Source organism: Trinickia dabaoshanensis, from assembly GCF_002879885.1.
GTDB classification, from domain to species: domain Bacteria; phylum Pseudomonadota; class Gammaproteobacteria; order Burkholderiales; family Burkholderiaceae; genus Trinickia; species Trinickia dabaoshanensis.
Genome location: NZ_PNYA01000042.1, coordinates 1 through 56,980, shown reverse-complemented (window position 1 = coordinate 56,980; position 56,980 = coordinate 1). Strand labels below are relative to the sequence as shown.

Annotated in this window: 54 protein-coding genes and 1 pseudogene (1 of these 55 cut by a window edge); 22 read left to right on the top strand and 33 right to left on the bottom strand. The window is 62.6% G+C overall.

Going from position 1 to position 56,980, the window contains the following annotated elements; genetic code table 11:
- From C0Z18_RS30875 to icmT, 8 genes are all read left to right on the top strand, one after another.
- Nucleotides 1-83 carry the end of a type II secretion system F family protein gene (locus C0Z18_RS30875; protein ID WP_102649255.1) on the top strand. 982 nt of this gene lie to the left of the window's left edge, so only the last 83 of its 1,065 coding nucleotides appear in the window; the start codon falls outside the window, past its left edge; the stop codon is at nt 81-83.
- A 16-nt stretch (nt 84-99) separates the two neighbouring features.
- Nucleotides 100-714, top strand: a complete 615-nt coding sequence (locus C0Z18_RS30870) for a type 4 pilus major pilin (protein WP_158244337.1) — start codon at nt 100-102, stop codon at nt 712-714.
- Between the two features lie 6 nt (nt 715-720).
- Nucleotides 721-1,608, top strand: a complete 888-nt coding sequence (locus C0Z18_RS30865; protein ID WP_102649253.1) for an ATPase, T2SS/T4P/T4SS family — start codon at nt 721-723, stop codon at nt 1,606-1,608.
- 46 nt (nt 1,609-1,654) lie between these two features.
- The gene (locus C0Z18_RS30860) at nt 1,655-3,361 is read left to right on the top strand and encodes a hypothetical protein (protein ID WP_146014139.1); all 1,707 of its coding nucleotides are present in this window, start codon (nt 1,655-1,657) and stop codon (nt 3,359-3,361) included.
- A 9-nt stretch (nt 3,362-3,370) separates the two neighbouring features.
- Nucleotides 3,371-5,074, top strand: coding sequence for a putative bifunctional diguanylate cyclase/phosphodiesterase (locus C0Z18_RS30855; RefSeq protein WP_102649251.1), 1,704 nt, complete (start codon nt 3,371-3,373; stop codon nt 5,072-5,074).
- The gene (locus tag C0Z18_RS30850; RefSeq protein ID WP_158244336.1) at nt 5,074-5,529 is read left to right on the top strand and encodes a lytic transglycosylase domain-containing protein; all 456 of its coding nucleotides are present in this window, start codon (nt 5,074-5,076) and stop codon (nt 5,527-5,529) included. Before C0Z18_RS30855 ends, C0Z18_RS30850 begins: the two co-directional genes overlap by 1 nt.
- 69 nt (nt 5,530-5,598) lie before the next feature.
- The gene (locus tag C0Z18_RS30845) at nt 5,599-6,714 is read left to right on the top strand and encodes a type IV pilus twitching motility protein PilT (protein WP_102649249.1); all 1,116 of its coding nucleotides are present in this window, start codon (nt 5,599-5,601) and stop codon (nt 6,712-6,714) included.
- Entirely contained in the window at nt 6,711-6,980 is a 270-nt protein-coding gene (icmT, locus tag C0Z18_RS30840; RefSeq protein ID WP_102649248.1) for an IcmT/TraK family protein, read from the top strand. Before C0Z18_RS30845 ends, icmT begins: the two co-directional genes overlap by 4 nt.
- Before the next feature lie 64 nt (nt 6,981-7,044).
- Here the strand turns inward: icmT and C0Z18_RS30835 are convergent, their stop codons facing one another.
- From C0Z18_RS30835 to C0Z18_RS30745, 19 genes are all read right to left on the bottom strand, one after another.
- Nucleotides 7,045-8,301, bottom strand: coding sequence for a LysM peptidoglycan-binding domain-containing protein (locus tag C0Z18_RS30835; protein WP_102649247.1), 1,257 nt, complete (start codon nt 8,299-8,301; stop codon nt 7,045-7,047).
- Nucleotide 8,302: 1 nt separating this feature from the next.
- A complete protein-coding gene (locus C0Z18_RS30830; RefSeq protein ID WP_102649246.1) occupies nt 8,303-8,842 on the bottom strand; it encodes a hypothetical protein in 540 nt (179 codons plus the stop codon).
- Between the two features lie 25 nt (nt 8,843-8,867).
- Nucleotides 8,868-9,959: an alpha/beta hydrolase family protein gene (locus C0Z18_RS30825; RefSeq protein WP_102649245.1), complete on the bottom strand. Its 1,092-nt coding sequence runs from the start codon at nt 9,957-9,959 to the stop codon at nt 8,868-8,870.
- A 38-nt stretch (nt 9,960-9,997) separates the two neighbouring features.
- On the bottom strand, nt 9,998-11,068 hold the full coding sequence (locus C0Z18_RS30820; RefSeq protein WP_102649244.1) for a WD40 repeat domain-containing protein: 1,071 nt from the start codon (nt 11,066-11,068) through the stop codon (nt 9,998-10,000).
- Between the two features lie 196 nt (nt 11,069-11,264).
- Nucleotides 11,265-12,479 carry a conjugal transfer protein TraW gene (gene traW / locus C0Z18_RS30815; protein WP_146014138.1) on the bottom strand — a complete coding sequence of 405 codons (1,215 nt, stop codon included), beginning with the start codon at nt 12,477-12,479 and terminating at the stop codon, nt 11,265-11,267.
- Complete coding sequence (locus C0Z18_RS30810; RefSeq protein ID WP_146014137.1) at nt 12,476-12,970, bottom strand: hypothetical protein; 495 nt, start codon at nt 12,968-12,970, stop codon at nt 12,476-12,478. Before C0Z18_RS30810 ends, traW begins: the two co-directional genes overlap by 4 nt.
- Nucleotides 12,971-13,011: 41 nt before the next feature.
- Complete coding sequence (locus C0Z18_RS30805; protein WP_102649241.1) at nt 13,012-13,236, bottom strand: hypothetical protein; 225 nt, start codon at nt 13,234-13,236, stop codon at nt 13,012-13,014.
- Nucleotides 13,237-13,246: 10 nt separating this feature from the next.
- Complete coding sequence (locus C0Z18_RS30800) at nt 13,247-13,573, bottom strand: hypothetical protein (RefSeq protein WP_102649240.1); 327 nt, start codon at nt 13,571-13,573, stop codon at nt 13,247-13,249.
- Nucleotides 13,570-13,836: a hypothetical protein gene (locus C0Z18_RS30795; RefSeq protein ID WP_102649239.1), complete on the bottom strand. Its 267-nt coding sequence runs from the start codon at nt 13,834-13,836 to the stop codon at nt 13,570-13,572. The genes C0Z18_RS30800 and C0Z18_RS30795 overlap by 4 nt, the downstream gene beginning before the upstream one ends.
- Nucleotides 13,833-14,585, bottom strand: a complete 753-nt coding sequence (locus C0Z18_RS30790) for a bactofilin family protein (RefSeq protein WP_158244335.1) — start codon at nt 14,583-14,585, stop codon at nt 13,833-13,835. Before C0Z18_RS30790 ends, C0Z18_RS30795 begins: the two co-directional genes overlap by 4 nt.
- Before the next feature lie 7 nt (nt 14,586-14,592).
- Entirely contained in the window at nt 14,593-15,312 is a 720-nt protein-coding gene (locus C0Z18_RS30785) for a hypothetical protein (RefSeq protein WP_102649237.1), read from the bottom strand.
- Nucleotides 15,313-15,519: 207 nt separating this feature from the next.
- Nucleotides 15,520-16,128, bottom strand: a complete 609-nt coding sequence (locus C0Z18_RS30780) for a hypothetical protein (RefSeq protein ID WP_146014136.1) — start codon at nt 16,126-16,128, stop codon at nt 15,520-15,522.
- Between the two features lie 12 nt (nt 16,129-16,140).
- The gene (locus C0Z18_RS30775) at nt 16,141-16,659 is read right to left on the bottom strand and encodes a hypothetical protein (RefSeq protein WP_102649235.1); all 519 of its coding nucleotides are present in this window, start codon (nt 16,657-16,659) and stop codon (nt 16,141-16,143) included.
- A 265-nt stretch (nt 16,660-16,924) separates the two neighbouring features.
- Complete coding sequence (locus tag C0Z18_RS30770) at nt 16,925-17,467, bottom strand: D-Ala-D-Ala carboxypeptidase family metallohydrolase (RefSeq protein ID WP_102649234.1); 543 nt, start codon at nt 17,465-17,467, stop codon at nt 16,925-16,927.
- Nucleotides 17,464-19,938 carry a type IV secretory system conjugative DNA transfer family protein gene (locus C0Z18_RS30765; RefSeq protein WP_102649233.1) on the bottom strand — a complete coding sequence of 825 codons (2,475 nt, stop codon included), beginning with the start codon at nt 19,936-19,938 and terminating at the stop codon, nt 17,464-17,466. Before C0Z18_RS30765 ends, C0Z18_RS30770 begins: the two co-directional genes overlap by 4 nt.
- 9 nt (nt 19,939-19,947) lie before the next feature.
- Nucleotides 19,948-21,075, bottom strand: coding sequence for a thioredoxin fold domain-containing protein (locus C0Z18_RS30760; protein WP_102649232.1), 1,128 nt, complete (start codon nt 21,073-21,075; stop codon nt 19,948-19,950).
- 9 nt (nt 21,076-21,084) lie between these two features.
- Nucleotides 21,085-22,170 carry a secretion/conjugation apparatus DotM-related subunit gene (locus C0Z18_RS30755; RefSeq protein ID WP_102649231.1) on the bottom strand — a complete coding sequence of 362 codons (1,086 nt, stop codon included), beginning with the start codon at nt 22,168-22,170 and terminating at the stop codon, nt 21,085-21,087.
- Complete coding sequence (locus C0Z18_RS30750) at nt 22,155-22,583, bottom strand: lytic transglycosylase domain-containing protein (protein ID WP_199189592.1); 429 nt, start codon at nt 22,581-22,583, stop codon at nt 22,155-22,157. Before C0Z18_RS30750 ends, C0Z18_RS30755 begins: the two co-directional genes overlap by 16 nt.
- A gap of 1 nt (nt 22,584) precedes the next feature.
- Nucleotides 22,585-23,007, bottom strand: a complete 423-nt coding sequence (locus C0Z18_RS30745) for a hypothetical protein (protein ID WP_146014135.1) — start codon at nt 23,005-23,007, stop codon at nt 22,585-22,587.
- A 111-nt stretch (nt 23,008-23,118) separates the two neighbouring features.
- Between C0Z18_RS30745 and C0Z18_RS30740 the strand changes: the two genes are divergently transcribed.
- The 3 genes and pseudogenes from C0Z18_RS30740 (at nt 23,119) to pqqA (ending at nt 25,981) form a co-directional block, all read left to right on the top strand.
- Nucleotides 23,119-23,406, top strand: coding sequence for a hypothetical protein (locus C0Z18_RS30740; RefSeq protein WP_102649229.1), 288 nt, complete (start codon nt 23,119-23,121; stop codon nt 23,404-23,406).
- Nucleotides 23,407-23,653: 247 nt separating this feature from the next.
- Nucleotides 23,654-25,735 (top strand): D-(-)-3-hydroxybutyrate oligomer hydrolase, encoded by a 2,082-nt coding sequence (locus C0Z18_RS30735; protein ID WP_456300770.1) that lies wholly within the window; start codon nt 23,654-23,656, stop codon nt 25,733-25,735.
- Between the two features lie 171 nt (nt 25,736-25,906).
- Nucleotides 25,907-25,981 (top strand): annotated as a pseudogene (gene pqqA, locus C0Z18_RS33725) (pyrroloquinoline quinone precursor peptide PqqA).
- Nucleotides 25,982-26,023: 42 nt separating this feature from the next.
- Here pqqA and C0Z18_RS30725 read toward each other — a convergent pair.
- Nucleotides 26,024-26,830, bottom strand: coding sequence for a YkgJ family cysteine cluster protein (locus C0Z18_RS30725; RefSeq protein WP_233217561.1), 807 nt, complete (start codon nt 26,828-26,830; stop codon nt 26,024-26,026).
- Nucleotides 26,831-27,032: 202 nt separating this feature from the next.
- Here C0Z18_RS30725 and C0Z18_RS30720 point away from each other — a divergent pair, with 202 nt between their 5' ends.
- Nucleotides 27,033-27,623 carry a BPSL1445 family SYLF domain-containing lipoprotein gene (locus C0Z18_RS30720; RefSeq protein WP_102649227.1) on the top strand — a complete coding sequence of 197 codons (591 nt, stop codon included), beginning with the start codon at nt 27,033-27,035 and terminating at the stop codon, nt 27,621-27,623.
- Here the strand turns inward: C0Z18_RS30720 and C0Z18_RS30715 are convergent.
- The 6 genes from C0Z18_RS30715 to C0Z18_RS33995 all read right to left on the bottom strand — a co-directional run bounded on the left by C0Z18_RS30715 (nt 27,616) and on the right by C0Z18_RS33995 (nt 34,950).
- Complete coding sequence (locus C0Z18_RS30715) at nt 27,616-28,746, bottom strand: 3-deoxy-7-phosphoheptulonate synthase (protein ID WP_102649226.1); 1,131 nt, start codon at nt 28,744-28,746, stop codon at nt 27,616-27,618. The genes C0Z18_RS30720 and C0Z18_RS30715 overlap by 8 nt on opposite strands.
- 146 nt (nt 28,747-28,892) lie before the next feature.
- Nucleotides 28,893-30,227: an argininosuccinate synthase gene (gene argG / locus C0Z18_RS30710; RefSeq protein ID WP_102649225.1), complete on the bottom strand. Its 1,335-nt coding sequence runs from the start codon at nt 30,225-30,227 to the stop codon at nt 28,893-28,895.
- 197 nt (nt 30,228-30,424) lie between these two features.
- Nucleotides 30,425-32,128: an FAD-dependent oxidoreductase gene (locus C0Z18_RS30700; protein WP_102649223.1), complete on the bottom strand. Its 1,704-nt coding sequence runs from the start codon at nt 32,126-32,128 to the stop codon at nt 30,425-30,427.
- A 41-nt stretch (nt 32,129-32,169) separates the two neighbouring features.
- Nucleotides 32,170-33,138, bottom strand: a complete 969-nt coding sequence (locus tag C0Z18_RS30695) for a threo-3-hydroxy-L-aspartate ammonia-lyase (protein WP_102649222.1) — start codon at nt 33,136-33,138, stop codon at nt 32,170-32,172.
- Between the two features lie 147 nt (nt 33,139-33,285).
- Entirely contained in the window at nt 33,286-34,314 is a 1,029-nt protein-coding gene (locus tag C0Z18_RS30690) for a MerR family transcriptional regulator (protein WP_102649221.1), read from the bottom strand.
- Nucleotides 34,315-34,464: 150 nt separating this feature from the next.
- The gene (locus C0Z18_RS33995) at nt 34,465-34,950 is read right to left on the bottom strand and encodes a hypothetical protein (RefSeq protein WP_233217560.1); all 486 of its coding nucleotides are present in this window, start codon (nt 34,948-34,950) and stop codon (nt 34,465-34,467) included.
- Nucleotides 34,951-35,247: 297 nt separating this feature from the next.
- Here C0Z18_RS33995 and C0Z18_RS30680 point away from each other — a divergent pair, with 297 nt between their 5' ends.
- The 5 genes from C0Z18_RS30680 to C0Z18_RS30660 all read left to right on the top strand — a co-directional run bounded on the left by C0Z18_RS30680 (nt 35,248) and on the right by C0Z18_RS30660 (nt 42,191).
- Nucleotides 35,248-36,009: a DUF3348 domain-containing protein gene (locus C0Z18_RS30680; protein ID WP_102649219.1), complete on the top strand. Its 762-nt coding sequence runs from the start codon at nt 35,248-35,250 to the stop codon at nt 36,007-36,009.
- 10 nt (nt 36,010-36,019) lie between these two features.
- Entirely contained in the window at nt 36,020-38,116 is a 2,097-nt protein-coding gene (locus tag C0Z18_RS30675; RefSeq protein ID WP_102649218.1) for a DUF802 domain-containing protein, read from the top strand.
- Nucleotides 38,113-38,760 (top strand): OmpA family protein, encoded by a 648-nt coding sequence (locus C0Z18_RS30670; RefSeq protein WP_102649217.1) that lies wholly within the window; start codon nt 38,113-38,115, stop codon nt 38,758-38,760. Before C0Z18_RS30675 ends, C0Z18_RS30670 begins: the two co-directional genes overlap by 4 nt.
- Nucleotides 38,753-39,454 (top strand): DUF2894 domain-containing protein, encoded by a 702-nt coding sequence (locus C0Z18_RS30665; RefSeq protein ID WP_233217559.1) that lies wholly within the window; start codon nt 38,753-38,755, stop codon nt 39,452-39,454. Before C0Z18_RS30670 ends, C0Z18_RS30665 begins: the two co-directional genes overlap by 8 nt.
- A 97-nt stretch (nt 39,455-39,551) precedes the next feature.
- Nucleotides 39,552-42,191, top strand: a complete 2,640-nt coding sequence (locus C0Z18_RS30660; protein WP_102649215.1) for a penicillin-binding protein 1A — start codon at nt 39,552-39,554, stop codon at nt 42,189-42,191.
- Here the strand turns inward: C0Z18_RS30660 and C0Z18_RS30655 are convergent.
- Nucleotides 42,188-43,207: a substrate-binding domain-containing protein gene (locus C0Z18_RS30655; RefSeq protein WP_102649214.1), complete on the bottom strand. Its 1,020-nt coding sequence runs from the start codon at nt 43,205-43,207 to the stop codon at nt 42,188-42,190. The two genes, C0Z18_RS30660 and C0Z18_RS30655, sit on opposite strands and share 4 nt — an antisense overlap.
- Nucleotides 43,208-43,388: 181 nt before the next feature.
- On the opposite strand from C0Z18_RS30655, the gene C0Z18_RS30650 reads away from it, so the two are divergent.
- The 4 genes from C0Z18_RS30650 to C0Z18_RS30635 all read left to right on the top strand — a co-directional run bounded on the left by C0Z18_RS30650 (nt 43,389) and on the right by C0Z18_RS30635 (nt 49,269).
- Nucleotides 43,389-44,939, top strand: coding sequence for a glycoside hydrolase family 68 protein (locus C0Z18_RS30650; protein ID WP_102649213.1), 1,551 nt, complete (start codon nt 43,389-43,391; stop codon nt 44,937-44,939).
- Between the two features lie 172 nt (nt 44,940-45,111).
- The gene (locus tag C0Z18_RS30645) at nt 45,112-46,809 is read left to right on the top strand and encodes a glycoside hydrolase family 32 protein (RefSeq protein ID WP_102649212.1); all 1,698 of its coding nucleotides are present in this window, start codon (nt 45,112-45,114) and stop codon (nt 46,807-46,809) included.
- 74 nt (nt 46,810-46,883) lie between these two features.
- A complete protein-coding gene (locus C0Z18_RS30640; protein WP_102649211.1) occupies nt 46,884-47,465 on the top strand; it encodes a nucleotidyltransferase domain-containing protein in 582 nt (193 codons plus the stop codon).
- Between the two features lie 577 nt (nt 47,466-48,042).
- Nucleotides 48,043-49,269, top strand: coding sequence for an MFS transporter (locus tag C0Z18_RS30635; RefSeq protein ID WP_102649210.1), 1,227 nt, complete (start codon nt 48,043-48,045; stop codon nt 49,267-49,269).
- On the opposite strand, the gene C0Z18_RS30630 is transcribed toward C0Z18_RS30635, so the two are convergent.
- Nucleotides 49,266-50,207 carry a LysR family transcriptional regulator gene (locus C0Z18_RS30630; RefSeq protein WP_102649209.1) on the bottom strand — a complete coding sequence of 314 codons (942 nt, stop codon included), beginning with the start codon at nt 50,205-50,207 and terminating at the stop codon, nt 49,266-49,268. The two genes, C0Z18_RS30635 and C0Z18_RS30630, sit on opposite strands and share 4 nt — an antisense overlap.
- Before the next feature lie 169 nt (nt 50,208-50,376).
- On the opposite strand from C0Z18_RS30630, the gene C0Z18_RS30625 reads away from it, so the two are divergent.
- Nucleotides 50,377-51,888, top strand: a complete 1,512-nt coding sequence (locus tag C0Z18_RS30625; RefSeq protein WP_102649208.1) for a CoA-acylating methylmalonate-semialdehyde dehydrogenase — start codon at nt 50,377-50,379, stop codon at nt 51,886-51,888.
- A 95-nt stretch (nt 51,889-51,983) separates the two neighbouring features.
- On the opposite strand, the gene C0Z18_RS30620 is transcribed toward C0Z18_RS30625, so the two are convergent.
- From C0Z18_RS30620 to C0Z18_RS30600, 5 genes are all read right to left on the bottom strand, one after another.
- Nucleotides 51,984-52,823, bottom strand: a complete 840-nt coding sequence (locus C0Z18_RS30620) for a VOC family protein (RefSeq protein ID WP_102649207.1) — start codon at nt 52,821-52,823, stop codon at nt 51,984-51,986.
- 12 nt (nt 52,824-52,835) lie between these two features.
- The gene (locus C0Z18_RS30615) at nt 52,836-55,211 is read right to left on the bottom strand and encodes a DNA polymerase II (RefSeq protein WP_102649206.1); all 2,376 of its coding nucleotides are present in this window, start codon (nt 55,209-55,211) and stop codon (nt 52,836-52,838) included.
- A 328-nt stretch (nt 55,212-55,539) separates the two neighbouring features.
- On the bottom strand, nt 55,540-55,830 hold the full coding sequence (locus tag C0Z18_RS30610; RefSeq protein WP_233217558.1) for a helix-turn-helix domain-containing protein: 291 nt from the start codon (nt 55,828-55,830) through the stop codon (nt 55,540-55,542).
- 7 nt (nt 55,831-55,837) lie between these two features.
- Nucleotides 55,838-56,212 (bottom strand): type II toxin-antitoxin system RelE/ParE family toxin, encoded by a 375-nt coding sequence (locus C0Z18_RS30605; protein WP_102649204.1) that lies wholly within the window; start codon nt 56,210-56,212, stop codon nt 55,838-55,840.
- 401 nt (nt 56,213-56,613) lie between these two features.
- A partial coding sequence (locus C0Z18_RS30600; protein ID WP_158244334.1) for an AAA family ATPase occupies nt 56,614-56,980 on the bottom strand: 367 nt, incomplete at its 5' end.

Sequence of the window (56,980 nt, the reverse complement as noted above, 5' to 3'; positions counted from 1 at the left end):
TTGCCATGGTGCTCGGCGTGATCGTGCTAGGAAGCTTTGAATTCAACGATGCGATGGAAACCTATGTCCAGTCCATCCGCTAACTCAGGAGAACGATCGATGACAACTCAGTTTGAACCGGTACCCCCGAAGGGCGCCAAACCTCACGCCCCTCTCGGAACCGGCGGCACAAAGCACCGGACGATCGGGCGACAAAAAGGCTTTTCGCTGACCGAGCTCGCGATCGTCTTGGGCATCATCGCGCTGATTGCCGCCGCGGCCATGGTCGTGGTGCCACGCGTGCTCGCCAGCATTCGAGCGGGCAAGATCATCGACGCATTCAACGAAGCGATTCCCTCGATTCAGACGGCCTATCAGAACCAAACCTCGTTTGCCAATCTTGCCACGGCCCAGGTCGCACAAAACGGCTGGCTCAACGACAGCTTCGTGGAGATGGCCGGGGGGGTGCCCGACGGCAACCTGGTGACGCAGTGGGGAACGATCGTATTCGCTCCCACGGCGGGTAACACCCAGGGCCAAGTGACGATGAACGACATTCCGACGAAGGAGTGTGTGAAGATCGGGAACAACTTCATGAACGACATGTACCTGACCGCAACAATCAACGGCGCCGCCGTCAAAGCGGGGCCTAATAACGTCGATCTGACAGCCGTGGGTACGCAATGCAGCTCAACGACGACCAATACGATCGTATTCACTTTCGGACGAGCGTGATCACCGATGACTATGCCGCTCATTACCGACGTCCATCTTTCGATCGACGGACACGGCAGGCCGATCGTATTTCCCGGTCAACGGCCGGCCGGTCCGGAGCATCAACCGCTGATGGAGCAGCTCACCGCCGCGATCACCGCGAATCCCGATCGAAAGAAGGTGAAGTTGAACGACGCAAGCCGTTGGCGCATTCAACGCATGCGAGAAGGACGCTACGCCCTTCGGCGCATGCGCGATGCTTGCCCCGACATCGACGCGTTGGGGCTGCCTCAGTGGATCAAGGCATTGCTGCTCGGCTCGAAGATGCGCGAAGCGGGCGGATTGGTCGTCATCTGCGGGCTCACCGGCGCGGGGAAAACGACGACTTTTTCGGCCACGATCGCCGCCCGGCTTCGCCTGCACGGCGGCTACTGCTTGACCATCGAAGATCCCCCGGAAGACTTACTCGAGGGCGAGCATGGTCTGGGCTACTGCGAGCAGATCGACGCGGATGAAGTCGGCGGCTATGAGAATGCGATTCACGCGGCCCTGCGGTGCTTTCCCGCGAAAGATTCATCGATGCTGGGATACGGGGAAGTGCGCGATAGCGCCACCGCCGCACAGTTGCTGCGCGTCGCGGTGGACGGGCATCTGGTGCTCGTGACGATGCACTCCAAGACGATCCCGGCCGGTCTGCAACGGCTGTCCGCCTTGGCGCGAGCCGCGGGCGAGGAAAACGCCAACGATCTGATCGCCACGAGCTTGCAACTCGCTGTGCACCAGCGTTTCGATCTCGAAGGCCGGCTGGTTGCATCGGCGTTGGCGCGAGAGAACAAGGTGATCGCGCACATCAAGCAGGGGGAATTTTCCGCACTGACGCAGGAAGTCGAAACCATGCAATTGAAGAACCTGTAGAGAATCCGACGGGACCATGAAACTAAAAAAACGAGCCGTGCAACCATTGAACAAGCGAAGCCAAGGCGGGTTCTTGCTTTGGCAAATGGCCATCTTCGTGACGCTGCTGACCGCCGTGATGGCCTATGCTGGGCAGCATTATTGGCGCACGACGATGAATCAAAACCGCGACGATCGGGCACGGCTCGTCGGGACCACGCTCGGGGCGATCAACGACGCGACGAAGACGTACACGACGACCTTCTTCTCCGAAATTCAGCAAGGTCAGAGCGTCACGCGCAACGGCTACACGCTGCCCGCGGCGCGCCTGTTGACGCCGACGACCGCCGACTTGAACGGCCTTGGCTTTCTATCATCGAAGGCGGTGAACCCGATCGTCTACAACGGACAGGCAATCGGCTTCGCGATTCAAATCACGGTCGATACGTCGAGCGGTTGTACGGTGCCCACGTGTAACCTTCCGTTTCAAGTCACTGCCACGAGCCCGCTGATCGATCCCGGTACGAACCAAGTAGATGTTCGTCGCGCAACGATTGCAGCGAATACGGCGAGCCCCGGCAATGCGGGCGTATCGATGCCGGCCTCTTTGGGCGGCAACCCCAGCGTTTTCGTCACGCAAAACGGCACGCAAATCGGAACGAACCCGGGCGGCGTGGCTGGCCTCATCTCGATCCGCAACGGCTACGATGCCTCGGGGTTTTTCGTGTTCGATCGCCGCGACGGTAGCCTGCCGAGAACGGGCGATATCAACATGCAGGACACGGCCGGTGTAAAGCACAACATCAACAATGCCGGCACACTCAATGCCGACAATACGGTCACGGGCACGCTTGACGTAACAGGACTTGCGGTCGAGGGATCACCCTGCTCGCACCTTGGGTTGATTGCAGCAAACGTTGACGGGAAGCTGCTTTCTTGTAACGGCACGGTCTGGGGAAAAGCGACGGACATGCCGAGCGCGCACCGGGAGGTCTTTACGTCGGCACGTTGCCCGTCGCCTTGCCAATGGACCGTTCCGAATGGCGTGAAGAGCGCGTTGGTCACAATGGCTGGGGGCGGAGGATCAGGCCTCGGCTGGCGCTTCGCCAACCAGTACGGGACGGGAAGCAGCGGCGGATTCGTATTTTCCGCGCCGGTCAATCTAGTCGCCGGCGAGACCCTAACCATTGTGGTCGGAAAAGGCGGGACCGCATATCAACCACGGGTAACGGCAACACCCGTACCCAATACGCCGTACTTTGTCTATGAGGCACCTCTCGGCGATGACGGACTAAGCGGCTATCCGGGCAGTCCGAGTCAGCTAATTTCGTCCAATTCACAAGAGGGCACCAATGGCGTTTTGCTTGAGTGCGACGGCGGAAGCGGCGCGACCGCCGGCGGATTCGACGATCCCTCGGGGGGCGGGGGTGTACCGGTCCCCGGCCCACAATCGAGCGTATGGGAGTTTTCCGGCTATCCCACTCACCCCACCCCCGATCGAATGGCAGCGGGCCCCTATGCGCGCAGCAATGGCCCCGGCGCTTGCGGATACAGCGACTACGGACTAGGCAACTTCGGCAACAGAGCGTACGCCCCAAACCCCGGCACCCCCCTTGCGAGCGGCGCGTATCAAGGCGCGCTGACCCCATTCGGGTATGGTTCGGGAGGCTCGGTCAGCATCTTCGGTTGCTATGTTTCGACTACTCAAATGGGAACCTGCGTATTCCCCGATTACGGCAGGGACGGCGTCGTCATGATCGACGTACTGTATTAGGAGCAGAGCATGTACCGCGAAATTCTTTCGAAACTGCCTTCGCCCGTGTTGTTCGTCCGATCGGGCCAACCGGCGATCACTTACGCAAACGATGCTGCGGCGCGACTCTTTTCGCATGTTCATCTTGCCGAGTACAGCATGCACGACCTGCTATCGACGGATGGCGAGCGCCAAAAATTCGATTCGTTCCTCGCAGCCGGCGACGAGGCTGCCGAATTCTCGTTCGGAAATGCATCCCCCTTCGAAGATGCGCAAAGCGGGCAATCGCAAGACTCGGAACGCGCCGACGCGAATATGAAGGCCGTCGTAGTCCGCTCGCCGGTTTCCGAGGGCATCGCCTATTTAATTCGGCCGCTTGACGATGAAGCAAACGGCCTCGGCCGATTCTGGCAGGCAGTCCAATTCGATCCCTTGACCGGTTTGCCGAACCGCGAATTGCTGCGCGATCGCATGGACCAGGCCATCCGTCTGGCGAGCCGACTGGACGAGGCATTTCTCGGCGTTCTTTTCGTCGACCTCGATCGATTCAAGAAGATCAACGATACCTACGGCCACGCAGCTGGAGATGCGGTTCTCGTCGAAGCCGCGAAGCGTTTGCGCGGGTGCCTGCGAGACAGCGATACGGTGGCAAGGCTCGGAGGCGACGAATTCGTCGTGCTGCTGCCCAATCTGCGCAGCACCGAAGACACCTCGATCGTCGCCGAGCGCATTCTCGACGCCTGCGCGAAGCCGATCGAAGTCGGAGAGAATGTGTTTCAGATCAGCGCGAGCGTCGGCGTAGCGGTTTGGCCGAACGACGGGCGAAATGTCGACGAGTTGTTGCATAACGCCGATATGGCGATGTACACGGGAAAAGGAGAAGGCCGCAATACGTTGCGCTTTTACGATGCCAAGATGAACGAGAAAGCGAGGGCGCGCGCAACAGTCGAAGCGGAACTGCGAGACGCCCTACGCGACGGGCATTTCGTTCTGCACTATCAGCCGCAATTTTGCGCTCGCTCGGGCCGCATCGTCGGGGCCGAGGCGCTCATTCGATGGTTTCATCCCACACGCGGAATCATTCCGCCATCCTCCTTCATTCGCGTTGCGGAGGAAACGAACCTCATCGCGCCCATCGGCGATTGGGTCCTATGCGAAGCGGTACGCCAGGGCCGTCGATGGAAGGACATGGGCCTCGATCTTCGTATCGCGGTGAACTTATCCGGCCGGCAATTCGGCGACTCCTTGGCCGATCGCGTGAAGGAAGTTTTGAATGAAAGCAGCTTTCCGCCAGAGCTGCTCGAACTCGAGCTGACCGAGAGCTTTCTCGTGACGGACACGGAGAAAGCGGTGCGAATCTTGTCTTCGCTGCGTGAAATCGGCGTGCGCGTTGCGCTCGACGATTTCGGCACGGGCTGGTCGTCGTTGAATTACCTGAAGAACTTCCCGGTGGACACGCTCAAAATCGACCGCTCGTTCATCGGGTCGACGGCGAGCGAGTTCGACGGGCGCATCGTCCGCGCGATCATCGCGATTGCGCGCGAATTCAACTTGACCACGCTGGCGGAAGGCGTCGAAACCGAAGAACAACTCGCGAAGCTCCATGAGTTGGGATGCGACTCTTGGCAAGGCTACTTACTTTCCGGGGCGATTCCCGCGCAGGAGCTAACGGAGTTTTGCCAACTCACGGAGATGGCCGAAAATCGCTTTTCGGTGCAGCAACGGAGCACCTGATGGATTTGATCACGCTGGTCATGGCCTGCGCTCCGTTCGTTTCGGCAAACACGATGCTGGCGGTCATCCACCAGGAGTCGCAGGGCAATCCGTGGGCGATCAACGTGAACGGCAGCCAGCGTTATCGGAAAGCCAACTCGTATGAGGAGGCCGTCGTCGAGTCCAAGCGATTGATCGCGAGCGGCGCGAACATCGACATGGGCCTGATGCAGATCAATTCAAAGACGATGTCGAGCTTGGGCCTGACGGTCGAACGCGTTTTCGATCCTTGTACGAACGTCTATGCGGGCGGCACCGTGTTGACGCGCAATTATGTGCAAGCGGCCAGGACCCAGCCCAGCGTTCAAGCCGCTTTGCTAGCGGCGCTATCCGCCTATAACACCGGCAGTTTCAGTCGAGGCTTCAAGAACGGTTACGTCAGCGGCGTCGTGAAAGCCGCGGCAACCCGTTACTAAAACGCAGAATCATGATTCGTTTGCGCCATTCGTCAATTCACGCATTTTCAACCTACAGGACGCCTGCCGATGATGAGCACGCCGGAACCGTTCAAGCTTGAGGCCAACTTCGGCGTTAGCGATTTACAAGCATTTCTTGCCTATTGCGGCGAGATCGGCTCGTCGGACATCGTGTTCCAGACCGGCGATGTCGTATGGGGAGAAATCAAGGGCCGGCAAGTCGCCCTCACCGAGCGAACCATCAAGGATGGCGAAATCAAGACGCTGCTCGCCGTCTCATTCGGCAGCGAACTGATCGGGGTCATTAAAGGCGGAAGCGATGCGGACCGCCCGTACCGGTTCGTCATCGAGCGCGATACGAGCCGCTACCGGGTCAACATCGCGGGCGCTCAGATCGGCGACGCCGAGGATGGGCTTTCGATTACGATGCGCACGATTCCCGAGACGCCGCCAACGCTCGACGCGCTCAACCTGCCCTCCGGGATCCGGGAGAATCTGTTTCAGCCGCGCGGACTCGTGCTCATTTGCGGGCCGACCGGTTCGGGCAAGACCACGTTGATGTCGTCCTTCTACGCGGACGTGTCGGAAACGAACGGCGACGTGAAGATCCTACTCTACGAAGACCCGATCGAATTCTTGTTCACCAAGGTAAAGAACAAAGGCCCGAAGATCCGCCAGATGCAAATCGGCCGCCACATCCCGAACTTCGCGCGTGGCCTGCGCAATGCGATGCGATGCAAGCCGACGCTGATCGGCATCGGCGAGGCGCGCGATGCCGAAACGATCGGTGCCATGGTCGAAGCGGCCTTGACGGGCCACGGCGCCTACGGAACCATGCATACGGAGAGCGTTCCGGAGACGATCAGCCGCGCGATCCAGGTGTTCCCTGGCGACCAGCATTCGGCGATTGCGTCGAAAATCCTCGGCTCTTTGCGGTTGATCGTCGTGCAGATTCTCGTGCCGACGCTTGACGGCAATCGCGTGGCCGTACGCGAGTATCTCTACTTCGACAGCGGCATCAAGCACGAAATGAGCGAGATGCCCTACACGCAATGGGGTGCCTTTTTGCGTAAAATCGTCGCCGATAAAAAGCAAGACATGAATACAGGTCTGCGCGATCTGCTGGATCGAAAGCTGATCGACGAAAAGGCGTACCGCCGCTATGCCGGGGAGTCCAACGCATGAACGTGCGCCGCTCGATTTGGCGCGACGCGTCCCTGACGCCGCGCATCATGGGCATCGACGCCCGCGGTTACTTTCCGATCTTGATCGCCTTGTACTATCCGCGCGTCTGGACCTTCGGTACCGCGTTACTCGCGATCGCCGGCTTCTTTTTCATGGAGAAAAAGGGCTACACGCTTCCTGTGCTGCTTCGCGCGATTCGCCATAGGCTGCGTGGTACGGTGGTTCACGCACGTGCTTGGTGGCACCACCGGAGGTTTCACGATTGACGAGCAAGGGGCGAGCGCCACAGTGAAACTCGCCGCGCTCGTCCCTCTTTTGATCCGTTCCGAGTCAAGGAGCCGCTTTTAGGCGAACCGGAACGTCTTGTCGAGATCCATGCTTTTCTAGCCATTGCTCGGCATGTGCTTTGCCGGCTTGCAAATCGCCTGATACTAGGGATCGCGCGATGTTGCCTTGACCATCCAACCCATAAATGTTGGGTTCGGCCGCCTTCGGATCGCGGGAACGCGCGCCGGCCTCCATTGCATCGGCCGTCTCCGCCGAGCGCCCTGCTAGTGCCGAATGAGTAGTTTGGGTCACGTAACCCTTCGCGACAGCTTCAGTGTAGATATCGCCCAGTCTCCGGTCATAGGCCGATAGGGCCTGCGACGTGGCCGCTCCGTCGTTCGCGATCATGATTGCCTTGCCGGAGCTCGGCGAAAGCACCGCGATTTGACCTGAGTTCTCGGCGACGACGGAAACCGTTGTCCCCGCCGATTGTCGCAGCGCATGCGTCAATGTCGTCGTCTGTCTCGAATCGTCGGGGATGGGACACCCGGCGGATACTACGTCGTTGCCTGCAACGTAATCTTTGGCCGTAGCCGGCAGGCGAATGATTTGCCCCACGCGGACCGCGGCAGGGTCGATGATTTGCGGATTCGTCGCCTCTAGGAGTAGGACCGATACGCCGTTGTGCCGCGCGATGCTGCTGAGCGACTGCCCGTGCTGAATCGTGTAGGCGCCGTCGCTTCCACTGTAATCCGGAGACGGCCGGCACTTGACTATCGCGGCGGCCATCGTGGCGGCATCGCCGGTCAATGGGAGATGAGCGAATTGAGGCGGTAGCTTCGGCTCGCCCGAGACGCTCGGAGGGGCAAAGGTTACCGGCTTCGCGTGCGCAGGCGGGGGGTGCTTCGGTGCGTGGCCATCCACATCGCCTTCGAGGGTTTCGCACAGTGCCGTAACAGCCTTCTGTGTTGCCCAGGAAGCGAGCGTTCCAGCTACGTACTGCCCTAACGGGCCACCAGGAAGAGCCGCTGCGCCGGCCAAAATTCCCGCTCCCGTCCCCGCAAATGTGCCGATGACGTTGCAAGTCGAGCCCGACGTGGCGACGCCGATAGTCAGTGTAACGGCATTGCCCACCCACCCTATCGGTCCCGGAAGAGCGCCTTCTTCACGCGCAGCAACGGCAAGCGCGGTATAACCAGACGAAATGCCGGCACTTACCCCATCGGACACGGCGTTCGCGACGCCGTCTTTTCCACCGTAAAAAAGCGAGTCAAGATTTCCACGAAATCGTCCGCCTTTCGCATTCTCTTTGGTAGCCATTCTATCCCCGTCGAGCCGTATATTTAGTCACCACCTTTACCCACAGTACACGCGACAATTGACCCTGATAGTACATAGACAGTGCCACCAGCCACCACGTTACACACAAGATCAAAAATGAGCTGCTCGTCTGACTGTAGATTCCCATTGCATCCAACATTGGAATCTCATACAGCATGATCGACATCGATGAAAATATCGCGAACATCAAAACCAATCTTTTCATCGAGATATTGTCGACCAGAGCCGTGCGGCGCTTAGCATCCAGAAAAGGTACCCCCAATACGCCAAACAGCCAGTGTATTGGCGACATCATCCAAAACCCGGTATAGAACGCACCCCAGTAATTCGTGTAAATAGCGATCGCATGATCATGCAGTCGCCTGAGTGCAGGTATGGCATGCTGACCAGCATTGATGATTTGCAACCACCGACTCGAGTCAGCCCACGCCACATTGAAAACATAGTGCATGAAGAACACATAGATGCCGGTCATGGCCGTCACGGTCGCCAAATAATGCGATTCCTTTTTATAGAGCATACCCAATTCTCGATCCAGTAATTTCCTAGTTGATTTTGTATTGCATCCGCGGCTTGGGCTGATATCCGTTCGCATCTAGCCACCGTTCGGCATACGCCTGGGCGTTAATGCCTTTCAAGACGGCCGGATCGATATTGCCCTTCGTGTCGAGCCCCCAGATATCATGGTGCTCGTCATTGGCGGACGCCGCATGTGCTTCGTTGGCGACGCGGGTATCCGGTTGCACTTGTGCATTGGTGCGCTGCGCATCCGTGGCCCCGGTTCTAAACGCGGCCAAAATGTCGCTGGCCGACGCCCCGAGTTCAGTGACCTTCATGTCTCCCAGTGCAGTGCCAATCACGTGGTCCAAGATCAACGTGCTCTTATGCGCCTCCAATGCTTGTTGCGCCCCGGCGGCGAGCATCGGCAGACCAACAAACGGCAGCTCCACCGAGAGCGCTGCACCCGCGATCATCATGCCTTCGGTCTGCATAATACGAGGACCGATCGGCAGCGAGATCTCGAGCGTACCGTCCAACTGATCTCCGCCCGCCTTATGCACGACATCGCCTTGCGAGGAGACGTTATAGCTCGTATATCGGCTTTGATCGCCTTGGTGCGCGCGCTCGCCGACGCCTGGGGCATCGATGGAAAAGTTAGTGATATGTACGTCAGGAGGAACGAGAGCATCGGGACCTTTCTCTAAGCTGAGCATCTGCGCCTGGCCCTCCGCCTCAGCGCCGCCGAGAGAATGTCCGGTGGTATATACCGCGCTCATTTTGACGCCATCGCCGGCCAAGAGGGCCCGCGCAGCGCGCAGCGCTCGCTTTGCAAATTCGTCGGCCGTAGGCTGCGCATTCGCTACCATGCCCAGCGCAACGCCCGCATCCGTTTCGAAGTTTGCTAGCGTTTGCGTGCCGCGATTGGCGATGATGACTTCGCCTGTTTTTTCATTAACATAGACCTGTCCGGAGTACCCGAAGTGGCTCATTCGTTCCCGGAGCTGTTCGTCCGTAAAGCGCTCAAGCGGTATCTTCGTCCACTGCTCACCGAGTTGAGGGGCACCTGGATCCCCGTACGCCGCAACGTCGGCGGTAAGTACGTCGTTGACCGTCACCGAAAGATTCGACTGACTCATACGTGCCGTTCCCCGTACACATGAATAATTATTGATCGTTATCTAAGACGATATAAATACACGGTGCTCTCATCGCCGATCGCCAGCCACTCGCCATCCCGACTCGCAGCGATACCCCCCAGATCCTCCATGCCCCCGGTGAATCTCGATACCGCTTGGCCCGTTGCAGTGTCCACGACCGTGTTTGGAACAGGTTTGCGCGCCGGGTCGACAAACGTCATCCCCTTCGCAAACAACCATCTCCCGTCCGAACTAACGGCAAATCCCCCGCTAATCTCCGTCCAAAACGGCCGCATCACGAGTGTCGAGCTGTCGATCACGGCACCAGAGTCCAGGAAAACCTGGTTCTTCGCGAAGCTCGGCTCCATGTCGGAATCCACCGAGAAAGCATTTTTGAACGGCAGTTTCGGATCGCCCGTCGCTTCTTCGTCAAACCAAACGTCACGCGTCGGGGTCTTCCCCGCCGGATCAATGAGTCGAATCGCGGTGTCATATGGCTTGACGTAATGTCCGTTCACCACCGTTCGAATAGAATCGGCTGTGCCGCTAACCAGTGCCAAGATCTTGTCATCGGCCGTCCATACCGCCGTGCCGGCCTGCAAGCCTTCGAGGTCAATTTTGTGCTCGGCCCACTCTGCCGTATCGTAAACGTGGATAGTAGAGGGGTCGCCGATTGCCCCAGATATCGTCAGCATCTTCGTGCCGTCATGGTTGAGACGCGCCTCCCGACCCATCGCCGGATTGTCAGGCAGCGCTTTCCCCGACATGGCGTCCCACTGCCACCGCGCACCGAATGTCACGACCTTACCGCCTTGCAGCCATAGCAACTTTTCCCACGGCATATCGGCGTAAACAGAGTTGCAGTGAATCCGCGCTTGTTCTTTATTGGCTTCGAGGTCCCAAATGACGATATCGGTCGGGCTATCGCTTGTGGTCACGACAAGCCCTAGGTAGCGTCCATCGGGGCTGAACGTCATCTTTTTGACGATAGGAGCAAACTTTCCAGCGAGAACCCCCAACCCCAGCAACGGCGCGTGCCCCAGCGAGATAGTCCGCTCGAGCTTCGGCGTGGGTGGATTGACCGCGTTGGCCGCTGTAGCATCCGTCATGCACAATACTCCTGTCATCGCGAGTAAGACTCCAATTCGACGCAATTTCACATGCCCCCCGGCGATCTTATTTAAAATGGTTTAGGTCGCCCGAGTCTATCGCATTAGACCAGCGCGCGAAATATATTCGCCGCTCGACCTATCGGCATCGCCTAGAATCAGGGTCGTTTTCGTTTCAGTCTTGCGCTCAGCGTCTTCACCGTGCATTCGTCGCATGGACGCGCTGAAGCTGCGCGTCCAGCAGCGGCCGTTCTCCGGTGCGCTCCATGACGGCTAGAATCTGCGCCAAGAGCACCTCGATATGCTGCGATCGCTGATAATTCTGATAAGACAAGTCGGCCATAAAAGCGGTCGTGTAGAGCTGCTCGCGTGCGAGCTTGGTCGGGTCCGCTACGGCCCCCATCTCGATCTGCCAGTACGGATTGCGCCAGCGGCGCCCAGCCTCGAATTCCTCCAGTTCGGCAAGGCTCATCGAACCCAATTTTTTGGCGCCCGGCGACGCGTTCGCATTGAAATATCGCTGTGCCGAATCCGACGAGGCATTGATTTCGCTAATCAGCTTTGCACCATCGGCAAACGGTGCGCGCGACGCAATTACACTGTTCAGGGTATTCGCGGCCGACGTCATGTTCGCCATATAGGCTTTCTGCATCGCGATATAGAGCTTACCGACCTCGGTTCCTTCTTCGGCGCGCGTGATGTACTGCGGCGGCTCGGGGTCGATCGACATTCGCTCGTATGCGCGTGCCGCCTCGAGCTGTTGCGGGTTGTACGTCAAGTCAGCGTCCTTGCCCGGCATCCCGGCGCCGCTGTATAGCGAATCCGCGCTGGCATCGCCGTCGGGCATCGAAGAGGCAGTCTTGCATTCCGGATACCCCAACACGGCCTCGTTCGCGTCGCAGTACAACAGCTCGTGAATAGAAGTCGATGCGCGGCGAGACGCTTCGACGGAAGGCGTCGGCCCATTCAGCGCCTTTCGCAACGTATCGTTCTGGACGGATGCGCCCCCTCCCGGCCGGTAGCTCGACGCGGTCGTATTGACGCTATGCATCGCCTGCATCGCATAGATGCTGCTCGATGTGGCGCATGGATCGAGCGGCAATTCCGTTTCTTTAAGCGTCGAATCGATTTCGCCTTGTTGCTGCGCTTGCGCGGTCATCTCTCGCTCGGTATTGGACGCCGTCGTACTGGTAGCCGACACTTTCCCGCCGATCGCCTCGATATCGCTATCGATAGAGTTCAGTTCGTACTCCAACGCCGACCCGAGCGATCCGATGGCACCGGTGATCGCAACGTTCGCCGCCGTCACTGCCGCAACGACACACCCATCGCATACCGCATACGCGTTCGCACTAGCGGACAGCCCAAGTGCAAGGCAGAGCCCAGCGGGCAACGCGACTTTCATTCTCATTTGAAGATCCTCGACATCGCGTTCGTCACCACGGAGCCCCAGCTACTATTGCTCGACGCCGCCGGCGCCTGCTGTGCGAGCATGCCGCTGCCGCCGGTCGCTTTACCGACGCTTGCCGTAATGTCGTCGATCTGCTGCTGCACCCGCGCCTGCGCCGCGGCCAAGCCCGACTGAGCGGTGTTCCGCACTTGATCGACGAGCCCTTGGCACGCCTTCTGTTCGATACTGCTGAGCACGCCCAAAACGATTTGCCCGTCAGGGAGATGCTCCGTCGGAATCATCTGGAATCCCTGCATGCAGGCGGTTTCGAGCTTATTGAGCAACGCCAGCGTCTGCGCATTAGCGTTGATGGCCGCCAGGCGTCTAGCCTGTTCCGCCTGTTGCGCGGCCTGCATCTGGCCTTCCATCGCACATTGAGCCATGGCCGGTTCCCCGGCTGTCGCGACAACCGCCGCCAGCGACAAAAGGCTCACGATCTTGCGAATGCCCATGAAGCAACCCTCCATAAATTGAGTTTCGCGCGAACGAAGCACTAGCCCTTGGGTCTAGGTTCGAAGCGTTGCGATGCGCGATCGGCCTCCGCCTCGTTCAACACGGGCGCCAATTTGTCCGTGGCGGAAACAAGCCACTGCTTCGCCTGCGCAATGTTTTCGCGGCTCGGCAGCACCCCGATGCTCAAGTAGCCCAACAAGCGAGCCGCGTGCTCGCCGGAATCGTGAAGATTCCGAACCGCGTCGATGTTGTCGTCCAATGCCATGTTTAAGCCTCTATCTATGTTCCGTGCCGATTTGCGCTTCTTGCGCCGAGCCCTGCACCGTCTGCCCCGATGCGTTCCGTCCCGCTCGCGTTGCCGCGTCCTCGATCGCAACGACTCGGCCCCGCCACCGTCTGACCTGTTTTCTACTGGGGCTACCTTGCGCCGACAGACTCGCCGCCACGAACGATCGCGCCGCACCGTTCGACGCGGCCAGCGCGCTCAATGCCTCGATCTCGTGTGAGGAGGCGGGCCATGCATCGACTACGCGCGCGGCGACAGTCAGCGCAATTAGCGCTATGAAAAACAGCTCGAGGCATCCGAGGCGCAAACGTTTCATTTGTTGGAGGCTCGACCTGTCAATCCGATTACCCGCCAACACGCCGTGAACACCGCCATACCCACCACCCAGACGACCGCCAAGAGCGCGCGCATGGCGCGTACGACCGTCTCGTCGTTAGCCATGCCGTTATAAAACGCCTCGACGTGCTCGCATATGAAGAGCACGTGCTGAAAGTGCCATTGCGATATGACCGCGCACAGCACGCTCCAAAACGCGAGCGCGCGCCAATAGCCGGGCCTAGAGCGGAAACGTATCTTCAAGCTGCGCGCTCGCCTCGGTCGGGGGCCGATGCCACGGCGCGCAGCCCCGGCATCTCAGGGCGCGCCGGCTCTCCATACGGGTCGTTATCGCCGCCGATGACGTTCGGTACGATTCGCGTCAACAGACCGTTGACTGTCGCGCCTTCTTTGATCGCTATCGTCGAATATTCGATGTTGCCGTGTACGACGCCTGTGTCGAGCAATACGACACGATCGGCGTAGACGTCGCCTTCGACTGTTCCGCCGATCACCGCGGTATGGGCCCTCAACATGCCGTGTATGCCGCCGGTCGCCGTGAGTACCACCTGGTGATCGCCCGTTTGTGTGACGTTGCCTCGTACGACGCATTGCAAGACGATGCTTTCCTCGATCTCGAGGTCGCCGGTCAACTGGGCCGCGGCGGGCATGACGGTGCCGATATCGGTGGCCCGCCCGCGCGCCGGAAGCCCATCGGATAACGCATCTTGAGGCTTCGCTGCCCCGTTGGCTGTCGTTTGCGCCGGCCTTGCCGCGGCACGGTGCTCCGTTCGAGGCGCCGTCCCCGCTGATTGAGCACGTTGCGCCGATTGAACGGGATACGACGCGTGCGGCGCCGCGGACGCGGAGACCGGTCGCGCGCGATTTCCTGTAGACGGCGCGGCCGCATCCGCCGGTGCGGCGTTGACGGACTGCAACCGCGCAGCGGGGACCGTACGCTTCGCCAAACCGATACCGAGCGCGATGCGCACGAGAAAGCCGGGTTCGTTCATCGGGACCTCAGTTCGTGACATTGAGTATGCGTCGATCGGTGACGATCGAGCGGCTGACCGGATCGACGGCGACGATCGTCTCGCCCGGCGTCAGCGCCTGACCCACCGCGAGCTTGCGCGTGCCGATCTGGATGACGCCGTTGCCGAGCCCCGTCACGTTCAACGACTGCGCCGATATGTTTTCGACCGGCAACGACGCAACATCGACCTGCGCGGTGCTTTTCGCCGCATCGAGCGCGGAATGGACGGCGCGGGCGCTCGCCGCAACGTCGGATACGGCCTCATGCGGCACTCGCGCGACCGCGGCAGCTTTTTCCAACGTCGCGATCTTCGACTCGACGGCCTGCAACTGAGACGTAAGGGCTGCGATTTGCTGGCGGCTCGTATCGGCAATCGATCGCCAAGCCCCCGCGCGTACGCCGTAAAGCGAGCGCTCTTGTTGTAGCGCCTCGGTTAACTGCGCCACCTTCGACGCCGTCGATTCATTCGTGCCGCTCGTGGCGCTCGAGTTGGGGGCGACCGGCGTCGCGTGCGCGGCGCTTGCCCGCGTGGCGGGTGCGACGGATGCCTTCGCGGCGTCGTAGCGCTGGTACGCAAGCCAACCGCAGAACGCCGCAGCGGCAATCGCCGCCACGACGAGCAACCGCCCCGCGGCGGTCAATTCGACCCCGCTCGTACCGCTCGGTCCGCCATCTACCGCTCCCGCGGATTGCAGTGTGTTTTCCATACGTGCCTCGACCTGTCTTGTAGCGACGGGAATGTGCCTAGCATGTGACGCATTTATTACGTATCGCGCACATCATACGCAATCAAGAAAACGAAAACAAGTAGATGTTTGGATCGCAACGCCGAGCGCTGGATAAACGGCCGCAAATGCGCGAACAGCCCCGTGCATCGTTGCGATGCCGGGGCGTCTGTTTGACGGGCGAAGCCGCTAGACGACGATTTCGATGTCGGGATGAAAACGCGCGGTAGCGCGTTCGATGAGCGGATATCCGACGCGAAACGATGTCGCCGTCAATGGCTTATCGTGATATCCGGTGATGACAGGATGCGTGACGAGGTGGATATGCTGGAACGGTTCGAGTTCGAGCAAGCGCGGCAGGAGATCGGGCCTGCGTGCCACGAAATCGGCCGGACGCGTCCATTCATAGCGCGTCTTGGCCCGCTGCCCTTCGTCCTCGAGAACCCATTGCTGCCAATACTCGGCAATCCATGCGATGAGTTCCTTGGAGGCCCGAAACAGGTTGAGCACGTCGTGATCCTTGACGAGTTCGGGCGGCAGCACCTTCGGATAAAGCGGCAGCTCGAAACCGACGAGAAGATCCACGACGATCATCTCCAGCCGTTTCGCATCGGCGTATTGCCGCGCGTACATCATGCTTTCCATCCGTTGATGCCCGGAAAGCCCTGTGATGAAGCCCGGTATGCGACGAGCGAGCGGGACGGTGATCTCGGAGACGTTTAGCACCGCCGGCAGATTTCCCGGCTTATGGAATACCACTACGCTAACGTCGATGCCTGGACGCTTAGCCTTTATCATGCGCTCCCCGCCCTAGTCGTTCTTGCGCCACGACCCCCGCGCAAGCGGGTCACGTATGCCTTGTCTCGCTGCCACCTCGCGTGCGATGGTTTCGAGAACCTGGCGCTTCTTTCTGCCCGATTCCGTCGGCAATCGGTCGGTCGCCTCGATCAGTCGCTCGACCGGCTTGCTGATCCCGCCTTGTCCGCCATCCCATCGATACGACGCGGCCTTTTCCCGGCCGTGCGTGGTCGCGAACAACGCCTTGTCCGTCGGATTGTCCGGGTCGTAACCGAGATCGATCATGTGCTGACGGATGTTGATGACGCGCCGGATCGGTATGGTCGAGGGGTTCTGCTCGTAAAAGTCGAGCAGAATGCAAACGGTATTGTCGGCCAGCACGGCCGATGGATTTTTTTGGAGCGCCGTCCATTTGGCCCGCTGCAGACCGAAAATCTCGCACGCGGAGCTAATCGAGAGGCCGTACTTGACCCGGAACTTTTCCAGATCGAGAGCCAAAATCGGCGTCTTCGGACTATTTTTTTGCGTCATCGTGCAGACACCGTCAGCGCCGTCGCTTCGCTGTTACCGGCCGTTCGCATTGCCGCGGTCCCTCGCGGGACGCGCACCACGCTCGCCGAGGTTGCAATGACGCACTCGAACCCTGATCCAGCACTACTACAAATCATGCGGCGCTCCCTGCTCGATTATGTATCCGCCACATTATACGCATCCGAGCCGACGAGTTGAACAAGGATGGCGTTACGCAATCTAACGCAATCCTATGAACAAAGCGGCGACCCCGCGTCCATGCGCTTCAACGCGACCTCCAGGCCAGCGCATGGCCCCGCACGTCGGTGTGGATGAACTCGCGCGCATAGAAGCCTACCCCGCCTTGCTGCGATAAATACGCCAAACGACCCATGTACTCGCTCGGGATGGAGGGCGTGCTGAAGTCGCCGGCCCGGAAGACCCACCGCGAGTCCGGTAAATGATAAGAATTCAAAACGCCCTCGGAGTAGGCGTTCGTCTCTTTCGTGCGCAAGCCCGAATGGATATCGAATCTCACGTGCCGCCCGTAGGCGGCGAGCCACGCCTGCATCCAAGACCATTGCTGCAACAAGCGCCAATCCGGTACGCCCACGATGCCCGCGCGCACATCGCGCAACATCCAAGCGATCGCATTGAATCCCTCGTCGGTCGAATAGTCGATCAATGCTTCATCCGTTCCCCGGCGCACCCCCAATAGCGTGGGCGGAGCACCGTTCGCCGCCCCGAGCGCGCGGGCCGGCGCCATCAGCGGCGCCAGTGCGGCGGCAGCCGCAAACGATTTACAGAACGCGCGTCGCCCGAGCGTCATCGCTGCCGTCCCGTTCCCGCGCCCGCCACTGCCTCGATGCGCGCGAGCAACTCCGCCAATTCCCGCTCCGCCAACGCAAGCGGCCGCTTGGTCCAACTGAGCTGGGCGGACACCTGCGCTTCGATCGTCCGCGCGGACTCGCCCGGGTCGAGCCGCCCAAGTGCCGCCTCTACGTGCGTGAGCCGATCGAGCGTCTCGTCCGTGAAGCCGATCGCCGGGCCCGCCGAGCCGGTCGCCGCCTTCTCGCACAGCGGTGGAGCCTGGTAAAGCGCGTTGCGCGGCGGCATGGGCTCGGCATCGCCGGCCGCGGCCGGCGCAGGTGCGCGCGCGGCTGGCTCCGACACCGGCTCGTCCGCCACCCGGTCGAGACTTCGCCAGTAGCGCCCCCGTTCGTCGGCATCGTTCGAGTTCATCGCCCGCACGGCCGCGACGTAGTAGGCGATGCCGCGCTCGACCGGCGATACCTCGGCCGCCTCGGACGCGATGGCGCGGTAGACGTCCGTGATGGCGGAAAGAACCGGATCGGCCGTTCTTCGGTAGGCGGGCACTCGCCCCGACAGCAGCGTCCGAGCGATGCGGGAGGCCCCGCTCGCATTGCGCGCCGCCGATCGTTCCGTCGTCCGCTTGCGCACCGGCAGGTCCGCGAGCCGCGCGCGATCGACTTGTAGGAATCGGTTGAGGCGAAACGGCAGCGTCGTCTTCTCCATCGAATGAAACCACGTAAAGCTACGCGCCCGCGTGACTTGGTCTTTGAAGATGAGCACGCCCTCCATCTCCTTCAACGCCTTCAGCTCCTGCAAGTCGATGCGGTCGCGTCGTTGAATCGACCCGGTCAGATTGCGACGGTAGTGCGCCGACGTGAAGTGACTCGTCGCGCCCTCGAAGGAGCCGACCTCCACGGAGATCGACTCGCCCGCAACCTTCTTGAATACGTCGAGCGTCTTGTCCGGGTCTTCGAGCGCCAGCGAGTACTTGATCTTCGTGTTGGCGATCATCGAATCGACTTCGTCTTTGTTATCTCCTTTCGCCATTGCGGCAATGTCCTGCCCCGCCGCGATCATCATGAAGCCGAGGCTGCGCGCTTGGGCGAACATCAACGCGATGCCTTCCGCGAAGTAGTAGCCGAGCTCGTCCATCGTGATGATGTAAGGCGCCGGAGAGCGGGTGGCTTTCGTATCGATCACGTCGGCGTACGTGCCTTCGAGCTTGTGTCCAAGGTTCATCGCCATCATGAGCCGGATGCTGGACACGATGAGCTTGCCGAGATTCGCCGCTTCCTGTGCCGATTTTTCCAACGTCGGAATCATCACGACGAGGACGCGGCGATTGAGCAACACGTCCATCATGTCCACTTCGGAGTACTTATCTTTGAAGATGGCGCCGTACGTATCCATCAACATCGACAGCGTGCGCGCGTATTGGCCCGTCAGATAGCCATGCTGGTCCCAGACCGTCTGGTCCCATCTGTCCGGCTTCTCGGCATATTCCGGTCGAAAACCGGGTAAGCCCGTCTCCAGGTAAGCCTTGATCGGCAAGAATGCGAATTCGGGAATCTCGCCCCGCTTGCCTTTCAGGTACAACTTCACGAGGTTCGGCAACGCGAGATACTCGCGGATGACGCCGATCGACAACGTCAAATTTCCCACGGCGCGCTCGTAGCAAAGCGTACGAATGAGCGCATCCATCATATTGACGGCCTTTTGCTGCCATTGCGCGCCGTCTCCCGTTGCCTTCGGCAACAGCGACGACGACAGTTGCGATAGGAAGTCGGGACTTCCTTCGTACCAGGGATTCGTGCCGTTCGACGTCTTTTCCGTCGAACGCCGCTTACCGTACGGGTCCGCGCCACCTGTCATGAAATTGAGAACGAGGTAATCGTCCTCCCGCCCCACGCGCCGGCACAGCCCCCATACCGATGCGTGCAGACTCGAGTCCGCTTTGCCGTCGGAGTAGAAAAATCCCGAACCCCACGCAAGCGCGTTGAAGCACAGCGACAGCAACGTCACTGTCTTACCCGAGCCCGTGGTGCCCATCAGGAGCATATGGGTGCGCGCATCGTCGTTGGTCGCCCACAGCTCCTTCAAGTGCTCGTCGCGATCGCTCGAGCGTTGGTTGCCGAGATACAAAATACCGTCGGCGGGACGACGTTCGATCAGCTCACCTTTGCCGTTGGGATTCGGTTTCTCGACGTCCAGTGTCGGGTCGATACCGCCGAGGTCCTTCGGGTAGCGCATCGGCAATGTCTGCCGCTGCAGAGCGAACCAAACGTGAGTCGACAACATGGCAATCGCCACCGGAAGCCATGCGACGGCGAACACGCATGCGCTCGCCGCCAACCCAAGCTGGAACTTTGCATAGTTGCGCGGTTCGAGCAACCATCCGGCAAAGCGTTCGGACAGCGTGCGCGGATCGAGCGTGATCCGCTGCTGATCGATTTCCTGCCACCGCGACGGGCCGTATCGCTGCGCCATGAACGTAGCCTACCGTGCGGCCGCTCGAATGCGGATCGCGCTGGCCGTCGCGCCGGCCGGGAACACCGTGCCGTCGCCGCCGACGACACGCGGAGTCGAATCGAACCCTAGCGAATTGAACATCGCCATGTTCGCTTTCAGACCGGCGTACCCGCGCTCGCAGTCCTCGCCCGATACCGGATCGGCCGTGCTCGCGCGGTTCATCGTCTCGATCCATTTTTGTTTGTCGTCGGCCGCGCACAGCACCTGCGAGGCGATCGTCGCCGAACCGTGCTGGTACGCGACCGGTATCACGTAGATCGAGAAATCGCGAGACAGGTCGTTGATGTGGGCCTCGAATCGCCGGCACGCCGGGCAGTTCGGATCCGAATAGACGTACAGCGTTTTGTTCCCGGGCTGACGATCGAGCCCGAAGTGGATCTGCGCCATGCCTGACGTGCCCGCCGCTATCGCCGAGGGCACCGACGACGCCGGCACATCGGCGGCCGCCGCCGCACTGGCCCCGCCGAGCAAGAGCGCGGGCGACGTCTGTGCGGCCGACGCCGGCGCGGCGCCGCTTTGCCCCGGGCGACTCGCCGTCCCCGCGGCGCCGGCTACCGAGGGCAGAGAAACGGCGGGAAGGCCGAACGCGCTCGGATCTTGCTGCGCCAAATGCGCGAGCTTATTCAAGTCATCGAGTGCCGCGTTATGTGAATTGAGGAATTGCACGCCCGACATGGAGACGAGGAAAAGCAGGAACGGCGCACCTACCCAGCACAGCAACGTTCTCCAAAGCTGCAATCCGCGTTGCCCGAGCGCCGCGCGCCGCAGCGCCGTTTCGATCGTCCCGAGGGCGCGTTGCGCATCGGCCTCGCTCGCGAACCGTTCGATTAGCGCGATCTTCTCTTCGCCGTCGACCTCGCTGATGAAAACCAATCCGTGATTCGCCTGACCTTGGGCGCCGGCTTCAAGCGCCTGCGTTTGGCCGCGAGAGATCGAGAATGCCCCGGTTGCCGCCGTCGTGCCGCGGGCGAAGCGCGTACGCGTCGCAGCGCGCAGATAGCCGCTCTTGGCAAAGGACGTGTACACCGTCCCGTCCGCCTCGATCAGCACGGTGTCGCGCGTGCGGTTCTCGCTGCGCTCGAATTTCAATCGCATATGTTTTCCTTATTGTCGTTCCGATTCCGGAGTTGCCAGCAACCCGGTGTCCTCGAGATACCGGCGCAGGCCGATCAGCGCCTCTTCGACATGAGGGCCGCTCAGCACACAGCCGTTCTCCCATGCGACCTGCTCGGCCTGCCACTGGTTGAATACGCCCGCCGATTCCATGAACGGCACCTTCCGGCCCGCCGTGTTCAACGGATACCAGAGCGCGCGATCGAGCGGTTTGAGCCAAATGAACATGGACGACGGCAACACCCCGAGTTGCCTTGCCTCCATCAACAACGCCATCAACAGCGTGCGCGGATATCGATGCTTATCCAGCCAGCGTTTCGCCTGATCGGCCCGCGCGCAGCGCTGAAACGCCTCGTCGGCGAGCGCCAGGTTCGGTTTCGATTGCGGATTGTCTGCGCTGTAGTTCAAGGCATCGACGAGTGACTTCGAGGCCTCGACGTCTTTGAAAAACACTCGCAAACCGAAGACGGCGAAAAGCGCGCGCTCAGCGCTGCTCAAGGCGTCGAACGAAGCGATCGGCGTTCCGAGTTGCGCCACGAGCAATACCCGGGCGCGTTCTGTGTCGAGCCTGCCGTCGACGAGAAGGCCATGCCGGGCCACCCACTCTTCCGGATGAACCGACGATGCCCACTCGCTCGAGCGATCGTTCGACAAGTCTCGCCGCAAAACGGGCGCCACCGCGGAGAAGCTTTTGCTTTGCGCCTCGAGCAGTGTTTGGACACTATGCACGCGCCGGGCGCGCACGATCGGATGGCGCATCGCCCGCCAGGCGGTCCAGCCGGCGAACGCAATCGGAAGGACGAGATACAGCGCTCCGAGCTGCCAACCGAGCGCGAACGCTTCACGAAACGAAACGACGTTCGCATAACGGAAATAAACGGCGACTCGCTCGCGAAGCGTGCTTGCGACGGGCAACCACCCCGCGAAAGGACGCGCCTCGTAATCGCAAAAAATCATCAGCGCACGAACGATTGCAGCGTGCTTCAAATACCAAAACGCGAACAGCACGCATCCGAATCCGGCTGCGGCAATCAAGACGACGGGCGCCGAGCTTCGCTGGCTTACCTGATCCGGCATCCGAACTCCTCGGCGGTTCTTGCGACGCGCGCCACGTACCGGTCGTGCTCTCCGGGCGTGCGGCTATGGTAGTTGCCCACCCCAGCCCAAAAATTGCCGGTCGCGTTGATCTCGTAGCGGATGATGTAAGCGGAACCGTTCACCGCCAGACACGCATCGGCGGTCAGCTGCAGGGGCGTGATGCCGAACTTACGCTGGAAGTAGTCGGCCCAGACGGTGTTGATCTGCGTAACACCGTAATCATTCGTGCCGTTGCGGTTTCCCCGCACGAGTCCAGGCCGCAACTCACCGCCGGATTCCACCTGGTGCACCGCTTGAAGGATGCAGGAGGGGACCTGATACTTGCGCTCGGCCTGTGCGACGCAATAATCGAACGTTTGGTGGGAGATGGGCGGAAACGGCAAGTACGGCACATTACCCCCTTGCTTCGCGTTGATTCACGGCGTGCAAAACGTCGGCAATCCGCTCCGCGCTAAAAAGCACGGCATATTGACTCGCCTTGCGCACGAGATCCAAGCGCTGTCTCGCTTCAGGCAGCGTGTCCACGTGGTGAGGCCATTTCATTTCGACAGCGACGACGACAGGAATCGCAGCGCTAAACGGCACCGCGCCGAAGAAGACGTTCAGGTCCGCGTCGCAGCTTTCGAGTTGATCCCGATTCATCGTTTGCACGAGCGCCGCCAGGCGCATGGCGGCTTGCTCGAGATCGGGCTGCGCCCATCCCGCCACAGGGGCAGCGGCATGCGCTTCATCGATTCGCCGCGCGACGATGCGACCCAACGGCGACGTCAGCAAATCGATCAAATCAGTCCTCGGCGTACCAAGTCCACGGGCCATTCGTGTTACGATCCGTTATTCGTTATTACGTATGCTACATCTTATACGGAATTTTTGTCAAACCTCGAGTTGGGCGTGAGCACCGCCTGTTCGTTTAGGAGATCACCAGACATGGCCAGCAACGGAGACGGGAAATCCAACAAGCGTTCGAATCGTTCGGGCAACCCGGCGAGAGCGGACGCGCTGCAGACAACGGCCGAACTCGTGAGCCACGGGGTCGAATTGGCCTCCGAGCCATCGCACGCGGCGTCGATGAGCGGCATCGAACTGCTCGTCGAGATTGCGAAGCTGGCCGACCAAGTCCTGGCTGCGAGCGCGCCACGGCCGCAGCACCATTGCGCCGAGCCGGTCGATCCGCGGCGGTGCGTCGACCCGCGCAAACGAATCTTGCCGCGCTAGCCGCGCCCAATCCGCGTGCGGTAGCCAATAAAACCCGAGATACGCCGCTTGCTGGCGGCTAGAAGTTTCCGCACAATGCTTGGTCGACCGGGAGCGCATACAAGAAAGAACGAAGCGCGCCCCTTACACCGGTCGATGTCATGGCAGTGTCACGCAGGGTCTTCCCATCGAAACGGCGCAACGCGCCAACCCAAGCAAGGAGACGCGGATGAAAGCCATTGGTCTCGCAGCTCGAAGTGCAACCTTCATGACGGGCGCCGCTATCGCGGGCGCCTTTCTCCTTTCCACCGCCCACGCAGCAGATAGCCGCGCCGCACCGCCGGGACTGAACCATCTGCCCTGGTTCATCGTTCCGGGTAGTCTGCGCACCACGACCTACGACGGCGTCAGCGACGATCTGCTCACGGCAGGCCTCGGTAAAACCGGCCTGCAGGGCGCGGCACCGGCCATCGCGAATCCAGCGAGCCCGACCGCGGCCGAGTTGCGCCGTCTCGCGATTTGGTCGAATTACCGGGCGCTCGTGGATATGTCGACCAATGGCGGCTACGGGCGCCTGTGGGGGCCGAACGTCGATCTCGACGGCAACGATACGCTCGGCGAAGGCAAGGTTCCCGGTACCGAGTACCTTGCCTATGCGGACAACCGCAACGGCCGGCAAAACGTCACGCTGATGGTGCAAGTGCCCGCGCGCTTCGATCCGAACAATCCTTGCATCGTCACGGCCACCTCTTCCGGTTCGCGCGGTGTGTACGGCGCTATCTCGGCGGCCGGCGAGTGGGGGCTGAAACGCGGCTGCGCCGTCGCCTACAACGACAAAGGCACGGGCAACGGCGCGCAGGAATTGATGACGGGCACCGTGACGCTGATGGACGGGCGGCTCGCGACTGCCGCCGCCGCGGGCCGCGACAGCCTGTTTACCGTTGACGCCGGTGCCGCGGACATCGCACGCTACGACGCGAAGTTTCCGTATCGATACGCGTTCAAGCACGCTCATTCGCAACAGAACCCCGAGCAGGATTGGGGCAGGGACACGCTCGACGCCGTCCAATTCGCTTACTGGGTGTTGAACCATCAGTTCGGCCACAACGCGGGCGGCCGGCATCACCGCGTGCGCTACGAACCGGGCACGATCACGACGATCGCCGCTTCGGTCAGCAACGGCGGCGGCGCCTCGCTCGAAGCGGCGGAGCAAGATACGCGCGGGTGGATTACGGCCGTGGTGGTCGGCGAACCACAAGTGAACGTCCGCATGCCGCGTAGCGCACAGGTGCTCGAAGGAGGACAACCGATCGAGCAAGCGGGCAAGCCGCTCGCCGATTACGTCACATTCGCCAATCTGCTGCAACCGTGTGCGGCGCTCGCGCAAGCGGCGACCGGCGCACCGTATTTGACGGCCCTGCCGCTCGCTCGAACGACGGCCATCCGGCAGGCGCGTTGCGCATCCCTGGCTGCCGCCGGCTACGTTGCCGGCGGCGATTGGCAAGCTCAAGCCGACGATGCCCTCGCAAAATTGCATGCGGCCGGGTACGAAGCCGATTCCGATCTCCTGCAAGCAGCGATGTGGGATTCGCAAGCCGTGCCGGCGGTCGCCGTCACCTACGCGAATGCCTACACGCGATCGAGCGTGCTCGACAATCTATGCGGCTTTAGCTTCGGCACGACCAACGCCGCCAGTGGAGCCGCCGGCGTGCCGCCGGCCGTGCCCCCGATGCCAACGGTATTCGGCTTGGGCAATGGCGTGCCGCCGACGAACGGGATCAACCTCGTCTATAACGACGGAGCGAACGGCGCGGCCGATCACCGGTTCGCCACGCCCGATGGGAGCTTCGCCGGCGCCGTCTGTATGCGGCGCCTGTGGGCGGAACACGATCCGCGCATGATGGCGAGCGTTAGGGCGATCCGGGTCGAGGCCGACCTGCACGGCAAGCCGGCCATTCTCGTGCAAGGCCGCAGCGATGCATTGGTGCCGATCAACCACGCGTCGCGCGCGTATCTCGCCGCGAACAGCGCAAGAGAGGGCTCACGCAGCCAGGTGTCCCTCTACGAAGTCATGAACGGCCAGCACTTCGACGCGTTTCTGCCCTTCCCTGGCTTCGATACGCGTTTTATCCCCGTTCATTACTACTATTTGCAAGCGCTCGACCTGATGTGGCATCACTTGAAGGACGGCGCCGCGCTACCGCCCTCGCAGGTCATCCGCGCCGTGCCGCGCGGCGGCACGCCCGGTGCGGCGCCCGCGCTCACGGCCGCGAATCTGCCTGCGATCGCGCCGGCTCCGGGCGGCAACGCGATCGCGGTCGGTGCCGGCGTCGTCAACGTACCGCACTGAAATAGGCGCTTCGCAACCCCTCCGCGATTCGGTGGCACGATCCGTCGAATCGCGGCACATCAGCCACGGAGATCGAATCGATGTGCTTATGCGCGGCATGCCCTTTGCTGCGTTCGTAGCGTCACGCAGCCGCGTGGCGATCGTTCTCTCCAACGACTGAAGGAGTTATTCATGCAGTGAACTACCCCCGGTTATACCGAGATGCGCTTCGGCTTCGAAATCACGATGTATATCGCCACGCGTTGAAGCGCGGTGGCGAAAAAGAGCGCGACGACGCCCCACGGGCTTTCAAGCGGCCGAGTCGCCGAACGACAAGTATCGGAACGATGAATTCGGCTCGTCGCCGACGAATTCACCGTGAGCGGCCACCGCGGCTAGCGCCGCAACGCTCGCCCGCCGATTGGATACCAAACGCCAATCGCCATGCGACGACTCCGGCTGGGCCGATACCGAATGATTTTCCGGCACGGAATACTTCGCCGCCTGCAAAGCGTTCAGCAATGAGCCGGCATCGGGCGAATGAACCACGAACCCTTCATTGGAGATCGCGGCACGATCGATTCCGAGCGCTCGGCATAGATGGGCTTTGGCGGCCACTTCGACGGCGTCGATCTGGCGAGATCGCTCAATGAGCTCCATCGTGACGGCATCGACGAGCCGGCCTGCTCGAACGAGTGCGGACGAGCCGTTGGCCCATGCGTCGGGGGGACACGCCTTATGGCGCGGTTCGAACTTCACGGAGGGATTGATTTCGGCCGGATAGATCCGGCACACGAGCGGCCGCTCGGGATAGATGCCGCAGCGCTTGTCCGGCAGCAGGTTTGGACAGGGTCCGGAAAACGCCGCGGCAACGATCACGGCCACCCGCACCGGCAACTCGCCGCTCGACGCCGCAAACGACCGGCGACGCTTGTGCGCCGCCCCGGTGTTTTCCGGCGGCGGCTCGCCGAGCCAGGGCATCGCCTCGGACAAAAGCTCGACCGTGCCGCCGCGCGACAGCCAGTCGATCGCCTCGTCGATCGTCAGCGGCAAACGCAAATCGTGGCAACACTTCGCACACTGCGTGCACGCAAAATCGACATCCACATCGTTCATCTTCGTCGCCAGGAAACGCCGCTAGCGTTCGATCGTAACCGATCGACCCCAGCCACGCCTTAAGCGCGGCTTAAGGCGATCGCGATGCCCTACCGCCGGAACTCGAACGCCATCCGATCTGTCTCTGCTTTACGCTCGCGGCAGAAAGCGCGCCTCACCGGCGCGAAGCCCCGACCGATTCGTTCGCTTCCGAGGAGAATCCATGCAACGCCGTCGCTTCATCGCCATGACCGGGGCCGTACTCGCATCGAGCGGCCTGTCTCTGACCGGATGCACCACCACGGGCCCTTCCGCATCGGGCACGCCCGCGGCCAACGCGGGCCGGCGCGCGACCATCGACTCCGATGTCGATGCGACGCTCACGCGCCTTTATTCGACCGTGAAAGGCTCGCGCGAGCTCGTCGGCAACGCGCGCGGCGTGCTGGTGTTTCCGTCGGTGATCTCGGCCGGCTTCTGGTTCGGAGGGCAGTACGGCCAGGGGTCGCTTCGCGTCGGCGGCCAAACGACCGGCTACTACAGCGTCGCGGCCGCCTCGTTCGGCCCGCAGATCGGCGCGCAGTCGAAAGCGATCGTCATGCTGTTCATGACGCAGGAGGCGCTGGACAAGTTCACGAGCAGCCAAGGCTGGGCGGCCGGCGTCGATGCGACCGTCGCTGTCGTGCGCATCGGCGCGAACGGCAACGTCGATACGTCGACGGCCACCGGCCCCGTCGAAGCATTCGTTCTGACGAATGCGGGACTCATGGCGGGCGTATCGCTCGAAGGCACCAAGATCTCCCGGCTCATCATTTGACGCTGAGCGCGCTGCGGCGGCGGCGCACCGCCTGCGCGAGCACTTCGAGCACGGGCTCGGTCTGGGCCCAGCTCAAACAGGCGTCGGTAATGGACACGCCATAGCGCAGCGGCACGCCGGGCTTCATATCTTGCCGCCCGGCTTCCAAATGACTCTCCACCATGACGCCGACGATGCGCCGCTCGCCACCGGCGAGTTGCTCGGCGATGTCGTTCGCCACGTCGATTTGCCGTTCGTGCGATTTGCCCGAGTTCGCGTGCGAGCAATCGATCATCACCTGCTCGCGCAAGCCCGCCGTCTCGAGCACCGCGCAACATTGCTCGACGCTCTGCGCGTCGTAGTTGGGGCCGTTCTTGCCGCCGCGCAAAATAACGTGCGCGTCTTGGTTGCCGCGCGTTTCGAAGATCGCGGCCATGCCCATCTTCGTCATGCCCATGAAGGCGTGATTCGCGCGGGCGGCAACGATGGCATCGGCCGCGATCTGAACGCGGCCGTCGGTACCGTTCTTGAAGCCGACGGGACAACTGAGTCCCGACGCGAGTTGGCGATGGCTTTGGCTCTCGGTCGTGCGTGCGCCGATCGCGCCCCAGGCGATGAGATCGGCGATGTACTGAGGACTGAGCAAATCGAGGAACTCGGTGGCCGCCGGCAAACCCAGACCGTTGACGTCGAGCAGCAACCGGCGCGCGGCGCGCAGTCCTTCGTTGATTCGGAAGCTGCCGTCCAGGCGAGGATCGTTGATGTAGCCTTTCCAACCCACTGTCGTGCGCGGTTTTTCGAAGTACACGCGCATGACGATCAACAGGTCTTCACGCAATTCGTCGGCAACGGCTTTCAGCCGGTGCGCATACTCGAGCGCCTGGTCGTGATCGTGAATCGAGCAAGGGCCGACCACGACCACGAGGCGGTCGTCGCGGCCATGCAAGATATTGCCGATCTCGACACGGGTGCGTTCCACGAGCGATTGGACCGCCGGCTCGACCGGCAACTCGTCTTGCAGCAGCGCGGGCGAGATCAGCGGACGCACCGCGCCGATGCGAACGTCGTCGATGCGCGTCGTGTCTTGCGTGGCGTCGGCAACGCCGACTTCTCTATCGTGGGTGGGATTATCGATGCTTCTCATAGCCGTTGCTCCGGGCGGCGGGCGAAGCCTCGATTATGGCATCCGCGGCGCCGCCGCAAACAACCGGAATGACCATCCCATGCAAGCGGCGCATGCGGCCGATGACCGCACGGGCCGCGCGAGCACGCGGCCCGGGTAAGGACGGGTTACTTGCCGTCGCCCTTGATTTGCGGCAATGCCGACGACTCGCCCGGCGTGAGCAGACCGACTTGCGAGTAGATGCGCAGCTTTTCGCGCGTGTCGGTGATGTCCAGATTGCGCATCGTCAGTTGACCGATACGATCGCGCGGCGAGAACGTCGACTGCACCTTCTCCATCGACAACCGCTCGGGCTGATAGGTCAGGTTGGGCGACTTCGTGCTGAGGATCGAGTAGTCGTTGCCGCGGCGCAGCTCGAGCTTGACTTCGCCCGTGATCGCGCGCGCGACCCAGCGTTGCGCCGTTTCGCGCAGCATGATCGCTTGCGGATCGAACCAGCGGCCTTGGTACAGCAGCCGGCCCAGACGGCGGCCGTTGTCGCGGTATTGCTCGATCGTGTCTTCGTTGTGGATACCCGTCACGAGGCGCTCGTAGGCGATGAACAGCAGCGCGAGCCCCGGAGCTTCGTAGATGCCGCGGCTCTTCGCCTCGATGATCCGGTTTTCGATCTGATCGCTCATGCCGAGGCCGTGACGGCCGCCGATGCGATTGGCTTCGAGCATCAACTCGACGGCATCGGCGTACTCGACGCCGTTCAGTGCCGTGGGACGCCCTTCCTCGAAGCGGATCGTCACTTCTTCCTTCGCCACTTGCACGTCGTCGCGCCAGAATGCGACGCCCATGATCGGGTTGACGATCTTGATGCCCGACTCGAGGCTTTCCAGGTCTTTCGCTTCGTGCGTGGCGCCGAGCAGATTCGAATCCGTGGAGTACGCCTTTTCGGCCGACATCTTGTACTCGAAACCCGATTGGCGCATGAATTCCGACATTTCCGCGCGTCCGCCGAGTTCGTCGATGAACTGCTGATCGAGCCACGGCTTGTAGATCTTCAGGCTTGGGTTGACGAGCAAGCCGTAGCGGTAGAAACGCTCGATGTCGTTACCCTTGTACGTGCTGCCGTCGCCCCAGATGTTGACGCCGTCTTCCTTCATCGCCGCGACGAGCATCGTGCCCGTGACCGCGCGGCCGAGCGGCGTCGTATTAAAGTAGGTGACGCCCGCCGTCGAGACGTGGAACGCGCCGCATTGCAGTGCCGCGATACCCTCGGCCACGAGTTGCGCGCGGCAGTCGATCAAACGTGCGCCGGCTGCGCCGTATTCGAGCGCGCGGCGGGGGATCGAATCGTAGTCCTCCTCGTCCGGCTGGCCGAGATTGGCCGTGTAGGCATACGGGACGGCGCCCTTGAGCTTCATCCAGTGCAGCGCGGCGCTCGTGTCGAGGCCGCCGGAAAAGGCGATCCCGACCTTCTGGCCAGTCGGGAGGTTTTCAAGAATAGTACTCATGAAGGAAACCGTTCAATCGAGGATGGAGGGTAAATCGAGCAAACCGGCCGGATGGCGCCCGCGCCCCGCACCCACCCCGGCGGGGGCGCAAGCGACGCGCAAAACGCTATTGTAGCCGGTGCGCGCGGCTGCGCCGGAATTGGCGGCGGTCCCGCTTGCCGCGGCGATCGGCGCGTGCGCCGAGCGAATCGGGCCGCTCAAGGCGCGACGCGAAGATAGGCGTGGATTTGACTGACGACAGCCGCGCCGTCGCCCACGGCGGAGGCGACGCGCTTCGTGGATTGGGCGCGCACGTCCCCGATCGCGAACATCCCGGGAATGCTCGTTTCGAGCGGGAATCCGGCGGTGCCGTCCGCTCCCGGCCTTCGATCGGCAAAGCCGGTCGGGACGAAACCGTTGCGGTCCAACTCGACACCGCTCGCGGCCAGCCAATCGGTTTTCGGATCGGCGCCGACGAATAAGAACAGATGCCGCGAAGCGATCGTTTCGAGTTCGCCGTCGTGCCGGATCACGACGCGAGCCAGCCCCGCTTCGTCACCTTCCAAGGCATCGAGCGTGCAGCCCGTGCACACCGTCACGTTCGGTAAGGCCGCGATTCGGTCGATCAAGTATTTCGACATGCTCGATTCGAGCGAGGCGCCGCGGATCAGCACGCGAACGCTGCGCGCGAAATTCGCCAGAAAGACGACCGCCTGCCCCGCCGAATTGCCCCCGCCGATCAATACGATGTCTTGGCCCTTCGCGAGCTTGGCCTCGATCGGGGACGCCCAATAGTAGATTCCGCGCCCTTCGAACCGGTCGAGGTTCGCGACCGCGGGCTTGCGATAGGCGGCGCCGCATGCCACCACGACCGTACGGGCGCCGATCGATTGACCGTCCTCCAACGCGAGGACGAATCGATCGTCTTGGCGCGTCACGCCGGCCACCCGGCTCGGAATGGCCAAATGAGCGCCGAACTTCAGCGCTTGTTGATAGGCCCTGGCCGCCAGCGCCTGCCCCGAGATACCCGTCGGGAATCCCAGATAGTTTTCGATTCGTGCGCTGGCGCCCGCTTGCCCGCCCGGCGCACGCTGATCGAATACGGCGACGGACAAGCCCTCGGTCGCCGCATACACCGCCGCGGCGAGCCCCGCGGGGCCCGCGCCGACGATGGCCACGTCGTAGACGCTTGCCGATCGAAACGAGGGCACCAGCCCGAGACACGTCGCCAAACGTACTTCGTCGGGGGCGCGCAGCACCGAGCCGTCGGGGCAGAAAACGAGCGGGAAGTCGTCCGCGTCGAAGGTCAAATCGCCCAGCAGCGCGACGGCCTCTTGGTCGTGGCGCGCATCGAGCACGGTCGATGGATGGCCGTTGCGCCGCAAGAAACCTTGCAGGGCAACCACGCGCCCATCCGCGCCGTCGCCGACGATGATCGGCCCGAGGCCTCGTTCGATGAGCCCCAGCCGCCGCAAAATCAGCGCGCGCATGATGTGCTCGCCCAATTGCGCATCGGCGACGATCAACGCGCGCAGCTTGTCGGGCTCGACCAGCAACGTCTCGCAATCCGTCTCGGCGACACCGTCGACGAGCGCCGGCTTGCCCGACAGTTGCGCCATCTCCGCCATGAAACTGCCGGGCTCGTGCTCGGCGACACGCGTCCAGTTGCCGGCCCGATCGCGCGAGCAGATGCGCACCCGCCCGCTCAGCAGCACGAATAAACCCAGCGCGACGTGTCCTGTTTCGAAAACGAAGTCGCCGGCTTTGAACGACATCGGCCGGGCAAAGCGCCGCAAGCTCGCGATTTCGGCGGCGGTCAGCTTCGGAAACATCTGGTGCTGCCGGTGTTCGAGCGACGAATACGGGAGTTCTTCCTCGGGCGCCGCCGGATTGGCGGGAGAAGCGAGCGCTGGGCTGCTCATGATGGGCCTCGGCCTGACTTCGTTGACGAAAAAAGCGTGGGCTACGCGGCCGTGAGCGCGCAGAAGCGCTCGAGGTCGATGTTGCCGCCGCTGACGATGACGCCCACCCGCTTGCCTTTGAGCGTGTCCTTCACATTGAGCGCGCCGGCCAGCCCGAGGCAGCCGGTGGGCTCCACGATCGTCTTCATCCGCTCGGCGAAGAATTTCATCGCGTTGACGAGGTCCGGGTCGGACGCGGTGAGGATGTCGTTGACGTCGCGTTTGATGATAGCGAACGTGTAGTTGCCGAGGTACTGCGTCTGTGCGCCGTCGGCGATCGTTTTGGGCGTGTCGATACGCACGATACCGCCAGTGCGGAACGAGCGTTGACCGTCGTTGCCGGCTTCCGGTTCGACACCGTACAAGACGCACTGCGGCGCGAGGGCCCGAGTGGCGAGCGCCGTACCCGACAGCAGCCCCCCGCCGCCGAGCGGGACGAACAGATAGTCGAGCGCGCCGACTTCCTCGAATAGCTCCTTGGCCGCGGTGCCTTGCCCCGCGAGTACGTCCGGGTGATCGTAAGGCGGAATCAAGGTCAAGCCCTGCTCGCTCGCGAGACGGCGCCCGATGGCCTCGCGATCTTCCTTGTAGCGGTCGTATACGACCACGTCGGCGCCATACCCTTTGGTGGCCGCCACCTTGGCCGCCGGCGCATCGTGCGGCATCACGATCGTTGCCGGGATACCGAGGATCTTGGCCGAGAGCGCGATGCCTTGAGCGTGATTGCCCGACGAAAACGCGACGACGCCCCGCCTGCGCTGCTCCGGCGAAAACTTCGACAGCGCGTTGAACGCGCCGCGAAACTTGAAGGCACCCATCCGCTGAAAATTTTCGCACTTGATGAACACCTCGGCGCCGGCCTGCTCGTTCAGCGTACGGGACGTGAGTACCGGCGTGCGATTGGCTACGCCGGCGATACGCGCGGCGGCCGCTTCGACATCGGCGTAGGTGGGGAGTTCGATGGAAGTCATTGGAAGGTTCGCGAGCGATAAGAGGTTGGCCGGCGCGGGTTCGAGCCGCACACCGGTTCGCCGTTGCCGTTGCCGGAAACGGCGATTCTGCTGCTTTCCGAGCCCGCAAGCAACCGTGCGCCGCCGTGACCTAGGCAGCGGCCGCCGTCAGCGGGACGGCGCGATCCGCTGCATCGCCTGACGAACGAACGTGAGAAGCGTCTCATCGGCCAATGTGCCCACCTGCAATTCCGGTTCGTTTTGCAGCGCCTCGCGAAATTTCCTCTGCGTGTTCGGATCGTCGCCCGCGTAACTTCGGAAGAGTTCGAACCAGCGCCGCGCGAGCGCCGCCCCTTCCGGTGAATCGGGCGTCAACCCGGCTTCGATCGCGTCGCGGACATCGGCCATCAACTGCGGCCACTCCATCGCTCTCTTGCCGTAATTGGCGCGCATGAAGCGAATTTCATCGGGCGACAAGTATTTCTCGTAGACCAACATCTTCGTTTCGGCGAACGCCCGCAGTACGTAGTCGCGCAACGCCGGCGAGATGCCGATGTGCGCCTGCATCGACGGCTCGCTATCGTGCATGCGATTGAGCTTCGCGAGCAGACGCGGATCGCCGTTCGTATCGCGCGCAAGCATGGTCATCCATCGCACCGATAGCGCGCGCGGCTTTTCGTCTTCGGGCGGCGTGCCGCCCTCCATCAAGGCGCGGGCCTCGTCGATGAGTTCGCTCCATTGCGTTTCCATCGCCTGACTGTCGTAGTACATCGGCAGGCGAGCCAGTTCGTCCTTGGAAAAGTATTTGTCGTACATGGTCATCAACTCCAACGTGGAGAGCCAATCGGCCAGCTCCGGCTCCTGGCCTTCCAGCAGCGTGCCGCGCAAGCGCACGAGATGCTCGCGCAGGCGCGCGGCCTGGTCGATTTGTTCATCGAGCATCGCGATTTGCCGTTCGACGATGGAGGCGAGTGGAGCGTTCGGCTGGGCGAAGTAAGCGCCGATCTCGGCGAGCGAGAGCCCGAACCGACGCAACGCGACGATCTGATGAAGCCGGGCGACGTCGCGGCGGTCGTACAAGCGGTAGCCGTTATCGGCGCGCGCCGAAGGCGTGAGAAGACCGATCTCGTCGTAGTGATGCAGCGTCCGGACGGTGAGCCCGCTCCGCTTGGCCAGTTCCCCCACTTTCAACAACATCCGAGCCTCCGTTCAAAGGCGCACGTTGGAGGCTAAGACCTTACGCTACGTGAGGGTCAAGGGAAAGGAACGCGTTGGCTGGAGTTGGCCGGCGTTTGCCGGTGCAGGCGGCTTGCCGGCCGGAACCGGGGGCCGGCCGGGTCGTCGCGCCTACCTCGCACAGGTGCTTTGGTCTTTGCCATCGTCGGCCAAGATGGGCCACGGAAGGGTCGTCTTCGAATCGTCCTGACCAAATAACGTCAGTTGTTTTCTGATCTCGTCGACCTCGATCTTCCAAAGATATCGCAGGCCGCAGACGCGGATGAGCTTCGGTTTGCCGATGCCATAGTTATGACTAGCAACACCGACCAAAAGAATTTCGCTTCGATTGTCATCGTAATTCAATGGCCAATATGTCAAATTAAAGTATTTTATCGTCGAGCAATCGAAGGATTCTTTCGGAGGACTACCATTATCTTTGTAGCAATCCGGTCTCGCCACACCGTTATTGACGGGAAAAGCATAGGGAGAATCGACGCGCGAGACTTTTACGACATCGGGAACATCGAGGTGTTCAGCATACGCGAGCATAGGGAACGACAAGACAACACAGACGAAAGATGCAAAGACGGAAAGCGATTTTATGACTTTTTTCATTTTCAATCTCCCGACGGTTCGTGATCCTTATTCAATCACCAAGAGCACAATACCGCGCGACCCCTTCGACGTAGCTATGAATAATTACAGGAAAGGGTGAAACACCGGGGGCGTTCGAAATGCGACGCGATCGCCCATGATGCTTCGCCCCACGGGTCCCAGATGCTGATCTTTCGAACGGCGATGCCCGGTTCGAACTCGAGCCCCGAACGCCGGCGGTTTTAATGGGTTTAAATGGGGCGCAGACCGCCCGGGCTCCGAGGCGTGTAAACTGCTGCCTTTTTTTGCGTTACGGCAATGGTGCATGCTCCCGGGCGGCGGGCCTTCAGCGGCCCGGCGCTCATTCGCTTACTCGCCCGTCTGACGGATGCCGGCTTTCCGGAATCCGACCAGCCGCTCGCCGACCGCCTGGGCCAATGGCTCGGTTGGACGGACGCCATCGCGTTATCCTCGGCGCTGGGCAGCAAACCGTCTTGCGCCGCGTCGCAAGCGCGCCCACCCGAGGGCGCGCACGACACGCTGTGCATGCGCGTGCGCACGTCGCTGACCGATGCCATCGACCGCGACGCGACGCTCTCGCCACGGCGGCCCGTTAGTCACGCCCGCAATCGCCGCGATCACGCGCCCGCCGAAGCGGCGCCCGAGTACGCGGCGTTTCGCCAGTCGTATCTGGCTTTGCAGGAGAACATGGCAAACGCGATCGCGAACCTGCGCACGGTGCTGCGCGGGATGCTCGCCGATCGAACGCCGGAGATGTCGCGGCTCGCGTCGGTGGACGCGGTGATGGAGCGCGTGCTCGGCGTGCGCGAGCACAATGCGCTCGCCGCCGTGCCGGGCTTGCTCGCCGCGCATTTCGAACGCCTGCGCCACGCCGAGTTGGCCGCGGGCGGGCACGCGCCCGCCGAAGCGCCGCCGGCCACACAAGCAGCGGATTCGCTGCTCAAAGACGGCCCTTGGCTCGATGCGTTCCGCAAGGATATGCGCGCCGTGCTGTTGGCCGAACTCGAAATTCGTTTTCAACCGGTGGAAGGGCTGCGCTCGGCCCTTCGCGCCTGCTAACCGGGACCGTATGTCCAGATTTCGCCTCGATCTTCTCGTCTTTCTCGCTGGGCTCGCCGTCGTCTGTTGGATCGGCGCGGGCTATGCCGGTTCGAACCCGCTCGCACTGGCCGTTACGTTGCTGATCTGCGTGTGCTACGTCGCGGGCGCGCTCGAATTGCGCCGCTACCATCAACGCACGGCGAGTCTTTCGCGCGCGGTTGCCGATCTCTCGGCGCTGCCCGCGAGCCTCGACGGCTGGCTCGAACGTCTGCCCCCCTCGCTGCGCGGCACGGTTCGGCTGCGCGTGGAGGGCGAGCGCGCGGCCTTGCCCGGGCCGTCGCTCACCCCCTACCTCGTCGGGTTGCTGGTCCTGCTCGGGATGCTAGGCACCTTGCTCGGCATGGTGACGACGTTGCGCGGCACCGGCGCCGCGCTCGACAGCGCGACGGATCTCGCCGCCATTCGCGCCTCGCTCGCCGCCCCGATCAAAGGTCTGAGCTTCGCCTTCGGCACGTCCATTGCCGGCGTTGCAACGTCCGCCATGCTCGGTCTGCTGTCGGCGCTTTGCCGGCACGAACGGCTCGACGCCGCCCGCCGGCTCGACGAACACATCGTCACGACACTGCGCCCCTATTCGCAAGCGTGGCGGCGGGAGGAGAGCTTTAGGCTGATGCAGCGCCAAGCGGATGTCATGCCCGCGCTCGTGGACCGCCTGCAAACGATGATGGGCGCGATCGAGCGCCAGAACGCGTCACTGCACGAGCAGCAGCTTGCGAACCAGCAAGCGCTGCATGCCAACATCGAGACGGCCTACGCGTCGCTTGCATCGTCCGTGGGGCGTTCGCTGCGCGATAGCGCGGCCGAGAGCGCACGCGGCGCAAGCGCGGCGATCGCGCCCGTCGTGCAAGCCACGATGGCCGGGCTTTCAAGGGAAATGACCACGCTCGGCACGACGGTCGGCCAGGCGGTCCAACGGCAACTCGACGCCCTGTCGGGCGGGTTCGAGGCGACCACTTCGACGGTTGCGAAACTCCACACCCAAGCCCTCGAAGAGCAGCAACGCCGCGGTGAAGCGCTGATCGAGCATCTGCGTGCCGCCCTCGAGCGCTTCGCGAATACCTTCGAACAGCGTTCGACGTCCTTGCTCGACGGCGTATCGACCCGTGTCGATGCGGGCGTCGGCGGCTTGACGGCCGCCTGGGACGCGGCGCTGACAAGACAAGAACAGGCCAGCGACACGCAGAGCGCAAGGCACGAGCAAGCGCTTGCCGCATCGATCGCCACGTTCGAGCAGCACGCCGCGGCACTCGTGCGCACGCTCGACGAATCGCATGCGCAATTGCAGCAGCAACTGGCCGCGCGCGACGAAGCGCGCCTACAGACATGGACCGGCAAGCTCGACGCCGTTGCCCGGTCGCTCAGCGACGAATGGCGCGCAAGCAGCGAGCAAACGGCGAGCCGCCAACAAGCGATCTGCGACACGCTGGCTCGCACCGCCGGCGAAATCTCCGCGCAGACGCAAGCGCACGCCGCCGAAACGATCGCCGAGATCGGACGCCTCGTCCAGGCCGCCTCGGAAGCACCGCGCGCGGCAGCCGAGGTGGTCGCGCAATTGCGCGAGAAGCTCTCCGACAGCATGGTGCGCGACACGGCGATGCTCGAGGAACGCGCCCGTTTGATCGACACGCTCGGCACGTTGCTCAACGCCGTCAACCATGCCTCGAACGAGCAGCGCAGCGCCATCGACGGGCTGGTCGCGACATCGGCCGACCTACTCGCGCGCGTCGGCACGCAGTTCTCCGGCACGATCGAGGCGCAAACGCGCAACCTTGGCACCGTCGCGGCGCAAGTCACCGGCAGCGCCGTGGAAGTCGCGAGCCTGGGCGATGCGTTCGGCGCCGCCGTACAGGAGTTCGGCACCTCGAACGAGCGGCTCGTCGCGCACCTGCAGCGAATCGAGGCGGCGCTCGATCGATCGCTTGCGCGCAGTGACGAGCAACTCGCGTACTACGTGGCGCAAGCGCGCGAAGTCATCGATCTGAGCATGCTCTCGCAAAAGCAGATCGTCGAAGATCTTCAACAGCTTGCCGCGCAGCGCGCATCGAACGGAGCCGAGGCGGCATGAACGACGAGATCGACGGCGGCGTCGAGCCGACCGCGCCGGTCTGGGCGGCCTTCGCCGACTTGATGTCGGTGCTCGTGGGGGCGTTCGTGCTGATCCTCGTGGGCGTCATCGGGTTGCAACTCGAGCTGTCGGCGCGGCTCGAGGATCAAGTGAAGCAGCGCCAAGTCGAAGCGCAGCGGCGCAAGACGCTCGAGCAAGCCCTCGCGGGACCGCTCGCGGCCGGGCGTGTGACGCTCGTCAATGGGCGCATCGGTATCAGCGGCAGCCTACTGTTCGCGCTGAACTCCGACCAGTTGCAGCCGCAAGGCCGCGATCTGCTGAAGTCGCTCGCAGGGCCATTGACGCTCTATCTGCATTCGCACGAAGAGATCCTGATGGTGAGCGGGTTCGCCGACGATCAACAGGTACGCGCCGGCAACCGCCGGTTCGCCGACAATTGGGAGCTGTCCGCCCAGCGTGCGCTAACCGTGACGCGCGCGCTGATCGATGCGGGGGTGCCCGCTTCGTCGGTGTTCGCGGCGGCCTTCGGCTCGCAGCAGCCGGTCAGCTCGAATGCGGACGACGCCGGGCGCGCCAAGAATCGTCGCGTGGAGATTGCACCGGTGCCCAAGCGCTCGGGCGCAACCGCGCAGCAGCATGAGTAGCGCCATGGGCGGCACGGGCGATATCGGCGAAGCGGGCTCGGCGCTCGAGGGTTGGCGCGCGCGCGGCGCCGACCGCGTGAACGTTACGCGGTTTCGCTTCATCGAGGCATTGGCGCGGCGCGCGCAAGCTTACGACGGCGACGTGCGGCGCGTATTGGACGCACGCGTGGCTGCGTTGGTCGCCGAATATGCCGCCGAGATCGAACGCGCAGGGGCCGCGGCGGACGCCGTCGCCACTGATGCCGGCACACACCCAAGCACGCCGCGCCGCGGCGCCTTGGCCGAACTCGCCGATCTATTGGCAGGCCGAGCAACCGACGCCACGGCAAGCGAAGCATCGATGGGGGCCGACGCGTTGGCCGCGCATCGACGCGAACGTTCGCCCGACCTGCCCATGCTCGACTATTTCCGTGAGACGTGGTCGAAATTCAGCACCGAGAAGCAGTTGCGTCAATCGCTCGAAACAGTGCCCGAAAACGCGGGCCCGCTCAATTCGAGCCATTTGGTGCATCGCTCCCTTTCGCTGATGCGCTCGGTTTCGCCCGGCTATTTGCAACACTTCCTCTCGTATGTGGAAGCGCTGTCGTGGATGGAACACCTATCCGGGCCCGCGCCGGCCGCGCCGACGGCCGTGGCCGCACAGGCGCCGCGTGCAAGCGGTGCGAAGAAGAGCACACGCGGTAAAGCCCGCTGACGATCGCGCCGGCGACCCGTTGCCCGATCGGGGGCGGCCTGTTTGATACCATGCAGCGTTTTTAGAACAGGCTCACGGCAGCGTGACGCACCGATTGATGACGACCGTACGTGATTTCTTGACGAGGTGGGCAGGCCGGATGACGCGGTTCGCGGCGATCTGCTTTCATCTCGCGCTGGCGCTGCTCGATCTGGCGGCGCAATCGATACGGTCCGCCGTGCGCGCGGCCTGGTACCACGTGCGGCACCCGACCCGGCGCGGCGTTTTGCTGACGCTCGCCACGCCGCCCGCGCTCGTCTTGCTGTACGTGATCGTGCTGATTCCGTTCACCCCCAGCATCAGCGACATCCGCAAGGCGCGCGTCGACCGGCCCGCGCAAATTCTCTCGGCGGACGGCAAGCTGCTGGCCGAATTCAAGCCGTCGAACCGCGAGTGGGTAACGCTCAAAGAAATCTCGCCGCACATGGTGGATGCGCTGATCTCGACCGAAGACCACCGCTTCTATCAGCACCACGGTATCGACTGGAAACGCACGGTGTCCGCCGCGATACACACGTTCGGCGGCAGCCGCCAAGGCGGCTCGACGATCACGCAGCAGCTCGCGCGCAACTTGTATCCCGATGAAGTGGGCCGCGCGCCCACCCTCACGCGCAAGATCAAGGAAGCGATCACCGCGGAAAAGATCGAGATGGCCTATAGCAAGGACCAAATTCTCGAGACGTATCTGAACACCGTGCCGTTCCTCTACAACGCGTACGGCGTCGAGATGGCGGCGCGCACGTACTTCGGCAAATCGGCCGACGAATTGGACATTCTCGAGGCCGCGACACTCACCGGGATGCTCAAGGGCAATAGCTACTACAACCCCGTGATCAACCCCGAGCGCGCGCTGCAACGGCGCAACATCGTGCTCGGCCAAATGGTCAAGTACGGCCGTCTCTCGCCTGCCGCGTACGACAAGCTGAAAACCAAGCCGCTGTCGGTCGATTTCGAGCGCCAAGTCGAGCCTCCTGGACCCGCGCCGCATTTCGCGCAGCAATTACGCAAATGGTTGATCGGCTGGGCCGATGCCAACGGCTACAACGTCTACTCCGATGGTTTGATCGTGCATACGACGATCGATTCGCGCTTGCAGGCGATGGCGACAGCGGCCGTCGCGCTGCAGACCAATCAGCTTCAGTCGATTGCGAGCGGGCAATGGAGCGGGCGCGCGGGGTGTTCGCCGTCGAACGAATTGTTCAAAACCTTCATGCGCGAATCGCCCGAATATCGCAGCGCACGCGACGACGGTCAGAGCGACGACGCCGTGCTCAAGCAACTCGGTTCCGACCGCGCGTTCATGCGCAAGCTGTGTCACGACAAAACGCAGGTCCAGGCGGGATTCCTCGCGATCGATCCTCGCAACGGACAGATCAAGGCGTGGGTGGGCAGCCGCAATTTCGCCGACGAGCCGTTCGACCATGTCCAGCAGGCGCGCCGGCAACCGGGCTCGACGTTCAAGCCCTTTGTGTACGGGGCAGCGTTCGCGGCCGGCGCCAAGCCGACGGATACGTTCGTCGATCAGCCGGTCGAGATCCCGCTGAAGGGCGGCGAGATCTGGCGCCCGACCGACGACGTACCGCCGAGCGGCAAACCGATGACGCTGCGCGATGCACTCGCCTATTCGCGCAACCGCATCACCGCGCAGTTGATCGAGCAAGTGGGCGCGGAGCGCGTGGCGCGTCTCGCGCGCGCGATGGGCGTGCGCGACAGCGAGCTCCAGCCGGTGCCCTCGCTCGCGCTCGGCACGAGTCCTGTGACGGTGAAAGAGATGGTGTCGGCGTATGCCACGATCGCCAACGACGGCGCCTATCTCGAGCCGCGGATGGTCACGAGCATCGACGACCACGACGGTCGCGTGCTCGCCCAGTTCGAGCCCGCTGCCCCTGAACAGGCGTTGCCGGCCGCGGCCGACCGGACGCTGATCGATGTCATGCGCGAGGTCGTCAATCGCGGCACCGGCGCCGCCATTCGCTCGCGTTTCGGGATTCGCGCGGACGTCGCGGGCAAGACGGGCACGACGCAGGACGACGCCGACGGCTGGTTCATTTTGATGCATGCGCAACTCGTCGCCGGCGCGTGGGTGGGATTCGACGATGGACGCATCGGGCTCGGCAATTACTGGGGCGAGGGTGCGCATAGCGCGCTGCCGATCGTCGGCGATTTCTATCAGCGCGCGCTGCGGGCACGGCTGATCGATTCGCGTGTCCGGTTCGACACGGAAGTGCAACCGAGCACGTTCGATGTGTTCCGCGAGAAGTTGCGCGCTTGGATCGCTTGGTTCTCGGGAAGCAAACCGCAACCGCCGGCGCGCCATACGCCGCCGCCCATGAAACCTGCCACGACCGCCCCGGCCGTACCTGCTTCCGAGACTGCGTCCGGTGCATCGGCCTTGCCTGCGCCGGCATCGGTGCCGTTGCCGGCGTCCGAGCCGCCGCTGATCGGCGTGCCCGCGAGCGGCGCGCCGACACAGGCCTCGGCACCGGCAGCAACGGGCACGGCGAATTCGAGTGCGGCCACGAGCGCGCCGCAGCTTGCACCGACCATTTTGCCTCCCTCGTCCGGCGGGCAACCCAACGGTAACGCGCGCGAGAGCGGCGGCTTCCCGCCGGCAGGCGCCGGATCGTCGCCAACGCCGACACCCGATACCCCCCAAACGCCGCCCTCGGGAGGCGATGCCGGGGGAAATGGAAACTAAACGCGAACGGGGCCGTCGGTGTTTCCGGCCTCGATCGTCGGCGCTTCCAGTTGTTGCCCATGCCGGCCATCGGCAAGTAGACGCAAAACGATATTCGCGAGCGCCCGCCCCGTCGCGCGCCCTGTCGGTTGCGCGACGGCCGTGACCCGATAAGGACGCGCGGCGTCCGGGGGCACGCCGTCATACACGATCAACGATATGTCTTGCCCCAGCCGCAAACCGCTATCGACGAGCGCGCGCAAGGCGCCGCCGCCCGCGATGTTGTTGTCGACGAGTAGTGCGGTCGGCGGCTCGGCCTGAGCGAGCAGCGACTGCGCGGCGCACAAGCCGCCATCGCGCGTGAACGGGCATTCGACGAGGAGCGCCGGGTCCGGTGCGATGCCGGCTTCGCGCATCGCCGAGAGAAAACCCATACGCCGCCCAGCCGCGAAATTCAGGGTAAGCGGCGCGCTGATCATGGCGATACGCCGATGTCCGAAGCCGATCAGCCGGCGCACGGCGTCGCGCGCTCCCGCCTCGTTGTCGAAATCGAACCAGGCATACGGTTCTGCGATACCCGTACGACCGTACGCCACGTACGGAAATGCGCTCGACTGCAAATACCGAATCCTTGGGTCGTCAACCAACGTGCGCGCGACAATCAGTGCATCGACCAATTTGCCGTCGACGAGCCTGCGGTAGGTCTTCAATTCCGCATTCGGCCGGGCAGCAACGATCACGAAATCGTACTGGTGCTGCGCAAGTTGTTCGGTGATCCCGGCTACCACTTCCGCGAAGCGCTGATCGCCCAGGTCGTCGCCACCGAACGGGTAGACGATGCCGATCATATCGGCCCGCCCCGTCGCCAGCCGCCGCGCGGTCGGATCCGCGACATAGCCCATAGCACGCGCTGCATCCTCGACACGCTGACGAGTCGCGGCACTCACGTCGTCATAGCCGTTCAACGCACGGCTGACCGTCGTGCGCGAAAGCCCAAGCGCATCCGACAGCGCCTTCAAATTCACCTTCCCGGTCATCGTTCGACCCTCGCCTCCGTCCGATGCCAATCGGCACCGGCAATAATTTCCACCCGGCAATCATTGCCGTCAAATAATTTTCTTTTGACGTCCAAACCGGTTTGAAATAGTATCCAAACCGGTTTGGACGTCAATAAACCTGCGCAGCATCCTTTTTACACCCTTCAAAGATCACGCCCCCATGACCCATCCTCCCGCTTTCCGCTCGCCAATCCGCAAACGTTTGCTAATCGTCGGCGGCGCAGTCGCCGGCTTCGCGGCTGCAGCGCACGCCCAAACGGTAGCCGGCCCCGCGCCCACGCCGCATACTCAGCAGGCCTACGATCCCGAGGGCAACTTCACGATGCGCTGGACGCGCGCGGATATCCGTCAGATCGTCGCGCAGTCGCACACCGCGGGCGCCGATAAGAACTCGCTGCCGAAGGCGCTGACGATGCCCGCGATCCCGCAAGACTTCCCGTTGATCAACTCGGACGTCTGGGTTTGGGACACCTGGCCGCTCGCCGATATGCGCGCGAACCAGCTTAGCTACAAGGGCTGGGAGGTCATCTTTTCGCTGACCGCGGACCCGCATGCGGGATATACGTTCGACGACCGCCACGTGCACGCGAGAATCGGCTTCTTCTATCGCCGTGCGGGCATCCCGGCCTCGCTTCGCCCCGCGAACGGCGGCTGGACCTGGGGCGGCCACCTGTTCCCCGACGGTGCGAGCGTCAAGGTGTTCGGCACCGCGCCCATGACCAACAACGCCGAATGGTCGGGTTCGGCGCGCCTCACGCACGGCGACAATGTCAGCCTGTATTACACGGCGACATCGTTCAACCGTTCCGCGCCCGGCGGCGCGGACATCACGCCGCCCCTCGCGATCATCACGCGTGCCGACGGCCACATTCATGCCGACGACAAGCACGTCTGGTTCACTGGTTTCGACGATCATGAAGCGCTGTTGCAGCCGGACGGCACCTACTATCAGACGGGACAGCAAAACAACTACTTCTCGTTTCGCGATCCGTTCGTGTTCGTCGACCCCGCTCACCCCGGCAAGACCTATATGGTCTTCGAAGGCAATACCGGCGGACAGCGCGGTGCACGCACCTGCACCGACGCGGATCTCGGCTATGCGTCGAACGACCCGTACAAGGAAGATCTGAACGCAGTCATGAATTCGGGCGCAGTGTATCAAAAGGCTAACGTCGGCCTCGCGGTCGCAACGAACCCGGCCCTCACCGAGTGGAAATTCCTGCCGCCGATCCTCTCGGCGAACTGCGTCGACGATCAGACCGAGCGGCCGCAGATTTACCTAAAGGACGGGAAGTACTACCTATTCACGATCAGTCATCGGACGACGATGGCTGCCGGAGTCGATGGTCCCGATGGCGTATACGGCTTCGTCGGCAACGGCATTCGTAGCGACTTCCTGCCGTTGAACGGCGGCAGCGGTCTCGTACTCGGCAACCCGACCGATTTCTCCGCACCGGCCGGCGCACCTTATGCGCAGGACCCGAATCAGAACCCGCGAGCGTTCCAGTCGTACTCCCACTACGTCATGCCGGGCGGTCTGGTCGAGTCGTTCATCGATGCGATCGGCCCGCGCCGTGGCGGCACGCTCGCCCCGACGGTGAAGATCGACATTAGCGGTACATCGACGGCGGTTGACGGCACATACGGCCGCGGTGGTCTGGGCGGCTACGGCGACATCTCCGCGAATCGGCCCGCGCAGGGCCCATGGTAAGCACAGCCGTCGACAACAAACGATAACGACGACCGCGGTCGTCAGCGCCGGCACCAAGCCGTAGGCGCACGTCTCGCACACGTGCGCCTTGTTTCTCCTTCACCGCGAGCCGCCGCGCCGAGCCGCGCGTGCGCGCTCGCCCCGCTTCGCCATGCGAAGCACGGAACAACGTATGAGAATCCTCGCTTCCAGCGCGCCTTTTCGAGTCGCGTCGCTTTTGTTCGCGAGTCTCTTCGGACTACAGGCGGGCGCGGCAACGTGCGCCTTGCCTTCCCCCGAAGATACTGCGCAATGGCGGCCGGTCGTGCACTACACGCCGCAGTGCAACTGGATGAACGACCCGAACGGCCTCGTCTACGATAACGGCCGTTACCATTTGTTCTATCAGTTCAACCCGCTCGGCAACGAATGGGGCAACATGTCGTGGGGTCATGCAATCAGCACGGACCTCGTCCATTGGCGAGAACAGCCGCTCGCCATGCGCGCGAACGCGTCCGAGGAAATCTTCTCGGGTTCGATCGTCGCGGATAATCGCAACACGTCGGGCCTCGGTACACCCGGCCATCCGCCCCTCGTCGCGCTCTATACGAGCGCCTACCAAGCGGGCTCCGGGCACGCGCCCGGCACGCAGGCGCAGTCGCTCGCGTACAGCCTCGATCACGGTGCGACCTGGCAACCGTACGGGAACAATCCGATACTCACGCTCGATCCCGAGTCGAAGCAGTTTCGTGACCCGAAGGTATCGTGGTATGCGCCGGGCGCGTATTGGGTCATGACGACGGTAGTCGCCGATGCGCAGGTCGTGAAGCTTTATCGGTCCGACGATCTGATCCACTGGCACTTCATGAGCGACTTCACGCAACCGGGCGTGCCGCACGATGGCGCGCTTTGGGAAATGCCCGACCTCGTTCCTCTGGCGCTCGACGACGATCCGCGGCGAATCAAGTGGGTAATGATCGTCAACGTCAATCCGTGGTCGATCGCGGGCGGCTCGGGCGCGATGTATTTCGTCGGCGATTTCGACGGCCGCACGTTCAAGCCCGACAACACGGCGCCAGCCGGTTCCGATCCCGCCCGGTTTCGCTGGGTCGATCACGGTGCCGACTTCTACGCCGCCGGCACGTTCTCGGGTACCCCAGGGTCACATCCGATCGCCATCGCCTGGATGAACAACTGGGATTACGCCGCGCGGGTGCCGACCGCGCCGTGGCGTGGGGCAATGACGTTGCCGCGCGAGTTCGCACTGAAGAGCGTCGACGGCGAGCCTCGACTCATCGTTCGACCGGCACCTGCATTCGAAAAATGGGCCGATGGACAACCCACGGTACGCCTCGGCGACTGGGCGGTCGAGTCGGCTTTGCGCGAACTCCCGGCCGCGACGCGCGGCGTGGCTCAACGCATTGCATTGACGCTCACCATCCACGATGCGCGCCGCGCAGGGCTTGTGGTGAGGCGTTCGGCCGACGGTCGAACCGGCACGAAGATCACATACGACGCCGAACGACAAACGCTGACACTCGACCGCTCGCAAGCGGGCGAATCGAATTTCGCCGCGACGTTCAGCCAGCGGCACATCGCGAACCTTCCCCTCGAGCATGGAAAACTGAGGCTGGAGATCATCGTCGATCGCAGCTCGGTCGAAGTATTCGCGAACGGCGGCCGCGTCGTACTGACCGACCTTGTCTTTCCGAACCGCGACGCCGATCGCATCGCGCTATTTTCCGAGGACGGAAATGCCCTGTTCGGCGAACTGAGCGTCACGCCATTGCAGAACATCGATCAGAACGGCGCGTGCGCTGACTCGAGAACGACGCAACCGTCCCAAGCGAATTTAACGACCCACCAGGTGCAATGCACATCCGCGATGTAGAATAGACATCTCGGCGGCTACCCATCCGTTGTAAATCACACCTCATAGATGTGTATTGCACATCAAATTATGCGATGAAGAATGCCATGCTCAGTGAGCTGTTCGGCGGAGTGCAACGCTTCGCACTGCTTCGCTTACTCTATCGTGACCCAACGCGCAGCTACACGACGGTTGAGCTTTCACGGATGGCCGGCGCGGACCGAGGCAACGTTTCTCGATGGTTACGCAAGTGGTCAAAAGTCGGCCTAGCAAAGCGGACCGAGCACGGCCTGCATATCACTTATCAGGCAGGCGATGACCCATTGCTTTCGAGCCTCACCGAGATGGCGCGCAGGAGTGATGAGATATTGGACGACATTACGCATGCCCTGCCGGATGAAGTCGAGGCGGCGGTGGTGTTTGGGTCCGTTGCCCGAGGGGAAGAATCCGCAATATCGGATGTCGATGTGCTCGTTTTAGGGGACGGATTAAGCAGCCTAAAGATCAATGCTCGATTGAAACCCGTCGGCCGAAAGCACCATCGAGAAATTCACGCCACGGTTGTATCTCGAAGAGACTTCGAACAGAAGCTCGCCGCCGGGGAAGGCTTTGCCAGCAACGTTGTCTCCCGCCCATTTATCCCGCTCAAAGGAAATTTCGACTATGCCTCTTCGTGACCCGTTAGCACTGGCTCGGGACCACCCGGAACTGGTCCGCCAAGAACGAACTCGTAACAGGCAGACGATCCAGTCCCAGTTGCGTGCGGCAGTTCAGAAATTCCACGATTCCCGGCATAGCGGAGTATCGGGGCCAACCCGATTAGATGCGGCGTACGACGCAGTTCTGTTCTGCGCGTTAGCGGTCTTTGCTGCGCAAGGATTCCGAATCTCTTCAGGACTCGGTCATCACCGCATCGCCTTGGAAGGACTGGCCTCAACCCTCGCGGCCTCGGCAGTATCCGCCACGACGAGCTCGAGACGCTGCTGGACCTGCGCAACAGTAAATACGATGGGTTCGATTCCGTTGACGATCAAACGTTACGCGACGCTCTTCAGTTGGCGACCGACGTTCTCTCGTCGGTATCGGAATGGCTCAAACAGAACCATCCCGATTTGGTCGCCACTGCGTAACAACGCCACTCAGCGAAACGGTCCATTTGCCTCTCGCCACCACCCTCAGCTCAAGCGAAGTTTTCGCGGCACCACTAGAATGGCTGCTTTGCGCGTAAACCCCACTTGATCACGGCAGTAGGCGATGCACCACATTGAAGCAGCAAAGAGTAAAACGGCCTGGGTCCTTCTGGCCTTGGCCGTAGGTGGCTTCGCGATCGGCACGACCGAATTCGCGACGATGAGCGTTCTGCCCCTATTCGCCCACGGCCTAGGCATCAGCGCCCCCGTCGCCGGCCACGTGATTAGCGCATACGCACTGGGTGTGGTCGTCGGCGCGCCGACGCTTGCCGTGCTCGGCGCGCGGCTCGATCGCCGCGACTTGCTCATTGCGCTGATGGCGCTGTTCGCTGTCGGCAACACCTTGAGCGCGCTCGCGCCGAACTACCACTGGATGCTCGTCTTCCGTTTTATCAGTGGATTGCCGCACGGCGCCTATTTCGGCGTGGCCGCACTCGTGGCGACCTCGCTCGTCCCCGAGAATCGCCGCACCGTCGCGGTCGGGCGTATGTTCCTCGGCCTGACCGTCGCCACGATCGTCGGCGTGCCGTTCGCAAACTGGCTCGGGCATGCGATCGGCTGGCGCTGGAGCTTCGGCTTTGCGGCCTTCATGGGCGCCGTCACGATGACTTGCGTGCGCCTGTTGGCACCATCCACGCCGGCGGCAACCGGAGCAAGCCCGCTACGCGAGTTGAACGCGCTCAAGCGCCCCCAGGTTTGGTATACGCTCGGCATCGGCGCAATCGGTTTCGGCGGTCTGTTCGCCGTCTATACCTATCTAGCCAACGTCCTCGCCTCGGTCACGCATGCTTCGATCGGTACCGCATCGCTCGTGCTGAGCGTCTTCGGGATCGGTATGACGATCGGCAACCTCGTCGTGCCGATGTTCGCGGACCGCGCCGTGATGCGCACGGCCGGGCTGTTGCTCGTGTGGAGCGCATTGACCCTGCTGGCCTTCCCGCTCGCCGCGCCGAATGTCTGGGCGGTCGCGGTGGATGTCTTCTTGATCGGCATGGGCGGGGCACTGGGCACCGTCTTGCAGACACGATTGATGGACGTCGCGGAAGACGCGCAAGGGCTCGCCGCCGCGCTCAATCACTCGGCGTTCAATACGGCGAACGCGCTGGGACCGTTTCTCGGGGGCCTGGCAATCGCGGGCGGATTCGGCTGGACCTCGCCGGGATGGGTCGGCGCCCTGCTTGCACTCGGCGGACTCGGGGTGTGGGCGGTGGCGGGTGCCGCGCAACGCGGCGCCGACCGGCGTGCCGCGCAGCGAACGCGCGCGGCTTGCCAGACGCTCGTCCACGACTAATCCAACGGGAACCCGTCCTTGAACGTCTGCCGCAAGAAGTCGATGAAGCTTTTTACGGCTCGCGCGACCTGCACGCCGTGGGGCCGCACCACATGCAGGTGCGGCGCGAAGGCGCCGACCGGACGCCACGCGTCCAGCAACACCGCGAGCTTGCCGGCGCGCAGCGCGGCTTGCGCGGTAAAGTCCGGCAACAGCGCGATGCCGAGATCTTCGAGCGCGGCATCGCGCAACGCCTCGCTGTTGTTCGCCGAGAGCGGTCCGTTCACCGTCACGTTCACCCGTGAACGCTCGGTGCGTCTGCCGGCTTTTTCGAACGACCACACGCCCGAGCCCACCGGACGAGGATAGTAAAGACAGTCGTGCGCGGCGAGCTCCGCCGGTGTGCGCGGCACGCCACGCTGCTTGAGATAGGCGTGTGTTGCAACGATCACCGAACGCGTGTCGCACAGCTTCCATGCCACGTGCGTGTCGGGCACGTGAGCGCTATGACGGATCGCGAGGTCGAATCCCTCGCTGGCGATCGAGCTTAGACGATCGGAAAGCTCGAGTTGCACGCGCACCTCCGGATAGGCGCGCGCGAACTCGGCGAGACGCGGCACGAGTTGCTGCCGCGCGAACGCCACCGGCGCGGTCACGCGCACCGTGCCGCGTACGACATCCGCCATTTCGCGCACGCTCGCGAAACTGGCCGCGATACGCTCGAAGTCCTGCCGCGTGTCGTCTACCAATTGCCGGCCCGCTTCGGTGAAGCGGACGCTGCGCGTGGTGCGCTGCACCAGCACGACCCCGGCGGCGCGCTCGAGTTCGGCGATACGCTGGCTCACGGCCGCCTTGCTCACGCCTAGCCGCGCCGCCGCCGCCGTGAACGTGCCCTGGGCAGCAAGCACGTTCAGCCAATGCAAGTGCGTCCAAAGCGCCTCAACTTTCTGTGTATCCATCGATTCGCCCCCCGCAACGGATCGATGATAGCACTGGGCCCTCCTATATTTCAGCCCTGCTCCTTTCGATTGTTCGCCATGCAAAACAATCAATTCAACGGCCGGCGCTTTTAATATGGTCCGTGGGTTCGTACACTTGATCGCATCGACCCACTAACTAGGAGACGGCATGCAAGCCTATACCGATTCGGCAGACGTGATTCACTTCATTGGCGGCAAGACGGAACGCGGCGTAGGCGATCGAACGCAGCCGGTCTTCAACCCCGCGACCGGTGCGATCGCACGCCGCCTCGTGCTGGGCGAACTCGCCGACGTCAACGCGGCGGTCGCAAGCGCGAAAGCCGCCTTCCCGGAGTGGCGCGACACGCCGCCGATCCGGCGCGCGCGCATCATGCTGCGCTTTCTCGAACTGATGAATCAGCGCAAGGATGAACTGGCGGCCATCATCGTCGCCGAACACGGCAAGGTGTTTTCCGACGCGCAAGGCGAAGTGGCGCGCGGCATCGACGTCATCGAATTCGCGGCCGGCATCCCGCAGTTGCTCAAGGGCGACTACACGGAACAAGTTTCGCGCGGCATGGACAATTGGACCGTGCGTCAGCCGCTCGGCGTCGTCGCCGGGATCACCCCGTTCAATTTCCCGTGCATGGTGCCTTGCTGGATGTTCCCCGTGGCGCTGGCCGCCGGCTGCACGTTCGTGCTCAAGCCGAGCGAACGCGATCCGTCGGCGTCGCTCTTCATGGCGGCCTTGCTCAAGGAAGCGGGACTGCCCGACGGCGTATTCAACGTCGTGCAAGGCGATAAGGTCGTCGTCGATGCATTGCTCGAGCACCGCGACGTGAAAGCCGTCAGCTTCGTCGGCTCCACGCCGATCGCCAATTACATCTACGAAACGGGGGCGAGGCACGGCAAGCGCGTCCAAGCATTGGGCGGCGCGAAAAATCACATGGTGGTCATGCCGGATGCCGACATCGAGCAAACGGTGGATGCATTGATCGGCGCCGGTTACGGCTCGGCGGGCGAACGCTGCATGGCCATTTCGGTTGCCGTCCTCGTGGGCGACGTAGCCGATAAGATCGTGCCGCGCCTGGCCGAACGTGCCCGCAAGCTCGTCGTGAAGAACGGTATGGAGCCCGATGCGGAAATGGGGCCGATCGTCACGCGGCAGGCACTCGAGCGCATCGAAGGCTACGTCGCGACGGGCATCGAGGAAGGGGCGACGCTCGTCGTCGACGGCCGCGGTCTGAAGGTGCCCGGACACGAGAACGGCTTCTTTACGGGCGGCACGCTGTTCGACCACGTGACCCCCGAGATGCGGATCTACCGAGAGGAGATCTTCGGACCGGTACTCTCTTGCGTTCGCGTAAAGGACTTCGCCGAAGCCGTCCAACTGATCAACGATCACGAATTCGGCAACGGTGTGGCCTGCTTCACGCGCGACGGCAATGTCGCGCGCGAGTTCGGCCGGCAGATCGAAGTGGGCATGGTGGGCATCAACGTGCCGATCCCCGTGCCGATGGCGTGGCAGGGCTTCGGCGGCTGGAAGCGTAGCCTCTTCGGCGACATGCACGCGTACGGCGAGGAAGGCGTGCGCTTCTATACGAAGCAAAAGTCGATCATGCAACGCTGGCCCGAAAGCACCGAAAAGGGCGCCGAATTCTCGATGCCCGTCGCGAAGTAAGCCGGTTCGCGGTTCCGGCCGCAACGAACGCGCCGATCCCGGCCAGCATCGGCGCGTTTTTTGTTCCAGCGCTCGAGGCTCGGAATGGGTGCGTTCTATCGGCGCGCGATGAATCGCAACGTCACGCCATGCGCGAGCGCGCCCGGTATCGAGAGCATGCCGTCGCCTCGCTCGCACGCCACGCCGTTGCGCCGCAGCGTCTCGGCAATAAGCTCGAGCGACTCGACGTTGAACGTGAGCGAGGAAAGATACGGCAGGGCACGCGGCGCGACCTCTTGCGACGTCGCTCGATCGCGCTCTTGCAACCGCACGTCCACGTCCGCGCACGGGACTAGACGGACCGTTTCGTCGATCGCGCATGCGCTCGAGGCCAAGACGCGTTCGTATCGTTCCGCGGCCCGGCTCAACTGGCCGGCGGCAATATCGATCGTCACGGCGGCGAGGCTTGTCACGCCGTTCGGATGGCCGGCCTGTTGCGGCTGGTGGGTCAGTTCGGGCGTCAGGTGCTCGCAGGCGTAGACCAGCCCGCCAGGCGTATAGGACAGATCGAGTTGGACGATTTTGAAGTGCGCGAGGGCATTGCCGCGTGCGCCGAGCACAGGCCGAGACAAGCTCACGGGTGCTTCGGCCGGAAGACCCGCGGCACACCAATCGCGATAGAGCGCTTGCGCATCGCCGGTTGCCACGACCATGGCGGCGGCGCCGTCGCCGTGTTCGAGAAAGCGTGAGAAATAGGCCGTCACCGGATGCGGCCGGCGTACCGTCAGCAGTTCGAGATAACCGTTGCCGAACATTGCGCAATGGTTTTCGGAGCCCACCGAGTGGTAGCCGCGCGGCGTCAGCGAAAAACCCATCCGCGTAAAGTCGTCGCGCGCGGCATCGAGATCGCGCACTGCAATGACGAAATGGTCGATCCCGGACAAGTGCCGCGCCATTCCAAGCTCTCCTTAGAAAAGCTTTTGCTGACCGCTGGTCAACGTCTCGAAGTCATCGTTCAACAGAGGCAGTATCGCATCCGCCACCGGCTGCAACTGATTGGTGAGGTAGTGCTGATAATCGAGTCCCGAGCGCCGGGTTTCAAGCGGCTCCGGTCCTGCGCCCGTCATCACGTAGCTGATCCAGCCGCCCTTCTGGTATTGCAGCGGCCGCCCTTGCTGCCGGTTGAATTCATCGGCCATGCGTGCCGCGCGCACGTGAGGCGGCACGTTGCGCTCATAGGCCGCCAACGGACGACGCAGCCGCTTGCGATAGACGAGCAAATCGTCGAACTCCCCGCTCAGCGTGCGGCGCACGTAATCGCGCACGTAGTCCTGATACGGCTCCCGCCTGAACACCCGCAAGTAGAGTTCTTGCTGAAATCGCTGCGCCAGCGGCGTCCAGTCGGTACGCACCGTCTCGAGTCCCTTGTAGACCACCTCCTCGCGGCCATCGTCCAGCAGCGTGAGGCCCGCGTATCGCTTCTTGCTGCCTTCATCGGTCCCACGGATCGTCGGCATGAAAAAGCGCCGGTAATGCCGCTCGAACTGCAATTCCAATGCGCTTTCCAAGGCGAAGCGTTCGTGCAAATGCCGTCGCCACCAGTCGTTGATATGCGCGACGAGCGCTCGCCCGATTCGCGTGGCCTCTTCTTCCTCGCGCGCGCGATTGAGCCATACGAAAGTGGAATCCGTATCCCCGTAGATCACTTCGAATCCCTGGGCCTCGATCAACTCGCGCGTCTTGTGCATGATCTCGTGCCCGCGCATCGTGATCGAGGAAGCCAGGCGTGGATCGAAAAACCGGCATCCGGTTGAGCCCAGCACCCCGTAGAACGAATTCATGATGATCTTCAACGCCTGCGATAGCGGCTTGTCGCTATCGCGCTTGGCCGCTTCGCGCGCTTCCCAAATCTGTGCCACGACCGCCGGCAAGCCATGCCGAGTGCGGGAAAAGCGTGCGCCGAGAAAGCCCGGAATCGAGTCCGCGTCGTCCGGATGGCGCAGTCCTTCGATGAGCCCCACCGGGTCGATGCGAAAGGTGCGGATGATCGACGGGTACAGGCTCTTGTAATCGAGCACCAGCACCGAGTCGTACAGGCCCGGTCTCGAATTCATCACGAAGCCGCCGGGACTCGGCGCACCGGCGACGTCGCCCAGATTGGGGGCGACGAAACCGAGCCGATGCATGAGCGGCATGTAGCGATGCGTGAACGCGGCCACCGAGCCGCCGCTGCGATCCGCCGGCAAACCGGTTACCGTCGCGCGCTCGAGCAAGAACGCCAGCAATTCGGTTTTCTCGAAGATCCGCGTGACTAATTCGCAGTCTTTGAGGTTGTAATGGGCGAGCGCCGGCTTATCCTCGTCGAAACGGCGTTGAATCTCGTCCATGCGCTGATACGCATTGTCGATGGCTTTGCCCTCGCCAAGAACCGCCTGCGAAACGTATTCGAGACTGAACGAAGGAAAACTCCAAGTCGCCGAACGCAGCGCCTCGATGCCGTCGATGATCAAGCGGCCGGCGGCACCGGCGAAGAAATGCCCTTGCGTGAGGCCATGTTCGCGCCACTCCATCGCGCTGCCGTCCCGGCCCAGCCGCAACGGCACGTTAAAGCGCTCGGCGTGCTCGCGCAGGATGCGCAGATCGAACTGCACGAGATTCCAGCCGATGATCGCATCGGGATCGTACCGGGCCATCCATTCGTTCAGCCGTTCGAGCAACTCGGCACGGCTTTCGCAATAGTCGAGATCGAAATCGACCGCGCCGTCTTCGCCGTTGGCCGGGCCGAGCATGAACACCTGCCGCTGGCCGCAGCCTTCGAGTGCGATCGAATAGAGCTCTCCTTGAGCACTGGTTTCGATGTCGAGCGACACGAGCCGCAATCGCGGCCGATAGCCGGACGCGGGCTTCAGGTCGCAGTCGAGCAGCAAACCGCCGCCGCCCGGGCGGCCGATGAACGACACGGGTGCCGTGATGAAACGCTCCATCATGTACCGGTCGGGCGGGAAGATATCCGCCTCGTACACATCGACACCGGTCTGCTTCAAACGCTTTTCCGCTTGCGTGAGCTGACGGTATTGCTGGCTGTATAGCCCCAGCACCGGGCGATGATGGAAATCGCGCAATTCGAGCGGACGCAATTCGATCCGTCCGGACGGCGCTTCGCGGCGTAAAACGCGCTCGGCATGTTCGCGCTGAGCGGCCGGCACGAATGCAACGGACTCCTGCGGGCGCAGGCGAAGCTGTCGCGGCCCGTCGTCGGTCGCCAGCCAGAACACGACCTCCGTCCCAGCCGGCGTGTCGCGCCAGTGACGGGTCAAGATGAATCCTTGGTTCTGCGTTGCCAAACACCTGCTCCAACACGGTAGGTCCGCCGGATTTTACCGTCCGCGGCGAGCAACTCCGTTGTGCCCGCCCGTAGTCGAAAAGTTTGCGCGAGGTAAAAACCGATATCGTTCAGCGACTTGTGACGCAGTCCGCACAGTTGTACACAGCCTTACCCCCAAAATCTGTGAATAAGTTGGACCAATGGGGCAAAGGCTTAGCCACGTTGAGACGAGGGGAGCTTCACCGACTGGCAAAGGGCGAGGTCACCCAGCGCCGGCATCGCGGCAACGCGGTCGAGAACGAGGCGCCGTCTCAAGCCGGCCAGGCAGTGACGGCGCTCAAAGAACCTTACAGCAGGGCTTCCAAGCCCTTGCGATCGACCAGATCGAGCAATTTCAGCGACGGACCGTTTGGATGCTTTTGCCCCTGCTCCCATTTCTGCACCGTCGAGATGCTTGTATTCAGGCACGCCGCGAAAACCGCCTGACTGGCCTTGGCGCGCTGGCGCAGTCGTCGAATCTGCGCCGCGCTGTACTGCTTGATGGGCGGCAGGCACAACGCATCGAACTCTCGCATCGTCACCGCATCCATCAGTCCGATCTCGTGCAGGTCTTGCGCCGTCTCGTGCAGCGTCTTCATTAGTCTGTCACTCATCGCTTTCCACCTCATATAGCTTGCCTGTGCTCAACGCTTCGTGCAGTTGCCGAGCATCGTAGCCCAATAGCTGCGACGCCAGCCGTTTCAATGTCTCTAGCTCGTTGTCGCTCACGTTTGACCGCTCATTTTTTGCAAACCCGAACACGAAGAAGGCTCGGTCACCCACCCGCAACGCCAGCAGCGTACGCACGCCCCCGCTCTTACCTCGTCCACCGATGCGCACTCGCTTCTTGAACACATGACCGCCGAGGTTAGCATCGATCAGCCCTCGGCTTATCTCATCCATTGCCGCAAGCAACGCCGTATCGCACAAACCTTCTTTGTCGGCCCAACGCGCAAACATTCTGGTCTTGAAGACCCGCATACCGCTCCTTTTCACATTATAGCACTTGGTGCTACAGCCAAGCACCGCCCTTGCTGGCCGCCTCCTCATCGAGTGCGGCCAGTCAATCTACCGTCTTGGGCGCGCACAGTTCGAAATCGATCCGATTTTGGGCCGTTCGCCCGGGAGGTCAACGCGTGAACCATGCGTCGTTTTGGCGTCCGCGCGCGCCGGCATCGCCCGGCTGAACCAAACAAATTCTCAATCTTTTGGCGGCGCGAATCGAGCGGGGCGCACCGGGGCGATGCCGACCATGAAGAAATCGTCGCAACGGTTTAAATAGGCCAATCTTGACGAGGAGGAAATGCGGAACTAGCTCGATGCGCTCGGCGATTCGACGCCCAGGCACGGGCCTACGTAGGGGGCGTAGCGGTGGACGGCCCCTAGTCCACCCAACGCCACGCCGGGCGATCCAATAGTCCCTGACCGGCGAGCGCGGTTTCCGAGAACGTCTTTTCGAGTTCGAGATGGTTGCATTGCGCGTCTTCGTCGAGCGCTGCCGCCAGCCTCGACGAATGTGAAATGACCCAGATCTGGGTACTGCGCGCGGCCTGCCGTATCAAACGCCCCAGCGCCGGCATCAAATCCGGGTGCAAGCTCGCCTCCGGTTCGTTGAGCACCATTAGCAGGCTGTTGAAGTATCGCCGTCGTGGCGCAGCGGTGGCTTTCCACAGCGCTGCCGTGCCGATTCGGGTCATGTCGTTTTGATGCTGGATTTCTTTAATTCTGACCGATTCGATGTCATTTGCT

Coding starts and splice junctions, on each gene's coding strand:
- C0Z18_RS30700 (WP_102649223.1), bottom strand. CDS start 32,128: ATGAGCAGCCCAGCGCTCGCTTCTCCCGCCAATCCGGCGGCGCCCGAG.
- C0Z18_RS30740 (WP_102649229.1), top strand. CDS start 23,119: ATGGCCAGCAACGGAGACGGGAAATCCAACAAGCGTTCGAATCGTTCG.
- C0Z18_RS30655 (WP_102649214.1), bottom strand. CDS start 43,207: ATGACCGGGAAGGTGAATTTGAAGGCGCTGTCGGATGCGCTTGGGCTT.
- C0Z18_RS30605 (WP_102649204.1), bottom strand. CDS start 56,212: ATGCGGGTCTTCAAGACCAGAATGTTTGCGCGTTGGGCCGACAAAGAA.
- C0Z18_RS30825 (WP_102649245.1), bottom strand. CDS start 9,959: ATGAGTCAGTCGAATCTTTCGGTGACGGTCAACGACGTACTTACCGCC.
- C0Z18_RS30610 (WP_233217558.1), bottom strand. CDS start 55,830: ATGAAGACGCTGCACGAGACGGCGCAAGACCTGCACGAGATCGGACTG.
- C0Z18_RS30855 (WP_102649251.1), top strand. CDS start 3,371: ATGTACCGCGAAATTCTTTCGAAACTGCCTTCGCCCGTGTTGTTCGTC.
- C0Z18_RS30785 (WP_102649237.1), bottom strand. CDS start 15,312: ATGGAAAACACACTGCAATCCGCGGGAGCGGTAGATGGCGGACCGAGC.
- C0Z18_RS30660 (WP_102649215.1), top strand. CDS start 39,552: ATGACGACCGTACGTGATTTCTTGACGAGGTGGGCAGGCCGGATGACG.
- C0Z18_RS30630 (WP_102649209.1), bottom strand. CDS start 50,207: ATGGATACACAGAAAGTTGAGGCGCTTTGGACGCACTTGCATTGGCTG.
- C0Z18_RS30680 (WP_102649219.1), top strand. CDS start 35,248: ATGGTGCATGCTCCCGGGCGGCGGGCCTTCAGCGGCCCGGCGCTCATT.
- C0Z18_RS30725 (WP_233217561.1), bottom strand. CDS start 26,830: ATGAACGATGTGGATGTCGATTTTGCGTGCACGCAGTGTGCGAAGTGT.
- C0Z18_RS30770 (WP_102649234.1), bottom strand. CDS start 17,467: ATGACGCTCGGGCGACGCGCGTTCTGTAAATCGTTTGCGGCTGCCGCC.
- C0Z18_RS30830 (WP_102649246.1), bottom strand. CDS start 8,842: ATGCTCTATAAAAAGGAATCGCATTATTTGGCGACCGTGACGGCCATG.
- C0Z18_RS30845 (WP_102649249.1), top strand. CDS start 5,599: ATGATGAGCACGCCGGAACCGTTCAAGCTTGAGGCCAACTTCGGCGTT.
- C0Z18_RS30850 (WP_158244336.1), top strand. CDS start 5,074: ATGGATTTGATCACGCTGGTCATGGCCTGCGCTCCGTTCGTTTCGGCA.
- C0Z18_RS30810 (WP_146014137.1), bottom strand. CDS start 12,970: ATGGGCATTCGCAAGATCGTGAGCCTTTTGTCGCTGGCGGCGGTTGTC.
- argG (WP_102649225.1), bottom strand. CDS start 30,227: ATGAGTACTATTCTTGAAAACCTCCCGACTGGCCAGAAGGTCGGGATC.
- C0Z18_RS30640 (WP_102649211.1), top strand. CDS start 46,884: ATGAAGAATGCCATGCTCAGTGAGCTGTTCGGCGGAGTGCAACGCTTC.
- C0Z18_RS30690 (WP_102649221.1), bottom strand. CDS start 34,314: ATGTTGTTGAAAGTGGGGGAACTGGCCAAGCGGAGCGGGCTCACCGTC.
- C0Z18_RS30620 (WP_102649207.1), bottom strand. CDS start 52,823: ATGGCGCGGCACTTGTCCGGGATCGACCATTTCGTCATTGCAGTGCGC.
- C0Z18_RS30805 (WP_102649241.1), bottom strand. CDS start 13,236: ATGGCATTGGACGACAACATCGACGCGGTTCGGAATCTTCACGATTCC.
- C0Z18_RS30645 (WP_102649212.1), top strand. CDS start 45,112: ATGAGAATCCTCGCTTCCAGCGCGCCTTTTCGAGTCGCGTCGCTTTTG.
- C0Z18_RS30745 (WP_146014135.1), bottom strand. CDS start 23,007: ATGGCCCGTGGACTTGGTACGCCGAGGACTGATTTGATCGATTTGCTG.
- C0Z18_RS33995 (WP_233217560.1), bottom strand. CDS start 34,950: ATGAAAAAAGTCATAAAATCGCTTTCCGTCTTTGCATCTTTCGTCTGT.
- C0Z18_RS30695 (WP_102649222.1), bottom strand. CDS start 33,138: ATGACTTCCATCGAACTCCCCACCTACGCCGATGTCGAAGCGGCCGCC.
- C0Z18_RS30865 (WP_102649253.1), top strand. CDS start 721: ATGACTATGCCGCTCATTACCGACGTCCATCTTTCGATCGACGGACAC.
- C0Z18_RS30765 (WP_102649233.1), bottom strand. CDS start 19,938: ATGGCGCAGCGATACGGCCCGTCGCGGTGGCAGGAAATCGATCAGCAG.
- C0Z18_RS30835 (WP_102649247.1), bottom strand. CDS start 8,301: ATGGCTACCAAAGAGAATGCGAAAGGCGGACGATTTCGTGGAAATCTT.
- C0Z18_RS30820 (WP_102649244.1), bottom strand. CDS start 11,068: ATGACGGATGCTACAGCGGCCAACGCGGTCAATCCACCCACGCCGAAG.
- C0Z18_RS30635 (WP_102649210.1), top strand. CDS start 48,043: ATGCACCACATTGAAGCAGCAAAGAGTAAAACGGCCTGGGTCCTTCTG.
- C0Z18_RS30760 (WP_102649232.1), bottom strand. CDS start 21,075: ATGCGATTGAAATTCGAGCGCAGCGAGAACCGCACGCGCGACACCGTG.
- C0Z18_RS30780 (WP_146014136.1), bottom strand. CDS start 16,128: ATGATAAAGGCTAAGCGTCCAGGCATCGACGTTAGCGTAGTGGTATTC.
- traW (WP_146014138.1), bottom strand. CDS start 12,479: ATGAGAATGAAAGTCGCGTTGCCCGCTGGGCTCTGCCTTGCACTTGGG.
- C0Z18_RS30800 (WP_102649240.1), bottom strand. CDS start 13,573: ATGAAACGTTTGCGCCTCGGATGCCTCGAGCTGTTTTTCATAGCGCTA.
- C0Z18_RS30775 (WP_102649235.1), bottom strand. CDS start 16,659: ATGACGCAAAAAAATAGTCCGAAGACGCCGATTTTGGCTCTCGATCTG.
- C0Z18_RS30755 (WP_102649231.1), bottom strand. CDS start 22,170: ATGCCGGATCAGGTAAGCCAGCGAAGCTCGGCGCCCGTCGTCTTGATT.
- C0Z18_RS30715 (WP_102649226.1), bottom strand. CDS start 28,746: ATGAGAAGCATCGATAATCCCACCCACGATAGAGAAGTCGGCGTTGCC.
- C0Z18_RS30735 (WP_456300770.1), top strand. CDS start 23,654: ATGACGGGCGCCGCTATCGCGGGCGCCTTTCTCCTTTCCACCGCCCAC.
- C0Z18_RS30650 (WP_102649213.1), top strand. CDS start 43,389: ATGACCCATCCTCCCGCTTTCCGCTCGCCAATCCGCAAACGTTTGCTA.
- icmT (WP_102649248.1), top strand. CDS start 6,711: ATGAACGTGCGCCGCTCGATTTGGCGCGACGCGTCCCTGACGCCGCGC.
- C0Z18_RS30720 (WP_102649227.1), top strand. CDS start 27,033: ATGCAACGCCGTCGCTTCATCGCCATGACCGGGGCCGTACTCGCATCG.
- C0Z18_RS30870 (WP_158244337.1), top strand. CDS start 100: ATGACAACTCAGTTTGAACCGGTACCCCCGAAGGGCGCCAAACCTCAC.
- C0Z18_RS30625 (WP_102649208.1), top strand. CDS start 50,377: ATGCAAGCCTATACCGATTCGGCAGACGTGATTCACTTCATTGGCGGC.
- C0Z18_RS30670 (WP_102649217.1), top strand. CDS start 38,113: ATGAACGACGAGATCGACGGCGGCGTCGAGCCGACCGCGCCGGTCTGG.
- C0Z18_RS30790 (WP_158244335.1), bottom strand. CDS start 14,585: ATGAACGAACCCGGCTTTCTCGTGCGCATCGCGCTCGGTATCGGTTTG.
- C0Z18_RS30675 (WP_102649218.1), top strand. CDS start 36,020: ATGTCCAGATTTCGCCTCGATCTTCTCGTCTTTCTCGCTGGGCTCGCC.
- C0Z18_RS30665 (WP_233217559.1), top strand. CDS start 38,753: ATGAGTAGCGCCATGGGCGGCACGGGCGATATCGGCGAAGCGGGCTCG.